Genomic DNA, 54682 nt, shown 5'->3' with positions numbered 1-54682 from the left:
AAGGGATCGGCCGACGGCCCCTTGTTCGGCCAGTTCAGGATGTCGAAGTGGTCGTAGCCTTTCCAGGTCCCCAGGTAGTTCCAGCTTCCCCGCGCCGAGCTGCCGTCGTAGTCGCGCGCCGGGTGGCCGTTCGGCGCGCGCATGCTGACCGTGTTGACCACGCCGTCGTTGGGAAACCAGTCGCTGTCGATGCGCTGCCTTCCCGGCCCGTCCTGGGTGTAGCCGCCCATCCCGCGCTGCAGCGGCGACGGCACGATCCACTCGCCCGCGAACAGCTTGAAGTAGGGGATCATGTCGGCGCGCGGATACTGGAAGGCGATGGTCTGGACCGGCGCGACGAAGCGGTCGGTGTCGTTGCAGCACCAGCTGCCGGCCTCGGTGGCCAGGGTGCCCACCGAGTAGTAATAGACGTGCGGCGAGGTGCGCGCCCAGTGGTTGAATTCGCGCGCACCGTCCGGCGCCAGTTCCCATTGCGCCGCCCGGTGCGCGAGCAGTTCGCGCAGCGGCGTGCGCAGGCTCGGCGCGATGTCGAACACGGCGTCGCTGAGCGTGGTGCCGTTGTGCGGCGCCGAGATGGTGGTCACGCTGCGGATCCAGCCGAGCTTGCCGCCCCGGTACAGCTCGCCGTCGCCTTCATCCTCGGGCGAGCCATGCTCCAGCAGTTCGACCAGCGCGCGGATGGTGGTGCCGCCCTGGCTGTGGCCGATCATGTGGATCGGGTGCCGGGCGTCCCAGGACGGATACAGCGCCAGCGGGTAGCCCTGCGGATTGTTGCCCGGATCGGCGGCCCAGCATTTGCCGGGCGGCTTCTGCACCTGGCCCGGCGTGCCGTATTTTTTCACGTGGCTGGCGCCATAGTCGACGCAGCCGCCCTTGATCTGCGCGTAGAGCTCGGCCGCGCGGTCCCAGTTGGAGCTGATCGGCCCGACCGCCGCCGCGAACACGTTGCGCGGGCCGCGGTAGACCTGCATGTGGCGCGCGATGTCGCCATAGCCGCCCCAGTAGTTGAAGCCGCTTTGCGGATAGTCGTCAGGGCCGAAGCCGAGCACGCCATGGACCAGGATCACGGGATCGTTGTTGGCGGCGCCAGCCGGCGCGCAGCAGGCGGCCAGGGCGGCCAGGAGCGCAGCCAGCAGCGAAGCGGGCCAGGCTTGTAAAAGGCGCAACATGTGCTTCTCCGATCAATGAGACGTCAGCCACATTGTCGGAGCAGGCGGGGCAGGGAGGTTTGCGCTATGTCGCCTGGGCGCGAGCTTGCGGCCCGGCACGCACGAAAACAGTGCGCGGCGGGCTTGACAGGCGGAAGCGTGCTGGTCAGCGCGTGGTGCTGCCGACCGAGGTGGTCGGCGCCGAGCCGGGGGCGGCCTGCTGCGGCGTGACCGAGGCGGTGGCGGCAGCCTTCTCGGCGGCGTCGATGCGTTCGCCGCTCCAGACCACATAGTCGTCGACCGAGTACAGGCGGCAGGGCTGGGTGCTCTTGGCGCTGCAGGTGGCCAGCGCACGGCCGTCCGGGTCTTCGCCTTCCTCGGCCCAGGTCCAGGCGCCGCTCGGCGACACGGCGAAGGCGCGCGGCGTCATCTTGGTCAGGTAGTCGCGGTAGGCGCGCTTGCCGTGCTCCGACAGGTAGGGCACGGCGTCGATGTCGTCGACGCGCGCGTAATCCGTCTTGGCCGGGCTCGGCGGCGGCGGCACCTCATGCACGACCGCGGTCGGCATGCCGACCTCCTCCAGGAATTTCTCGGTGTCGTCCAGCCACACCTTCTCGCCGTCGCGGCTGGCCAGCATGCCGTGCGCGTCGCGCTTGAAGGCGCCGAATTCGACCAGGCGGCCGCGCCCGCCCGCCTGCGCGAAGGCGGCGTGCATGCGCTGCGCCAGGTCGGGGCCGAACAGCGAGTCGTTCTTGCCGTACATCCACAGGGTCGGGACCGTGTTCTTGCTGCCGTATTCGGCGAAGGCCGACACCAGCTGCGAGCGCCAGGCGCAGCGGTCGCTGTCGTCGCGCAGTCCGCCGGCGAAGTTGATCAGGCCGCGCACGCCCGGCAGTTTCTGGGCGCCGAGGGCGATCGTGGCCAGGCCGCCGTACGATTGGCCGGCGACCACGATGTGGTCCTTGTCGACCCAGGGCTGCTGGCGCGCGAACTCGAGGGTGTCGCGGATGTCCGCGGCCTGGCTGTAGCCGTTCGCGGTCATGTCGCAGCCGTGCTCGGCGTAGCGGCCGGTCGAGTTGGCGAAGCCCTGGCGCATCGGGACGAGCACCGCGTAGCCGCGCTTCACGAAGGCGCTGGCCATGTGGTAGAAGCGGTCGCGCGGCTGCAGGCTGGGGCGGCCGGGATCCTTGCCGTGGTTGATGATGATGAGGGGGAAGGGACCGGGGCCGTTCGGCTGGAACACGGTGGTCTCGAGCATCGCCTGGTGCTGCGGACCGGCCGGCACCTTGATGATGTGTTCGTTCATCCGGTAGTCGAGCGGCATCTCCTGCGCGAAGGCGATGGCGGGCGCGATGGCCAGCGCGCTAACTAAGCCGGAAAACAAGCTACGGACAGACAGACGTGCTCTCAACATATGAACTCTATACAGCTGCCGATACGGAACAATTTCCGCATGGAATAAATTGATTCTAGGCAGGCTGGATAGGCAGAGCAATATCCGTTTCGGCAACTCTGGTGCTAAATTTTTGCGTGTGGCAAAAAGTGCTATTCCTTTCGCTTATCCCTTAGTGAATTAACAGCCGGGCGTCCGACGCGGTTTTTTCTGAGCGGTTATCATGCGCAAAGAATAAGAAACGCGCGAAGGATGAGAACGCATGAGCAAGTACGCGCCGCGTCAGTGGGCCCCCGACGAAAAGCCGATGCTGCCCGGCTCGCCGTCCACGCCGGCCCACCCGACGCCGTTGCGCTTCGCCTACCTCTTCGTCGGCATCCTCGTTACCATCACTGGCGGCCTCGGCAATGCTCTGGTGGTCGTCAACCTGGTCAACCTGCAAGGCGTGCTTGGCGCCTATTCGACCGAGACCAACTGGCTGCCGGTCGCCTACGTCATGACCAACGCCTCGATGAACCTGCTGCTGGTGAAATTCCGCCAGCAGTTCGGCCTGCGCCTGTTCACCGAATTCTTCCTGGTGCTGTATGCGCTGGTGACCTTCGCCCACTTGTTCGTCAACGACCTGAATTCCGCGATCGCGGTGCGCGCCGCCCACGGCATGCTGGGCGCCGCCGTGACGCCGCTCGGCCTCTACTACACGCTGCAGGCCTTCAAGAAGGAATGGCGCCTGAAGGGCGTGGCGCTGTCGCTCGGCGCGGCCCAGCTGGCGCTGCCGCTGGCGTACATCTTTTCCAACGACCTGCTGCAGATCGCCGAATGGCGCGGCCTCTACCTCTTCGAGCTGGGCCTGGCCGTGGTCTCGCTGGCCGCCGTGCTGCTGCTCAAGCTGCCGCCGGGCGACCGCATCAAGGCCTTCCGGCCGATGGACTTCGTCACCTTCGCCCTGTTCGCGCCCGGCGTGGCCCTGCTGTGCGTGGTGCTGACCTTCGGGCGCGTGCTGTGGTGGTTCGAGCAGCCCTGGCTCGGCGTCGCGCTGGCGGTCTCGCTGGTGCTGCTCGCCGCCGCCGTCTGCGTCGAGCACAACCGCGCCAATCCGCTGCTGAATATCCGCTGGCTCACCAACGCCAACATTGCGCGCCTGCTGCTGTCGCTGGTGCTGGTGCGCATCGTGCTGTCCGAGCAGAGCGTGGGCGCGGTCGGTTTCCTGCGCTCGGTGGGGATGGACAACGACCAGCTGCAGACCCTGTACGCCATCGTCCTGGGCGCCACCGTCGCCGGCATCGCGGTCTCGGCGCTGACGGTCAACGTCAAGCACCTGATGGCGCCGCAGGTGATCTCGCTGCTGTTCATGGCGGCGGGGGCCTGGCTCGACGCCCACGCCACCAGCCAGACGCGGCCCGAGCAGATGTACCTGAGCCAGAGCCTGCTCGCCTTCGGCAGCACCCTGTTCATCGGGCCCTCGGTGATTTCCCTGATCGGCACCGTGATCGGCAATCCGGCCAACCTGATCAGCTTCTCGGTGCTGTTCGGGTTGACGCAGAACCTGGGCGGCCTGCTAGGTTCTGCCATCGTCGGCACCTTCCAGGTGGTGCGCGAGAAATTCCATTCCTCGGTGATCGTCGAACAGCTGAGCTCGCTCGATCCGATGGTCGCCGCCCGCATCCAGCAGGGCGCCGCCGTGGCCGCGCGCAGCATCGCCGATCCGCAGGCGCGCACCCGCCAGGGCCTCGCCGCCTTGTCGGGCAGCGCCACGCGCGAAGCCAACATCCTTGCCTACAACGACGTCTTCCTCGTCCTTGCCATCCTGGCCACCGTGAGCGCCGCATGGATCTTCCTGCACGCCCTGTGGCTGCATTACTACCCGGCGCCCACGCCCGTCCCGGCGGCCCCGCCGCCCGGCGCCGCGCCGCCACCCGAACCCGTGACCGACTGATATGCCAGAACCTTCCACCACTCCCTCCACGGCGGCCCGGCCGCCGCGCAAGATCCTGCTCAGCGCGCTCATCTTCGGCGCCGTCGCGCTGGTCGGCGTCCTGCTGGTGCTCTATGCCTGGCGCCTGCCGCCTTTCCGCAGCGCCTTGCAGAGTACCGAGAACGCGCTCGTGCGGGGCCAGGTGACCATCATCAGTCCGCAGCTGTCCGGCTACGTGGTCGAGGTGCTGGTGCAGGACTTCCAGCAGGTGCGCCAGGGCGAACTCCTGATGCGCATCGACGACCGCATTCCGTCCCAGCGCCTGGCGCAGGCGCGCGCCGAGCTGGCCAACCGCCGCGCGGCGCTGGAAAACTATGCGCAGACGCGCGGCAGCGCCCAGGCCAGCATCGAACAGGGCAGGGCGGCCCTGGCGTCGAGCGAGGCCCAGGCGAAAAAGGCCCAGGCCGACCTGCGCCGGGTCGAGGAACTGGCGCAGGACGGCTCTCTGTCGGCGCGCGAGCGCGACCAGGCGCGCGCGGCCCAGGCGCAGGCGCTTGCCGCGCGCGACCAGGCCAGGGCGGCGCTGGAGATCGCGCGCCAGAACCAGCGCTCGGTCGACGTCAATCGCGGTTCGCTGGAGGCGGCGGTGGCGAGCGCCGAGGCGGCCGTCAAGCTGGCCGAGATCGACCTGGCCAACACCCGCATCCTTGCGCCGCGCGACGGCCAGCTGGGGCAGGTGGCGGTGCGCCAGGGCGCCTTCGTGAACGCCGGCGCCCAGCTCACCGCCCTGGTGCCGAAGCAGCTGTGGGTGATCGCCAACATGAAGGAAACGCAGATGGCCGACGTGCGCCTTGGGCAGCCGGTCAGCTTCACGGTCGACGCGCTCAACGATGCGCAGCTTCGCGGCCATGTGGAGCGCATCTCGCCGGCCACCGGCTCGGAATTCGCGGTGATCGCGCCCGACAACGCCACCGGCAACTTCGTCAAGATCGCCCAGCGCATCCCGGTGCGCATCAGCATCGACGCCAACCAGCCGCTCGCGCAGCGGCTGCGCCCCGGCATGTCGGTGGTGGCGACCATCGATACCGCTTCCGCGGCAAAGGAAGCGCGATGAAGCTGCGCTATTCCTGCCTGGCGCTGGCGCCGGTGCTGCTAGCGGCCTGCGCGATGGCGCCGCAGCCGGCGCCCGTATCGTCCCTGGACCTGCCGCAAGCCTGGCGCACGCAGGCGCCCGCCGCATCCGCCAGCGTGGAGCGTGACTGGTGGCGCGCCTTCGGCGACCCGGCCCTCGATGCGCTGGTGCGCCGCGCGCTCGACAGCAACGGCGACCTGAAGATCGCGCGCAGCCGCCTGCAGGAATACCAGGCGCGGGTGCGGGTGGCGGACAGCGCGCGCCTGCCGGCACTGAACCTGGCTTTCGCGCCGACGCGGGCGCGCGCCATCGGTCCCTTCGGCGAGCCGGTGGAATCGACGTCGCTGGTGGGCAGCGCGCAGGCCAGCTATGAACTCGACCTGTTCGGACGCCTCGCCTCTACCACCCAGGCGGCGCGTTTCGAGGCCCAGTCGCAGCAGGCCGCGCTGGACTCGGCGGCGCTGGCGGTGGCGGCCAGCACCGCGTCGGGCTACCTCAATCTGCTGGGCCTGGACGCCCAGCTGGCGCTGGCCCGCGCCACCCTGGCCTCACGCGAGCGTTCGTTCGCGCTGGCCCGGCACCAGTTCGACGTCGGCTACAGCTCGCGCCTGGAGATGTCGCAGGCCGAGGCCGAGCTGCACGCCACCGCCGGCGCCGTTCCCCAGCTGGAGCGCGCGATCGCCCAGCAGGAACAGGCCCTGAACCTGCTGCTGGGCGCGAGCCCGGGACTGGTGGCGCGCGGCGCGGGACTGGCGGCGCTGCGCATGCCTGTTCCTGGCCCCGGCCTGCCATCGGAACTGCTGCGGCGCCGTCCCGACATCGCCCAGGCCGAACAGCTGGTGGCCGCCGCCGACGCCGGCCTGGCCGCCGCGCGCGACCAGCTGCTGCCCGCGATCCGCCTGAATGCCTCGCTTGGCGTGGCAGGGCGCACCTTGCCGGGCCTGCTGCAATCGCCGGTGGACTTGTGGAGCATCGGCGGCAGCGTGCTGGCCCCGATCTTCGATGCGGGCCGCCTGCGCGCCCAGGCCGAGATCGCGGGTACCGCGCGCGACCGCGCTGTCTATGCCTACGAGAACGTGGTGCGCACCGCCTTCGCCGAAACCGAGAACGCGCTGGCCGGCATGCAGGGACTGCGGCGCCAGCTGGAGGAAGCGGAAAAGCGGCGCGTGGCCGCCAACGAGGTGCTGCGGGTCGCGCACAACCGCTACGCCAACGGCTACGCGTCTTACCTGGAAGAGCTGGACGCGCAGCGCAACGCCTTCAACGCCGACCTGAGCGTGCTGCAGCTGCGCGCCAGCTTGCTGGCGGCCCACGTCGATCTGTACCGGGCGCTGGGAGGCGGCTGGACGCCGGTGCCCTGAACACGTGTCTGCGCTACAATCGCGGCCTTATACCGCCGCCCCATGAACCAGCCTGCCGTCAAACGCCCGACCTGCGCCGCCTGCCTGCGCCCCGCCTCCGCCTGCATCTGCCGCTGGATCGCGCCGGTGCATACTCAGGCCGCTTTGCTGGTGCTGCAGCATCCGCTGGAAGTCCACAACGCCAAGAACAGCGCGCGCCTGCTGCACCTGAGCGTGGCCGGCAGCGCGCTGGCGGTCGGCGAGGCCTTCGATGCCGCGCAGCTCGACGCGCTGCTGCATGCGGATGCGCGCACGCCGGTGCTGCTGTATCCGGACACCGCCAATGACCCGCTGCTGCCGGCGCCGCCCGCCTGGCAAGCCTTGCCGGCCGCGCAAGTGCGCCTGGTGGTGCTGGATGCCACCTGGCGCAAGAGCCGCAAGATGCTCTACCTGAATCCCGTCTTGCAGCGCCTGCCGCGGCTGGCCCTGATGGACGTGGCGCCGTCGAATTACCGCATCCGCAAGGCGCATGCGCCGCACCAGCTGTCGAGCCTGGAGGCGGCAGCGCTGGCTCTTGGGCAACTGGAAGGCGATGCAGGGCGTTACCAGGCGCTGCTGGACGCATTCGGCGGCTTTGTGCAGCAACAGGCCGCCTACGACCCGCACTTGAGTCGAGCCTGAGAACGGCGTAACATACTGTATAAATATACAGTATGGAGCCAGCCGTGTCCGACCCCAAACCGCCGATCCGGAGAGAACCCGTGGACGAGCAGCCGATGCTCGGGCCGCTGCCGCCTGCTGCGCGCAAGGGACGCGGTGCGGTGTCCAACCTGCAGGGGCGCTACGAGGTCAATGGCCGTGAGCATTTCGACGACGGCTGGGACGAGGAAGACGGCGAGGCCTCGCCGGTGAAGACGGTCGTCACCGATGAATACGCAAAGAGCATCCTCACGCGCAACACCTCGCCGGACATTCCCTTCAATGTCTCGCTCAATCCCTATCGTGGCTGCGAGCACGGCTGCATTTATTGCTTCGCGCGGCCGACGCACAGCTACCTCGGCCTGTCGCCGGGGCTGGACTTCGAAAGCCGCCTGTTCGCCAAGGTCAATGCGCCCGACCTGCTGCGGCGCGAACTGGCCCGGCCGGGCTATGTGCCGGAGAACATCGCCCTCGGCGTCAACACGGACGCCTACCAGCCCTGCGAACGGGAGCTGAAGATCACGCGCCGCGTGCTGGAAGTGTTGTACGAGTGCCGCCACCCGGTGGGCCTGATCAGCAAATCCTCGCTGATGGAGCGCGACATCGATCTACTGGCGCCGATGGCCGAGCAGCGCCTGGCCTGCGCGGCGGTGACCCTCACCACGCTCGATCCGCGCATTGCCCGCACCCTTGAACCCCGCGCGGCTGCGCCGGAGCGGCGCCTGCGCACCATCCGGACCCTGAGCGAGGCAGGCATTCCGGTCAGCGTGAGCGTGGCGCCCATCATTCCTTTTGTGACCGAGCCGGAGATCGAACGCATTCTCGAAGCCGCGTTCAATGCGGGCGCGACCGGTGCGCATTACGTGGTGCTGCGCTTGCCGCACGAGGTCAATCCGCTGTTCCAGGAATGGCTGCAGGCGCATTTCTCCGACCGCGCCCAGCGTGTGATGAACCGCATCCGCGACATGCGGGGAGGGAAGGATTACGACAGCGATTTCTCCAAGCGCATGCAGGGGGAGGGCGTGTGGGCGGATCTGATACGCCAGCGTTTCTACAAGACCGTCGAACGGCTGGGCATGACCGAGTTGCGTGGACGCTTTGGCAGGCTCGACACCTCGCAGTTCCGGCGGCCGCTGATCGTGCCGCCGACGCCGGGCAAGCAGAACGGCAATGCGACGGGACAGCTCGACCTGTTCTGATGTGGTGGAATGTCTGTCCGGGTGTTGGCCAAACGGGATACGAGTACGTTGGTTATCGAGCGACCCGAACCAGACATTCTTTGGCATTCTTTTAACTGACTTTCGCCATGCTAGCGAAGCTTATTGGAGCGTCCTGCAACGAGACTGGGTAGCACCTTGATGTCGTACGCGGCAATATCAATCGGTTGTGCCAGATCGTGACGCGGCATCTGGGTCTCTGACTGGTTTCGGTAAATCAGCCAACGCCGTGATGAAATAATCGGGCCGTTGGGGCCATCCCATTTCTCTACAACGTAATTAGCACAAGTACTGTAAGTATTAAGGATCAGCTTGTCGCCTGGCTTCGCGCGCCCCTTAAATACGCGATCAATCCTGAAGGTTGACTTTTCGCCCACTAGCTCGATTTCCATATCAATCTTTTTTACCTGCTCAACATTGAGGAGAGTAGCGATCACTACCGAATCGACGCTATTGAATCGTTCGCGGACACGCTTTTCTGTCTTCGCATAGTCTTGTGGGGCCGCTGGTCCACACGCAAGCACTGGGACAGCGCTTGCTGCCATCATCAAAGCGATAACAATGCGACCAATTCGATTCAAAGGGGCGAAACGTTCAATGAAGGGGAGCGGCAACATCAGGTTGGGGAAATTTGCTTTCGGTAAAGGCCGCTTCTGGCCGATTACAGACTCTTGGCCGTTTCTGCTTTGGATCCGAAGCAGCCCCTAACTCTGTATCGGGCTACTTCTTGCGAATCTTGTTGTGCACGTCGTTCACCATCATCAGCGCTGCCGAACCGTACAGCTTGTGATACTCGGCCACCATCTCGCCATTGACGATCACCGGATCGGTCGCCACCATTTTTTTCGCTTCGTCGATATCCGGCGTGGCAAACACGAAAATGCCGCGGCGGCCGTCGACGCCGTCGAGCGGGCCGGCCAGGACCAGTTTCTTCTCCGCGGCCAGCCTTGCCATGTTAGCGAAGTGGCCCTGGAACATCTTGGTGCGTTCGGCGCCTTCCGGGACCTTGTTGGGCCCGGTTTTGAGGATCACGAACACGTAGGGACGCATACCCCGTTCGTCCGCGCCGAGCGAGCTGGCCAGCACGCTATCGTATTGGGGCATCGGCGCCCCGTCATGCTGGGCCGCAGCCTGGCCCAGCGAGCACAGCAGCAATGCGCCGAGCAGAGTTTGTTTCCACATCCTGGTCTCCTCGAGTGTCGTATCGGCCGCTCTTCGGGCGGCATCGGAAGGCAGCGTAGCACGTTAGTACTTGAGCAACAACTGCCTGCGCCCAGGAGTTGACCCGCTTCGGTGAACTTATCTGTTCAAGATGTGACGATCTGAGGATTTTTAGACATGAATTACTGTCAGAATACGCATCTCTTAACTGGCGAATAACGAAAACAAGATCGTCCAGGCGTGGTGTTTCGGTAGCAGGGGTGTGAATGCGGTGGATTGAAAGAATTGGCCTGTCGGCGGGGATCGCCGCCGTGGCGGTATGGTTTTTGGTGGTGAACGGCATTTTTGCCTGTGACGACATACCTGTCGTCTTCGGCATCATTGCTGGATTCATGATCCTGCTGCGCCCGGACCGGATTTTCCAGCGCAAACCGCAGCCCTGAGGCGCGGCCTCAAATCCACAGCCGATAGATCCAGAACGACTCGTCCTCGATAAATCGCTGTGCGAACTCGGTCGGCGCGAATCCCGTAATCTGCTTGGCGGCCCGGCTCATATGCGCCTGGTCGGCGAAGCCTTCGTCCTGCGCCAGCGTGGCCCAGTCGAAGCTGCGTCCCTGCTCGTAGCGCTCGCGCGCCGCGAAGAACAATCCCTCGGTGCGGGTGATCGCCTGCCACTGGCGCAGCGACCGGCCGCTGAAGGATTTAATGCGCCGCTCCACCTGGCGCGTGCCGGCCGTGCGTCGCCACTCGTGCGCTCGCCAGGCCAGCTGCTCCACCCAATGCCGTCCGAACTGGCGCAGCGAAGGCCGGGTCGACGCGCGTCCCTGGGCAATGCGCCAGCGCTCGCCCAGGAAAGCCGTCAGTACCGCCATGACCGCCGCGTCGTCGGCGGCGCCCAGCAGCGCGTCGAAGAATGGCGTCCATTCGGGATCCATCACCGCCTGCGCCGGTACGAAACGGTCCTGGATCGTGGCCGGATCCAGCCCGAACAACTGCTGCGCCACATCCGGCGCGAAACAGGCCATGTAGCCGCGGCCGGTGGTCGGCGCCCAGCTGACGGTTGGATGCGACTGGCTGCCCGAGACGACGACACGGGCGCCGAAAGCCTGCCAGCCGCGCGCGTCGACCAGGCCCATATCGACGCCGTGATACCACGACAAGGTCACCAGCGGCGAGGCCGGGAAGTGCGACAGCCGCTGCGCATCGTCGAGCACCAGGTGCGAGGTGTCGCGGCTGACCAGGGCCACCAGCGCCCCTTGCAGCGCGGGCGGGGCAAGGCTCAGCCGGTCGCGCGGACCGTCCGGCCCTGGCACGCGCGGCGCACGCGCGAGGCGGCTGGGGCAGGACGGGACGATGGACTGGCGATCGAGCTTCATGATGTCAAAGTATAAAAAGCTTCCTCACGTCTGTCGATGTCGTTTGGATTCAAGACGGCGCTTTCATGCAGCGTGAAAATCGCCCTCATGACAACGCCTACCTCTTCCCGCTGCCCTTTTCATGCGGACGGCATGCCGCCTGCTCCGGTCCTTCATCCGCCCGGCGTGTGGCCGCCCGGCCCGCGCGCCGGCCTCACCGGCTGGAGCTTGCTGGCGCGCATGGCGCGCGACATGCCCGGCGCCCTCGACGCGTGGCGCAAGGCCTACGGCGACGTGGTGCACCTGCGCATCTGGCCGGAGCACCAGGTCATCGTCAGCAATCCCCAGCTCGTGCGCGAACTGCTGGTGAACCAGCACGACGCCCACATACGCTGGGAGCGCGGCATCCGGATTTTCTCGCAGCTGCATGGACGCAGCGTGCTGGTCGAGGAGGGAGTGCGCTGGCACGCCAAGCGCCAGGCCCTGCAACCGGCGTTCGCGCCGAAAGTGGTCAAGGCTTTCGCGCCGGCGATCGCCGCGGCAACGGCGCAGGCGCTGGAGCGCTGGCCCGCCGGCGGCGCCGCGATGCCGGTCGAGAGCGCGCTGACGGCGCTGGCCATGGAGGTCATCATGCGCATGATGTTCTCGAGCGAGATCGGCGACGACGCAAGGCTGGCCGAGGGCGCCATCCACATGCTGAGCGTGAACGCCAACCAGGAGATGTTCTGGCCGGCCAGCTGGCCCGACTGGATGCCCTGGAAGCGCGAGAAGCGCCGCAACATCGCCGCGCTGAAGGCCTTGATCGACCGCCAGATCGACGCGCGCCTGGCCATGTCCATCGAGGCCTGGCCAGGCGATCTGTTGACCCGCCTGCTCCAACTGCACCGCGCGGACAGCGGCGCCTGGCCGCTCGATGCCGTGCGCGACGAATGCATGACGGCCTTCCTGGCCGGCCACGAGACCACCGCCGCTACCCTGAGCTGGTGGGCCTGGTGCATGGCCGCCAATCCTCAGGCCCAGGCCGAGGCGCGCCGCGAAGTGCAGATGGTCCTGGACGGCCGCGCGCCGACGCTCGAGGACTTGCCTGCACTGGATTACCTGGACCGCACGCTGCAGGAAACCCTGCGCCTGTACCCGGCCGCGCCGATCCTGATGAGCCGCCGCGCGATCAAGCCGGTGCGTCTCGGTGGCTGGACGCTGCCGGCGCGTACCATCCTGACCGTGCCGCTCGGCCTGATGCAGCGCGACCCGCGCTGGTTTCCTGAGCCGGACTGTTTCCGGCCGGAGCGCTTCATCGAGGAGGCGGCAAGCGCGCCGCGCGGGACCTTCATGCCTTTCGGGGCGGGGCCGCGCGTCTGCCTCGGCCAGCACCTGGCGCTGACGGAGATGACGGTGATCGCGGCTATGATCCTGCAGCGCTTCACCTTGTCCGTGCCGGAAGGAATGGCGCCGCCGCAGCCTGTCCTGAACGTCACCTTGCGTCCAGCTACATCGCTGCACCTGAAGCTGGAACGGATTGCGCCGTCCAGTTGAGCAAGCCGGCCGCATCGGCTAGGATGGCGGTCCACATGAGTCTCGGAATGGAAGCAGGCATGGAAGCGCAGCAAGGCAGCAGGATGGTGGCGTTCGTCGGCGCCGAGTCGACCGGCAAGTCGACCCTGGCGCTGCACCTGGCGCGGCAATGCGGCGCCGAATTCGTGCCCGAGGTCGGGCGCTTCATCTGGGAAGAAAAGCAGGGGCAGTTGGATGCGGCCGACTACGTCGAGATCGCCGAGCGCCATCGCGATGCCGAAGACGCGGCCGTCGCCCGCGCCCTGGGACCTTATGTGTTCGTCGACACCAACGCGCTGACGACTCTGCTGCTTGGTCTCTGCTTCGGCCAAGTCGCCGAGCCCGTGCCGCCCGCGCTGCTGCGCTATGCGGACGCGTGCCGCACGCGCTATCTGCACCATTTCGTGTGCGCCGACGATATCCCTTACGAGGAAGAGCCGGGCGTGCGCGAGAATGCGGCGTGGCGTACGCGCATCCAGCGGCTGGTGCTGGAGGACCTCGATGCGCGCGGCATCGCCTATACGGTCCTCACGGGGACGGTCGAGCAGCGCGCGGCGCGCGTGATGCAGGTCCTGGCAACGTTAAAGTGACCATGCGCCTGCGCGACATGAAGGGACTGGGGCCGCGTTCCGAGGAATGGCTGGCGCTGGTCGGCATCCGCCGAGATCCTGTTGCGTTTGGAGCAAATGGGATTGGCTCCGCGCTGAGTACGAATTCATCGTTAACCGTAAAACCGTCGCACCGGCGACGGCCGGTGCCCAAGTTCGTCGCGCAGTCGGTATGCATGCAAACTTGGGCCCCGGCCTACGCCGGGGCGACGGTTTCGAAGACAGCGGCGAGAAGTTAGCCAGCAACACTCGGGCCGCCAAGACGTACTCCGAATGCCGCCAGATGGTGTTCAATCTCGAACACATGCGCATCGACCTTGCCCATCTCGCGCAGCGCCTGCGCCAGGTGCAGCAGGTATTCACTGTTCGGTCCACTCGGTCCGCGCGCCAGCGCGATCTGGCGTGCGATGTCGCGTTCCGGCGCCGGCCCCAGGTAGGCCGCGTTCTCGTGCGTGGCGATATAGACGATCCCCTCGACGGTGGAACCGTCGTCGAAATGCATATCCGTCGCCAGGCGCAGGTAGCCGTTCTTTTCGCGGTAGTCGAGGTGGGCGAATTCCTCCGGCGTGACCAGGTAGGCCATGCCGTCGCAATGCGCTCCTGGTTCCGGCACCAGGGTCACCACGCGGCCAGGCGCGGTCTCGGTGCCGCGATGGTCGTGCGAACCCTGCCAGAAACGGCGCGACCAGCCGCGAATCGCGGCGGGACGGCGGTCGAGGAAAGGAAAGTCGGCCTTGAAGATCAGCGAACCGTAGCCGAACAGCCAGACGCTGTCGTGGCTGTCGAACTTGTCCATGCGCTGGTTGATCGCGATGGTGTTGTGGGACATCGTGGAGGAGGGCGAGTAGCGCTCAGTTTGCTAACAATAGTCATTCTAACGCGCCGGGCTCTGGCGCACAGACACCTCCGCAACCATATTCTCGACATGCTCGAACAGGAAGTCGATGAAGCTCTCCGCCGCCGGCGAGAGCGAGCGCCCGGGACGCGTGTAGACGAAGAAGCGCCGCGTCAGCTGCGGCGCTTCGAGCGGACGCATCACGAGGCCATAGAGCGTCGCGAGCGGCTCGGCGTAGGGCAGGCAGACCGTTACGCCCAGGCCCGCGCTCACCATCGCCAGCGCGGTGGTCATGAAGGTGACTTCGTGGGCCGGCTTGGCCGGCACTTCGCGCAGCGAGGCATGCATATCGTCCAGCAGGCGCTCGGTGAACTGGCCTTGCAGGGAAATGAAGGGGTAGCGCGACAAGTCGTGCCAGGTTACGCGCTCTTGCCGTTCCAGCTCGTGGCCCTTGGGGAACACGAGCGCGAACGGCATCTCGAACAGCTGGCGCGCGTGCAGGGTCGGCGCCGGATCGCGTTCCGGGCCGATGCCGAAATCCGCCTCCCCCGACAGCGTGCGCGCGATCACGCTTTCGACCGCCGTGTCGGCGAGGCGCACCTGGATGTCGGGATGCCGCGCGCGGTAGGCGGCGATCGCTTCCGGCAGCACCGTGCACGACATCAGCTGCGGCGCGGCGATGCGCACGATGCCTTTTTTGAGCCGCGTGTGATCCGCCACGTTAGCCAGCGCACCGTCCAAGTCATCAATCATCTGGCTAAATAGCGGGTACAACTCGCGGCCGATATCGGTGAGGGCAATCTTGCGGGTGCTGCGGTCGACCAAGCGTGTGCCAAGGGTCTGCTCCAGTTCCTTGATCAAACCGGACAAGGCTGATTGAGTAATGTGCAAGTACTCAGCAGCAAGCGTAAAGTGGCCTGTCTTGGCGACGGCGACGAAGGCGCGCATCTGGCGCAGGCTAGGATTCATAAGATATTCCGATAAATCGGGCGGAAAATACTGTTTGTATGATAGTACGTTTTGATTTGTAATGGCGAAGAACAAAGTTTTAGCGAAGGAAACACCATGAAACTCGCCACCCTCAAAACGGGCGGCCGCGACGGCACCCTGGTCGTCGTCAGCCGCGATCTCGTCACCTGCCAGGCCGTTCCGAAGATCGCCCGCACCCTGCAATGCGCGCTCGACGACTGGGACCGCATCGCGCCCGAGCTCCAGAAAGTCTACGACAAGCTCAATGCCGGCACCGCCGAGAAGGCCGAGTCCTTCCTGGAGGAAGAATGCCATTCGCCGCTGCCGCGCGCCTATCAATGGGCCGACGGTTCCGCCTACATCAACCACGTCGAGCTGGTGCGCAAGGCGCGCAACGCCGACGTTCCGGCGTCGTTCTATACCGACCCGCTGATGTACCAGGGCGGCTCGGATTCCTTCGTCGGTCCGAACGACCCGATCATGGTCCAGTCCGAGGACTGGGGCGTGGACCTGGAAGCCGAAGTAGCGGTGGTCACCGGCGACGTGCCGATGGGCGCCACGCCGGAGCAGGCGGCCGCCGCCATTCGCCTGGTGATGCTGGTCAACGACGTCTCGCTGCGCAACCTGATCCCGAACGAGCTGGCCAAGGGCTTCGGCTTCTTCCAGTCCAAGCCGGCCAGCGCCTTCTCGCCGGTGGCGGTCACGCCCGACGAGCTGGGCGACGCCTGGCGCGACAGCAAGCTGTGCCTGCCGCTGCTGGTGACGCTCAACGAAGCGCCGTTCGGCCGTCCGAACGCGGGCGAGGACATGACCTTCAGCTTCGCCCAGCTGGTGGCCCACGCGGCCAAGACCCGCGAGCTGGGCGCCGGCAGCATCATCGGCTCGGGCACCGTGTCGAACAAGCAGGGCAGCCTGCACGGTTCGAGCGTCGAGAACGGCGGTGTCGGCTACTGCTGCCTGGCCGAAGTACGCATGTATGAAACCATCGAGCAGGGCGCCCCGCAGACGCCGTTCCTGCGCTACGGCGACACCGTACGCATCGAAATGCTCGACGCCAGCGGCGCCAGCATTTTCGGCGCCATCGATCAAGAAGTTGCGCCTTACCACTGGAGGCATCGATGAAGCTCTATACCTACTTCCGCAGCTCGGCCGCGTACCGGGTCCGGATCGCGCTGAATCTGAAGGGCTTGTCCTACCAGGCGGTGCCTGTGCATCTGTTGAAGGGTGGTGGCGAGCAGCACCAGGAAGACTACCGCCGGATCAATCCGAGCGGCCTGTTGCCGGCCTTCCAGGACGACTGGATCACCTTGACCCAGTCGATGGCGATCATCGAGTACCTCGAGGAAGCGCATCCCACGGTGCCGCTGCTGCCGAAGGACGCGCCGGGCCGTGCACGCGTGCGCGAGCTGGCGCAGATCATCGGCTGCGACATCCACCCGATCAACAACCTGCGCGTGCTGAGCTACCTGGTGAAGCAGCTGGGCTTGTCGGAGCAGGCCAAGACCGAGTGGTACCGCCACTGGGTGATCGAAGGCTTCCAGTCGCTCGAGGCGCACCTGGCGCGCGACCCGGGCGCGGGCCCGTTCTGCCACGGCGACCGCCCGACCATCGCCGATTGCTACCTGGTGCCGCAGGTGTTCAATGCGCAGCGTTTCGATATCGATCTGAAGCCCTTCCCGAACATCGCGCGCATCAATGCGCTGTGTACCGACCTGCCGGCCTTCAAAGCGGCGCATCCATCGCGCCAGCCGGACGCGGAGTAAAGAAGCGGCACCGCACCTGCGGCAAGCAGGTGCGGTGTGGCGTGCCTAGTGGCGTGCCTAGTGGCGCGTCACCGAGCGGTCCGGCTCGGACGGCGTCGAGATTTCGTCCAGCGTGGCGTCGACCTTGGCCGAGTGCTTGGTTGCGATGTCGCCGAGCGAAACGATGCCGACCAGCTGGTGCGACTGCTCGTCGATGACCGGCACGCGGCGGATCTGCACGTCGCCCATCTGGCCGAGCACTTCGTCGACCTGCTGGTTGCTGAAGCAGGTGCGCACGTCGGTGCTCATCACGTCGGCCACGCAGGTCTGGTCCGGGGCCTGGCCGGCGGCGGTGGAGCGCACGGTGATGTCGCGGTCGGTGATCATGCCGACCAGGCGGTCGCCGTCGCATACGGGGATCGACCCCACGTTCAATTCATCCATCAGCTGCGCCGCCCGGCGCACGCTTTCCTGCGGCGAAATCGTCTGCACGTCTGGGGTCATGATGTCCTGGATTGTCTGCATGGTGTCCTCCTTCGTTGGTCGATGCCCCGGGTGGGGATGGAGGAAAATCATGCACCGAAACGAGAAAGGCGGACGCTAGATTGAATGGTGGAATGCTTGGGGTTTCTGGTGCAAGCGAGTAGTAGCGGTTTGCCAGCAGACCGCGCACCTCGCCTCAAGCACATACGCTACAATCCGCCCTCAAAAATCCGGACACACCACCATGACCATCCCCGCCCAGATCCTGCCCGCCCTCGACCTCGCCGCCCCCTCCTGGCGCCCGATCCTCGAGCAGGGCCTGGAAGCGATGGCCGCAGCCAACCCCGGCTACCTCCCGGCGCTCGCGGTCGACAATTATCTCCCCACCGAAAACCGCCTGTTCGCCGCCTTCGCCCAGCCCCTGGACAAGGTCCGCTACGTCCTGGTCGGCGAAGGCCCCTACCCACGCGCCGAAAGCGCGACAGGCGTCTGCTTCATGGACGGCGCCGTCGGCGAACTCTGGTGCGACACCGGCCTCTCGAAGCCCGTCAACCGCGCCACCTCGCTGCGCAACTTCATGAAGATGCTGCTGGTCGCATCAAGCCAGCTCCAGGCCCACGATACCGGCGGCGCGGCCATGGCCCCGATCGCCCGGGCCGCCCGCGGCGACGGCAGCATCCAGACCCTGGCCCAGCTGCAAGACAACCTGACCCGCCACGGCTTCCTGCTCCTGAACGCCTCGCTGGTGTTCCGCAGCCACGTCCCGCCCGCCGTCGACGCCCGCGCCTGGCTGCCTTTCCTGCAAACCGTGCTGGCTGCCCTGGCCGCGCGACAAAGCCCGCCGACCCTGGTCCTGTGGGGGAAAATCGCCGAGCAACTGAAAAAGCTGCCGGAAACCGCCGCGCTGCCGCAGATCGCCGCCGAGCATCCCTACAACCTGTCCTTTATCCAGCATCAGGGCATGCAAGAACTCTTCGGCCCGATGCAGCTGCTGCGGGCGCAATAAACAATTATTAAGAAAGCAGGAGGGGGGAGGCGGCTGCCATTTTTGGGGCTGCCAAGACAAGACGCTTGCGTTTTGCTATACTTGACTAAATCGTTCAACTAATCCGGTTTTTAGCAAGCTGCAATGAAGAGAGTTGTTGCAAGCGGATTATTTGGGCAAGAGGAATATTTTAACACTAACCGGGGTTGTGATGCGTCTGACCACCAAAGGCCGTTTTGCTGTTACCGCGATGATCGATCTTGCCATGCGTCAAGGCAATGGTCCGGTCACGCTGTCGGGCATCAGCCAGCGCCAGGCCATTTCGCTGTCGTACCTGGAGCAACTGTTCGGCAAGCTGCGCCGCCACGAGATCGTCGAATCGATCCGCGGCCCGGGCGGCGGCTACAGCCTGGCGCGTCCAGCGGAAAAGGTGACGGTGGCCGACATCATCATCGCCGTCGACGAGCCGCTCGATGCGACCCAGTGCGGCGGCAAGGAAAACTGCCACGGCGCCGACGCCGCCAGCGGCACCCGGTGCATGACCCACGAGCTGTGGACCACGCTGAACGAGAAGATGGTCGACTACCTCGATTCGGTCTCGCTGCAAGACCTGGTCGACCAGCAGAAGCAGAAGGAACAGAACGTCGTGGTGGTGCACCGCACCCACGCCGCCGTCGGACAAAATTGAAGCATATTGGAGTGAACTGATGAACGCGCCTTTGGACAAGAAAACCGAGCAGAGCTTCGCGACTGCGCCCCACTTCCCGATCTACATGGATTACTCGGCCACCACGCCGATCGATCCGCGCGTGGCGGACAAAATGATCCCCTTCCTGCGCGAGCAGTTCGGCAACCCGGCATCGCGCAGCCACATGTACGGCTGGACCGCGGAAGCTGCGGTCGAGGAAGCGCGCGGCCACGTGGCGGCCATCGTCGGCGCCGATCCGCGCGAGATCATCTGGACCTCGGGCGCGACCGAAAGCAACAACCTGGCGCTGAAGGGCGCTGCCCAGTTCTACAAGACCAAGGGCAAGCACATCATCACCGTCAAGACCGAGCACAAGGCCGTGCTGGACACCGTGCGCGAACTGGAACGCCAGGGCTTCGAGGCGACCTACCTCGAACCGCAGGAAAACGGCCTGATCACCCTCGAGCAGCTGGAAGCGGCGATCCGCCCGGACACCATCCTGGTCTCGGTCATGATGGTCAATAACGAGATCGGCGTGATCCAGCCGATCGCCGAGATCGGCGAACTGTGCCGCTCGAAAGGCATCATCTTCCACTGCGACGCCGCGCAAGCCGTCGGCAAGGTCGAGATCAACCTGGAAAAGCTGAAGGTCGACCTGATGACCTTCACCGCCCACAAGGTCTACGGCCCGAAGGGCATCGGCGCCCTGTACGTGCGCCGCAAGCCGCGCGTGCGCCTGGAAGCGCAGATGCACGGCGGCGGCCACGAGCGCGGCCTGCGATCGGGCACTCTGCCGACCCACCAGATCGTGGGCATGGGCGAAGCCTTCCGCATCGCCAAGGAAGAGATGGACAGCGAACTCGCGCGCATCAAGACCTTGCGCGACCGCCTGGCCAAGGGCCTGATGGAGATCGAAGAGGTCTACGTCAACGGCGACATGGAACACCGCGTCCCGCACAACCTGAACGTCTCGTTCAACTATGTCGAAGGCGAGTCGCTGATCATGGCGATCAAGGACATCGCCGTGTCGTCCGGCTCGGCCTGCACTTCGGCCTCGCTGGAACCGTCTTACGTCCTGCGCGCCCTGGGCCGCAGCGACGAACTGGCGCACAGCTCGATTCGCTTCACCATCGGCCGCTTCACGACCGAAGAAGAAGTCGACTTCGCCATCAACCTGCTGAAATCGAAGGTTGGCAAACTGCGCGAACTGTCGCCGCTGTGGGACATGTTCAAGGAAGGGATCGACCTCAACTCGATCCAATGGGCAGCCCACTAATTACCGTATTCAAGGAGTATCACCATGGCTTACTCGGACAAAGTTCTCGACCACTATGAAAACCCGCGCAACGTCGGCGCCTTCGACAAGGGCGACGACGCCGTCGGCACCGGCATGGTCGGCGCGCCGGCTTGCGGCGACGTGATGAAGCTGCAGATCAAGGTCAACGACCAGGGCCTGATCGAAGACGCGAAGTTCAAGACCTACGGCTGCGGCTCGGCGATCGCTTCGAGCTCGCTGGTGACCGAATGGGTCAAGGGCAAGTCGCTGGACGAAGCGCTGGCCATCAAGAACACCCAGATCGCCGAAGAACTGGCTCTGCCGCCGGTCAAGATCCACTGCTCGATCCTGGCCGAAGACGCGATCAAGGCCGCCGTCGCCGACTACAAAGCGAAGCACGCCGACAAGGCAGCGTAACAACCGTAGAACCTAGCTGGAGAACCACATGGCAATCACCCTGACCGAAAAAGCCGCCAAGCACGTCAACCGTTACCTCGAACGCCGGGGCAAGGGCATCGGCTTGCGCTTCGGTGTGCGCACCACGGGGTGCTCCGGCCTGGCCTACAAGCTCGAGTACGTCGACGAGATGTCGCCCGAGGACAACGTGTTCGAGTCCTTCGGCGTGAAGGTCTTCGTCGACCCCAAGAGCCTGCCCTACATCGACGGCACCGAGCTGGACTTCGCGCGCGAAGGCCTGAACGAGGGCTTCCGCTTCAACAACCCGAACGTCAAGGACAACTGCGGTTGCGGCGAGAGCTTCCGTATCTAACGCGCATGCAGAACCACTTCGACCTGTTCCACCTGCCGGCCCGTTTCGAGGTCGACATGGACGCGCTGGACGCGGCCTACCGCGAGGTGCAGGGCCAGGTGCACCCGGACCGCTTCGTCAACGCCTCGGACACCGAGAAGCGCGTGGCGATGCAATGGGCGACGCGCGCCAACGAGGCCTACCAGACCCTGCGCAATCCGCAGAAGCGCGCGCAGTACCTGTGCGAACTCAACGGCGTCGACCTGCAGACCGAGTCCAACACGGCCATGCCGATGGCCTTCCTGATGCAGCAGATGGAATGGCGCGAAGCGCTGGACGATGCGCGCGCCGGCAGGGACGTCGATGCATTGGACGGGCTGGACGCCCAGGTGAGGCGCGAGCGCAAGCAGATGCTGGAGCAGGTCGGCAAGCAACTCGACGCGGGCGACTACCAGGGCGCGGCGCAGGGCGTGCGCGCGCTGATGTTCCTCGATAAGTTCGGGGACGAAGTCCAGTACGCGTTCGAAGCCCTCGAGGCATAAGCGACGTCCCATACCGCAGGGTGGACGCCAGTCCGGCCCTGCGCCAGACAAGAATAATCAGGTATCACCACCATGGCACTCCTTCAAATCGCCGAACCCGGCATGTCCACCGCCCCGCACCAGCACCGCCTGGCCGTGGGCATCGACCTGGGCACCACCAATTCCCTCGTGGCCACCGTGCGCAGCGGCAGCCCCGAAGTGCTCAGCGACGAGGACGGCCGCCCGCTGCTGCCATCGGTCGTGCGCTACCTGCCCAACGGCCATGCCAACATCGGCTACAAGGCCCAGGCCCACCAGACCACCGACCCGAAGAACACCATCGTCTCGGTCAAGCGCTTCATGGGCCGCGGCCTGAAGGACATCGCCCACGCCGAGAACCTGCCTTACGACTTCGTGGATGCGCCCGGCATGGTGCAGATCAACACCGTGGCCGGCGTGAAAAGCCCGGTCGAGACCTCGGCCAATATCCTGGCCACCCTGCGCCAGCGCGCCGAGGATTCGCTCGGCGACGAACTGGTCGGCGCCGTGATCACCGTGCCGGCCTACTTCGACGACGCCCAGCGCCAGGCGACCAAGGACGCGGCCCAGCTGGCCGGCCTGAACGTGCTGCGCCTGCTGTCGGAACCGACCGCCGCCGCCATCGCCTATGGCCTGGACCACGGCAAGGAAGGCGTCTACGCGGTCTACGACCTGGGCGGCGGCACCTTCGACATCTCGATCCTCAAGCTCTCCAAGGGCGTGTTCGAAGTGCTGTCCACCGGCGGCGACTCGGCCCTGGGCGGCGACGACTTCGACCACCGCCTGTTCTGCTGGATCGTCGAGCAGGCCAAGCTGGCCCCGCTGTCCGAGCACGACACCGCGACCCTGATGGTCAAGGCGCGCCAGGCCAAGGAACTGCTGTCGACCAACGAAGAAACCACGATCGAGGCGATCCTGAAGTCGGGCGAGATCGTTCAGGTGACGATCGACGCGCACACCTTCGCCGAGATTACCAAGCACCTGGTCACGAAGACCATGAACGCCATCCGCAAGGCCATGCGCGACGCCAACGTCAGTGTCGAGGACGTGGACGGCGTGGTGATGGTGGGCGGCGCCACCCGCATGCCGCACGTGCGCCGCGCGGTGGGCGACTTCTTCCACACTATCCCGCACGCGAACATCGACCCGGACAAGGTGGTGGCGCTGGGCGCCGCCATCCAGGCGAACCTGTTGGCCGGTAACCGTGCCGAGGGCGACGACTGGCTGCTGCTGGACGTGACCCCGCTGTCGCTGGGCATCGAGACCATGGGCGGCCTGGTCGAGAAGATCATCCCGCGCAACTCGACGATTCCTTGCGCCCGCGCGCAGGAGTTCACGACCTTCAAGGACGGCCAGACCGCGCTGGCGGTGCACGTGGTGCAGGGCGAGCGCGAGCTGGTGTCGGACTGCCGCTCGCTGGCGCGCTTCGAGCTGCGCGGCATCCCGCCGATGGCGGCCGGCGCGGCGCGCATCCGCGTGACCTACCAGGTCGACGCGGACGGCCTGCTGTCGGTGTCGGCGCGCGAGATGCGTTCGGGCGTGGAAGCGTCGATCACCGTCAAGCCGTCCTACGGCCTGGGCGACGACGAGGTGGCGCGCATGCTGCAGGATTCGTACTCATCGGCGCAAGGCGACATGCAGGCGCGCGCACTGCGCGAAGAGCAGGTCGAGGCGGAGCGCATCCTGCTGGCGACGCAGTCGGCGCTGGACGCCGATGGCGAGCTGCTGAGCGATGAAGAGCGTGCCGAGATCGCCAGGCTGGAGCAGGGCGTGCGCGATGCGGTGGCCATGTCGCAGGATGCGGCGGTCGACTCCGGCGCGCGCCAGAACGCGCTGCACGATGCGGTGCAGGCGCTGGCCAAGGGCACCGAGGACTTCGCTGCGCGCCGCATGGACAAGAGCGTTCGCAAGGTCCTGGCTGGTAAGTCGCTGGACGAGGTCTGATTCGTCCCACTACCGCCTGAATCGTCGTCCCCGCGCAGGCGGGGACCCAAGTTCGTCGCGCTGCCACTGAAAGCAAACGCAGCCGATTTGCGACTAAACTTGGGTTCCCGCCTCCGCGGGAACGACGGGTTAGAGCAGACACATAAAACAATTCACGAGGTAACCCAAGTGCCACAAATCGTCATCCTCCCCCATCCGGTGTTCTGCCCCGAAGGCGCCGTCCTCGAAGCCCCGCAGGGCAAGTCCATCTGCGACGTCCTGCTCGAGAACGACATCGAGATCGAACACGCCTGCGACCGCGTCTGCGCCTGCACCACCTGCCACGTGATCGTGCGCGAAGGCTTCGATTCGCTGAACGAGCAGGAAGAAAAGGAAGAGGACATGCTCGACAAGGCCTGGGGCCTGGAGCCGAACTCGCGCCTGTCCTGCCAGGCCATCGTCGCCGAGGAAGACCTGGTCGTCGAGATCCCGAAGTACACCATCAACCACGCAGCAGAAAAAAGCCACTGAACGCCACTGACCACCATGAAATGGACTGACGTGCAGGCCATCGCCGAGGCCCTCTACGAAAAATATCCGGACGTCGACCCGACCGCGATCCGCTTCACCGACCTGCACAACTGGGTCGTGGGCCTCGAGGAGTTCGACGACGACCGCACCCGCGGCGGCGAACGCGTATTGGAAGCCATCCAGGCGGCATGGATCGATGAAGCACGCTAACCAAGCCAAGAAAGCACCGGCCGCAGCCCCAGAGCTCCCGCCGGAAGTCCGCCCGGGCCAGTCGATCGAGCTGCTCAAGGAGCTGCACATCCTGACCCGCGACGGCAAGCTGAACCAGGACAGCCGCCGCAAGCTGAAGCAGGTCTACCACCTGTACAACTTCATCGAGCCGCTGCTCAAGGACGTGCGCGAACAGAAGCAGGGCGTGTCCCTGGTCGACCACGGCGCCGGCAAGTCCTACCTCGGCTTCATCCTGTACGACCTGTTCTTCAAGGGCCTGGACGACGGCTCCCACATCTACGGCATCGAGACCCGCGAAGAGCTGGTCCAGAAGTCGACCGAGCTGGCGGCGCGCCTGGGCTTCAGCGGCATGTCCTTCCTGCCGCTGTCGGTGGCCGAATCGACCACATCGAGCAAGCTGCCCGAGACCATCGACATCGTCACCGCGCTGCATGCCTGTAACACGGCCACCGACGACGCCATCGACTTCGCGCTCAAGAAGAAGGCCAAGCACATGGTGCTGGTGCCGTGCTGCCAGGCCGAAGTGGCCACGGTGCTGCGCAAGAACAAGGGCAAGGACCTGGGCCGCAGCGCACTCACCGAGATCTGGCGCCACCCGATCCACACCCGCGAGTTCGGCAGCCAGCTGACCAACGTGCTGCGCTGCCTGCAGCTCGAAGCCCATGGCTACCAGGTCACGGTGACTGAACTGGTCGGCTGGGAGCATTCGATGAAGAACGAGCTGATCGTCGCGACCTACAAGAACCTGCCGCGCCGCCGTCCGGCCGAACGCCTCGGCGAAGTCCTGTCCGAGCTCGGCCTGCAGGAAATGAAAGAACGCTTCTACACTGCCAACCAGGAATAAGACGATGAGCAAGATGGACAAGTGGATCGACCTGCGCAGCGACACCGTCACCCAGCCTTCCGACGCCATGCGCGCGGTGATGGCCGCCGCCGAAGTGGGCGACGACGTCTACGCGGACGACCCCTCGGTCAACCGCCTGCAGGAGTACGCGGCCGAGCTGTTCGGCTTTGAAGCCGGCCTGTTCGCGCCCAGCGGCACCCAGACCAACCTGATCGCGCTGATGACCCACTGCGGCCGTGGCGACGAATACCTGGTCGGCCAGGAAGCGCACACCTACAAGTACGAAGGCGGCGGCGCCGCGGTGCTGGGCAGCATCCAGCCGCAGCCGATCGCCAACCAGCCGGACGGCTCGATCGCCTTGGGCGACATCGAAGCCTATATCAAGCCGGACGACATGCACTTCGCGCGCACCCGCCTGCTGGCGCTGGAAAACACCATCGGCGGCCGCGTGCTGGGCCAGGACTATGTGGCCGCCGCCACGGCGCTGGCGCACGGCAAGGGCCTGGCCACCCACCTGGACGGCGCGCGCATCTGCAACGCCGCCGTGAAGCAGGGCATCAGCCTGCGCGCGGCGGTGGCCGGTTTCGACACCGTGTCGGTCTGCCTGTCGAAAGGCCTGGGCGCCCCGGTCGGCTCCGTGCTGCTGGGACCGAAGGCCTTCATCGAGCAGGGCAAGCGCTGGCGCAAGATGCTCGGCGGCGGCATGCGCCAGGCCGGCATCATCGCCGCGGCGGGCCAGTACGCGCTGGAGAACAATGTGCAGCGCCTGGCGGACGACCACGACAACGCGGCCGAGCTGGCGCGCGGCCTGTCCCGGATCGAGCAGCTGAAGGTCGGCACGCCGCAGACCAACATCTTCTGGATGGACATCCCGGTCGCCGCCTGCGAGCCGCTGCGCCAGGCCCTGGCGCGCGAACGCATCCGCGCTTCCATCGGTCCGAAGACGCGCCTGGTGACTCACCTGGACGTGAGCGCCGCCGACGTGGCGCGCACGGTCGAGGTGTTCACGGCCTTCTTCGCCGGCTGGCGCGCATGATGAGCGACGAAGGGATCCGCCTGGCCAAGCGCGTGGCCGAACTGAAGGGCTGCTCGCGCGCCGAGGCCGAACGCTATATCGCCGGCGGCTGGGTGACGGTCGACGCCAATGTGGCCGAAGATCCGGCCACCCGGGTCACGCCGGAACAGGCCGTCGCATTGCTGCCCGGCGCCACCGCCATCGAACCGCTGCCGGTGACCATCCTGCTGCACAAGCCGGCCGGCGTCGATGCCGGCGAGGGCGCGCTGGCGCTGATCAATGCGGACACCCTGGTCCAGCAGGGCCGGGGCGGCCAGCGCTTCCTGCGCCGCCACCTGAACAAGCTGACGCTCGCCACGCCGCTCGAACGCGAGGCCAGCGGCCTGGTGGTCTACAGCCAGGACTGGCGCGTGCTGCGCAAGCTGGTCGAGGACGCGTCGCGCATCGAGCACGAATACCTGGTCGAGGTGGACGGCCAGATGGCGGGCGAGGGCCTGGCGGGACTCAACCGCGACTTCAAGGCCAGCTGGCAGAACGAGACGCGGCTGCGCATCGCCGGCAAGAACATCCGGCCAGGGCAGATCGAGAGGGCCTGCGCCGCCGTCGACCTGAAGCTGCGCTCCATCCGCCGCCTGCGCGTCGGCCGCATTCCCCTGGCCAGCCTGCCCGAGGGCCGCTGGCGCTTCCTCCCCGAGACCGAACGCTTCTAGGCGCGCGCCTTCTTGTTCTCGCCGGCGAACAGCTCGATCTTCTTGGTGGGTCCCGAGACGATCAGGAGGTCGCCCGGCAGGATGCGGGTGTCGCCCAGGGCGTGCTCGAAGTCCTGGTTCATCCGCTTGACGCCGACGACGGTCACGCCGAAGCGGGAGCGCACATGCGCTTCCGCCAGCGTCTTGTGATGGGTGAGGTCTGGCGCATGGATCTTTGCGATCGCGAAGCCGTCCTCGAATTCGATGAAGTCCATCAGGCGCCCCGTGATCTGGTGCGCCACGCGCGCGCCCATGTCCGCTTCCGGGAAGATCACGTGATGCGCGCCGATGCGCTGGGCGATCTGCCCGTGCTCGGGCGACATGGCCTTGACCCAGATGTCCTTGATGCCCAGTTCGGTCAGCACCATGATGGTCATCAGGCTCCCCGCCAGGTCGGAGCCGATGCCGACGATGGCATGCGAAAAATCGGCCACGCCCAGCTGCAGCATGGTGTTCTCGTTGGTGGCGTCGGCCTGCACCGCGTGCGTCAGGCGGTCGGCCCAGATCTGCACCAGGTCTTCCCTGTGGTCGATGCCCATGACGTCGTGCCCCAGGCGCATGAGCGACTGGGCGACGGCGCCGCCGAAGCGGCCCAGGCCGATGACAACCACGCTGTCGCTCGCGGAAAACGCGAACTGCTCCGTAAAAATCCTACCCAACAATTGGGTTCTCCTCAGGATAGCGATATGGCATGCGCCTTTCCCCCAGGATGAGGGAGGTCGCGATGGTGATGGTGCCCACCCTGCCTACGAACATTAACACCGTCAGCAGCAACTGGCCGGACACGGGGAGTTGCGCCGTGATCCCGGTCGACAGTCCTGCCGAGCCGAATGCTGCGATGACTTCGAAGATGACCTGGGCAGGGGGCAAATCGGTGAGGCGCAGCATGACCAGGGTGCCGAGCGCCACCGCGAGGCTTCCCAGTACCAGTACGGTGATCGCCTGGCGCTGGGCGGACGCGCCCACGCGGCGCCCGAAGGCCTCGGTGTCCCGGTGCCCCTTGACCTCCGCGATGACCAGCAGGGCCAGGACCACGATGGTGCCGACCTTGACGCCGCCCGCGGTGCCCGCGCTCCCGCCGCCGACGAACATCAGGAAGTAGTGCAGTGCGAGGGACTCGTGGCTCAGCGCCGCGATGTCGATCGCATTGAAGCCGGCGGTGCGCGCCGATACCGACATGAAGGCGCTCGACAGCAGCTTGTCCGTGAAGCCCATGGCGCCGAGCGTGCGCGCGTTGTTCCATTCGAACAGCAGGACGCCGAGTGTGCCGAGCACCAGCAGCGCCAGGGTCCCCGCGAGCGTCAGCTTGGTATGCAGGGACCAGTGGCGCGGGTCGCGCCACCTGAGGCGCAGGTCGTTCAGGACGGGAAAGCCGATGCCGCCGATGACGATGGCAAGCATCATGGGCAGCAGGATCAGCGCGTCGGCGGCGTAGCGCACCAGGCTGTCGGGATGGATCGAGAAGCCGGCATTGTTGAAGGCGGAAACCGCATGGAACAAGCCGCTCCAGGCGGCTTCGCCCCAGGCCTGGCCGTAGGCGTAGCGCAGCCGCAGCGCCAGCATGGCGGCCAGCACGAGCTGCGACACGGCCGTAATGCCGAGCACCAGCCGCGCCACGCTGGCGATGTCGGTCATGCCCAGCGAGCGCGATTCGGTCTGGGTCACCAGGCGGGTACGCAGGCGGGGCGAGCGGTTGACCAGCAGCCCGAGCAGGGTGGCGGCCGTCATCATGCCGAAACCGCCCAGCTGGAACAGGACCATGATCACCGCCTGCCCGAAGATCGACCAATAGGTGCCGGTGTCGACCACCGCCAGGCCGGTCACGCACACTGCCGAGACGGCGGTGAAGAAGGCCGCGATGAAGGAGGCCGCGCCATCGCCGGACCGGGCGGCCGGCAGCATCAGCAGCGCCGTGCCGGCGAGGATGGCGAGCAGGAAGGCCAGCGCAACCGCGCGCGCGGGATGGAGGACAGCGTTCATGCGGCGTGCACGCTCACCGCGTATGCTCGACGTGGAAGTCCATGGTCTCGGTGTCGGCGTCCGTCGGCAGCGGCCGGCCGAACAGTTTCAGCCAGAAGAAACCCAGGATGCCGGCCATCAGCGAGGCCAGCAGGATCGCCATCTTCGAACTGTCGATCAATGCCGCGTTGCCGGGGAAGGCCAGGTTGGTGATAAAGATCGACATCGTGAAACCGATGCCGCCCAGCAGGCCGGCGCCCAGGATATGGCGCCAGGACAGGTCGGCCGGGAGGCGGCACAGGCCGAGCGCCGCCGCGCCCAGGGCGAAGGCGGTGATGCCCACGGGCTTGCCGAGCGCCAGGCCGGCCATGATGCCCAGGCTGTTCGAGTTGGCGAGCGCCGCCGCGGCGCCCGCGCCGATGACGATGCCGGTATTGGCCAGCGCGAAGATCGGCAGGATCAGGAAGGACACCGGCACGTGCAGGATATTCTCCAGGCGGTGCGAGGGCGACTCGGCATCGTCCTGGCGCGCCGAGTAGGGAATGGTAAAGGCCAGCAGCACGCCGGCGATGGTGGCGTGGACCCCGGACTTGAGCATCAGGAACCACATCAGCGCGCCTCCCGCCAGGTAAGGCAGCAGGCTCATGATCTTCAGGACGCGGTTCATGCACAGCAGGAGGCCGAAGACGGCGAGGGCGCCGGCCAGGTAGGCGAAGGCCAGGTCGCTGGTGTAGAACACGGCGATCACGACGATCGCGGCCAGGTCGTCCATCACCGCCAGCGCCGTCAGGAAGATCTTGAGCGAGGCCGGCACCGCACTGCGTCCCAGCAGCGCCAGCACGCCCAGGGCGAAGGCGATGTCGGTCGCCATCGGAATGCCGATCCCCGCCTGCGTCGGCGTGCCGCCGTTGAGCAGGAAGTGGATCAGGGCGGGGACGCCGACCCCGCCCAGGGCCGCGATCAGGGGCAGCATGGCATTGCGGATGTCCGACAGCTCGCCGTTATAGAGCTCGCGCTCCAGTTCCAGCCCGATGAGCAGGAAGAAGATTGCCATCAGGCCGTCGTTGACCCAGTGCTCGACGCTCAGGCCGGCGAGCTTGGCATGCCAGAAGCCGAGATAAGCGTCGCTGTAGGCGGAATTCGCCACGATCAGCGAGGCGACCGTGCACAGGATCAGGACGATGCCGCCCGCTTTCTTGGAATGAAAGAAGCGCTGGAAGGTGAGGGAAAGGGCTTGTTGGACAGTAGGCATGAGATCCTTGGATGGTCGCAAATAGGCCGCGTGGCGGCCCGACCATCGCGCATCCTGTCATACCTGGCGGTACGATCACCCTTGCCTGGAGTATAACGCAATCCCCGTCAGGGAAGGCCGCCAGCCGGATCGCGCCGTGGGCTCAGCAACTCCACGAAACGCGTTGCCGCCACGCCCAGCGGCCGCTCATTGGTCCAGATCACGTCCACGAAAAAGCGCAGCACGTTGGTGAAGTTCGCCGAGGGAATCTCGACCAGCTCGCCCAGTTCCAGCGGATCGCGCACGAAGCCCGACGGCAGCCAGGCCCAGCCCAGTCCTGCCTTCACCAGGGACAGGGCCGCGACGGGGTTATCGGTGCGCCACTGCAGGCGCGAGACGGCGATGCGTTTGTCCACCTGGAGGGCGTCGCGCCCGGCCACGACGATCTGGCGCTCCGCCAGCAGGTCGGCGTCGCGGATCGCCTCCACGCCTGCGCGACCGAGCATGGGATGGGTGGGGGCGAGCACGGCCACCAGGCGTTCCTCGGCCACTTCCTGGAACACTTCGCGCGCATCCATGCCGTAGCGCTCGAACACCAGCGCGAGCTGGGCCCGGCCGCTCTGCACCATTGCGAGCGCATCGGCCTGGGGCGCGCTCAGGACTTCGATTTCCAGCAGCGGGAATTCAGCGCCCAGGGTGGCCAGCGCTTCGCTCCAGGCTGCGGACGCCAGGAGCTCCGGCAGGATGGCGATGCTCAAGGAAGCTTCCAGCCCGCGCGTCAGCGACAGCGCGTGGTTGTTCAGGCGCTGCAGCTGCTCGACCAGCACTCGCGCCTGGGGCAGCAGGGCCTGGGCGTGCGCGGTGGGCCTGGGCTCGCGGCCGCTGCGGTCGAACAGCTCCAGGCCCAGTTCCGCTTCCAGGTTGCCGATGGCCATGCTGACCGCCGAGGGCACGCGCTGCAGCACGCGGGCGGCGGCGGAAAAGGAGCCATGGTCGATGGCGGCCAGGAAGACGCGCAGGTTGTCGAGATCGAATGCCATCTATCAATTCTACTGATATTTCCCGACTTTTTCTTTCAGGCGGACTTGGGTAGGATCGCGTCAGGCATTCGAGCCTGGAACGCATTGAAAGGAAAGAAGATGGTGTGGTTATCGCTGTTCGCAGCAGGACTGTTCGAGATCGTCTGGGCCATCGGCCTCAAGTACACGGACGGATTTACGCGGCTCTGGCCGACCGTCGGCACCCTGGCCGCGATGGCGCTGAGCATCGCCTTGCTGGGCTATGCGCTGAAAACGCTGCCGGTGGGGACGGCTTACGCGATCTGGACCGGCATCGGGGCCGTGGGAACGGCCATCGCGGGCATGGTGTTCCTGGGCGAATCCGCGTCGCTGGCGCGGATCGCCTGCATTGCCCTGATCGGTGCGGGCATCGTGGGGCTCAAGCTCGTCACCCCGGCTTGACCGGGGCCTAGGCGCGTGCGCGCTTGGGCAGGGCGATGAGGCGGGTGCCGGCCAGCTTGTCGTGCAGGAACTGGCGGTCCTTGTCGAGGAAGGCGGTGAGCGCCCAGGCGACCACGCCGATGGCGAGGGCGATGGCGATCTGGCCCTTGCCGTGCAGCCCGAAGGCGCCGCATACCAGCAGGGCCGGGACAAACCAGCCCCAGGCCAGCAGGAAGCGGATCACCGCCGTACGCCAGGGCAGGCGCGCATGGCCCAGCTGGACCACCTTGATGCGCCAGGTCTTCATCGCCAGGGTGTGGCCGCTGTCGACCCAGCACCAGATGAAATACGCCGCCGTCACCAGGAACAGGAAGGCCTTCAGGCCGTGCTGGTAGACGGCTTCCTGGCGGTTGCCGGTCAGGAGCAGGTAGAGCAGCACCGCCAGCATCTCGACCGCCAGCAGCAGGAAGCCTTCGTAGACCATCGCCAGGACGCGGCGTTTGATAGGGGGCGTACTGACAGGGACGGTCTCAGTTGCTTGCATTCGAAGAAGACGGAACAGGTGGCGGGCTGGCCGGCGTCGCCGCCGGGGTCGATGGGGTGGCGCTTGGGCCCGGCGCGGAGACAGCCGGTGCCGGCGCGGCCGGCGCGCCTGCCGCCGGTGCGGCCGGCGCCGGGGCAGGCGTGGATGCCGTCGCGCTTGGGGCCGGGGCGTTCGCGCCCGGGGGCGTGATGCACTCGGCGCCGCGGCGCGTGGTGTTCGGAGGACACGGGGTCGGGATGACCAGGGTCGGCGATTCCGGCAGGGCCACCGGGGCCGGCTTGCGGGTGGCCGACTTGGCCAGCTTGCGCTTCTGTTCCGGAGGAAGTTGCTTGTAGCTTTCCCAGGTGGCGATTTTCTCGCCCGGCGCCAGCTTGCGGGTCTTGTTGAAGTTCTCGCGCGCCAGGTTGCGCTGCTGCGGGGTGAGCTTCATCCACTGGCGCATGCGCTCGTGCACGCGCTGCTGCTCGAGCGGGCTCATGGAGCTGAAGCGCTCGGACAGTTCCAGCCAGCGGCGCTTGCGCATGCCTTCCAGCTGGTCCCATTCGGCCTGCAGCGGGGCGAGCGCGGTGCGCTGGGCCGGCGTCAGGTCGCGCCACAGCGGCTTGTCGAGGGATTTGGGCGCCGGCTTGCCGCCCGGGGCGCCCAGCGCTGCCGAAGCCGGCGGTGTCGGCGTGGAGCCGACCCGGTCCACGATGACCCAGGCGACGGCGCCGGCCACCAGGACCGCCGCCGCCGTTCCCAACAGGGCAACGCGAGGCTTCGAAGCGTTTTTCGTCATTGCTGGCGCTGCTGCGACTCCAGGTAGGCGGGGAACCCGGTGTCGAGATACGCGGTCAGCGGCAGTTCGTCGGCCAGCACGGCCGCGTCGATGTCGGCCAGTTCGGCCAGTCGCTCCTGCTGTTCATGCTGATAGATGCCGCCCATGCCGATGACCAGCCCCAGCAGCGGCACGGCCACGGCCACGCGCGACAGCGCCTGGCCGCTCAGCAGGTAAGAAAAACCGGACCAGCCGTGGCGTACGGCTGGCTGGGGCGCATCGGCCTTCTTGCGCGCCATGGCGCGCGCGCGGGCCTGCGCCAGCCGGTCGGTCGTCGAGGCCGGCAATGCGTCGAGCTGTTCGTTCAGCGCGTGGCGTATCTTGTACGCCAGGTTGATGTCGTCGGTGTTCATAATTTGATTCCCTTGGCCTTGAGCGCTTCGGCGAGGGCGTGGGTAGCGCGGGAACAATGTGTTTTTACGCTGCCTTCCGAGCAACCCATCGCTACGGCCGTTTCGGCCACGTCCATATCCTGCCAGTAACGCATGAGGAAGGCTTCCCGTTGACGTCCCGGGAGTTTTTGTACTTCTTCTTCGATCAGGCGCAAGGTTTGGGCGCGCTCAAGCTGGTCCGCGCTCGACTCTGCGGCGGCCGATCCTTCCTCGGCTTCATACGAAGCAAGTATATCAAATTCGTCATCGTCCCCATCCTTGCCGGAGAAGCCGGAGAAGAGGCTGATCCAGGTATTGCGCACCTTTTCGCGGCGGAAGTAATCGAGGATCGTGGTCTGCAGGATGCGCTGGAACAGCATCGGCAGTTCGTTGACCGGCTTGTCGCCGTATTTTTCGGCCAGCTTGATCATGGCGTCCTGGACGATATCCAGCGCCGATTCGTCCTTGCGCACCGCATACACCGCCTGCTTGAACGCGCGCCGTTCGACATTCTCGAGGAAGTCGTTAAGTTCTTTGTCTGTGGCCATGCGGGTTCAGGGGAGTGCTTTCTTGCTCTGCCTTAAGGAAAACTGACGAATCCTAGCAAAAAACCACCAGGTATGCACCGGAATTGCACAGCCGCGTCCCTGTAATGCCTCGGGACGGCGGTCGCGAGCTGCAAAAAATGCATGTTCATACATGAAATGATTCGTTGTCCGGCCAAATGTGCGTGGCTATTCTCGAAACACCACTCATCAACGGACACGCTCATGCCGCTCGATTCCACCCGCCAGGATTTCGCCATCCACCCCTTCATCGGCAGCCCGCTCGGGGCCGAAGTGCTGGGACTGGACCTGTCGCGCCCGCTCAGCGATACGGACTTCCGCCGCCTGCATCGCGCCCACCTCGACCATCATGTGCTGGTGTTCCGCGACCAGCAGGTCACGCCGGGCGAGCAGGTGGCCTTCAGCCGCCGCTTCGGCGAGCTGCAGATCCACGTGCTGCGCCAGTTCCAGCTGGCCGGCCATCCGGAAGTGCTGGTGATCTCGAATATCGTCGAGCACGGCCAGCCGATCGGCCTGGGCGACGCCGGCCACTTCTGGCATTCCGACCTGTCGTACAAGGAAACGCCCAGCCTGGGATCCATGCTGCATGCCCAGGAATTGCCGGAAGAGGGCGGCGACACCTTGTTCGCCAACCAGCACCTGGCCTGGGACACCCTGCCGGCCTGGCTCAAGCGCGAAGTCGAGGGACTGCAGGCCGAGCACTGGTACCTGGCGCGCTACGAAGAGTTGCAGCAGCGCAACCCCTGGCGTCCCAAGCTGACCCAGGCCCAGATCGACGAGGTGAAGCCGGTGCGCCACCCGGTGGTGCGCACTCATCCCGAAACCGGCCGCCGCGCGCTGTTCGTCAGCGAGCATTTCACCACCCGCATCCTGGGCGTGTCCGAGGAGCACAGCCGCGAGCTGCTGGATGCCCTGTTCGCCCACAGCACGGGCGCCGAATTCATTTACCGCCACCAATGGCGGCCGCAGGACATGGTGTTCTGGGACAACCGCTCCCTGATGCACCTGGCCACCGGCTGCCCCGACCACCTGCCCCGCAAGCTCTACCGCACGACGATCGCCGGCGACGTCCCATTCTGAACAAGGAAACGCAATGACACTGAAGAACATCGCCGCGGCTGCGGCGCTGGCCCTGGCCTTGCCTTCGCTGGCCCAGGCCGAAGGCAAGATCCGCATCGCCGAGCAGTTCGGCGTGGTCTATCTGCTGCTGAACGTGGCCCAGGACCAGAAGCTGATCGAGAAGCACGGCAAGAAGCATGGCGTCGATATCGACGTCGACTGGGTCAAGCTCTCGGGCGGGGCGGCCACCAACGAGGCCTTGCTGTCCGGATCGGTCGACGTGGTCGGCGCCGGCCTCGGCCCGCTGTTCACGATCTGGGACCGCACCAGCGGACGGCAGAACGTGCGCGCCGTCGCCTCGCTCGGCAATTTCCCATATTACCTCGTGAGCACCAACCCGGCGGTCAAGAGTATTGCCGACTTCACGGACAAGGACCGCATCGCGCTGCCGGCCGTGACGGTGTCGGTGCAGGCCCGCATCCTGCAGCTGGCCGCCAGCAAGCAGTGGGGCGCCGCCCAATACAAGAAGCTCGATCCGATCACCCAGACCGTGCCGCACCCGGACGCGGCGGCCGCCATCATCGCCGGCAAGACCGAGCTGAACGCCCACTTCGGCAACCCGCCTTTCCAGGACCAGGAACTGGCCGCCAATCCCAAGGCCCGCGTGGTGCTCGATTCCTACCAGGTGCTGGGCGGACCAAGCTCGGCCACGGTGCTCTACGCGACCGAGAACTACGTCAGGGAAAACCCGAAGACCTACCGCGCCTTCATCGACGCCCTGGTCGAGGCGGCCCAGCTGGCCACGAACAATCCGGAGGCGGCGGCCGACGCCTACCTGCGCGTCAACAAGGGCAATATCGACCGCGCGCTGCTGGTAAAGGTGATCAAGGATCCGAAAGTGCAGTTCAAGGTGGCGCCGCAGAACACCCTGGGACTGGCCCAGTTCCTGCACCAGGTCGGCGCGATCAAGAACAAGCCGGCCAGCTGGCGCGATTATTTCTTCGCCCATCCGGCACTCGAAACGGGGAGCTGAGTCATGACGCCCTTGAACCTGGTGCCGTCCGAGCCGCTGCTGCGTGCCGACCATGTCACCCTGGAATACCAGGGCGAGCATGGTACGGTGCGCGCCACCGAAGACGTGAGTTTCGAGGTCTGGCGCGGCGACCGCTTCGTGCTGCTGGGGCCTTCGGGCTGCGGCAAGTCGACCCTGCTCAAGGCTGCCGGCGGCTTCATCCGGCCGCAAGCGGGCAGCCTGAGCCTGGCCGGCCAGCCGGTCACCGGGCCGGGGCCGGACCGCATCGTCGTGTTCCAGGAGTTCGACCAGCTGCCGCCTTGGAAGACCGTGCGCGACAACGTGATGTTTCCGATGCTGGCTGGCGGCGTCAGGCGCAGCGAGGCCGACCAGCGCGCCGGTCACTGGCTGGGCAAGGTGGGGCTGGCGCGCTTCGCCGACGCCTATCCGCATACCTTGTCGGGCGGGATGAAGGCGAGGGTGGCGATCGCCCGCGCGCTGGCGATGCAGCCGGCCGTGCTGCTGATGGACGAGCCTTTCGCCGCGCTCGATGCGCTGACCCGCCGCACCATGCAGGAAGAACTGCAGGCGCTGTGGGAAGAGATCGGCTTCACGATGCTGTTCGTCACGCACTCGATCGAGGAAGCGCTGGTGGTGGGCAACCGCATCCTGCTGCTCTCGCCCCATCCGGGGCGCGTGCGCGCCGAGCTCAATAGCCACCAGTTCAGCCTGTCGAGCGCCGGCAGCCAGGAATTCCAGGCGGCGGCCCAACGCATCCATGGCTTGCTGTTCGGCCAGGCCGCGGAACCGATTTCTCACCCCTCTACCGCAGTGCAATGATGAGCAGTTTCCGTGAGCCTCCGGTGCGTCCGGAATATATCCTCGAACCCCTTGGGGTGTCTCCTGGTTTGGCCGCCCCGGGTCCCGTGGCCCGGGCGGCCTCTTTTGCGCTGCCCGACCTGGGCTGGCTGCGCAAGCTGGGCATCCTGCTGGCGCTGGCCCTGCTGTGGGAAGGGCTGGCGCGCTGGTTCGGCAACGACCTGCTGCTGCCGGGCGCCCTGCAGACGGGCAGGGCCTTCCTCGAGGGCCTGATGTCGGGCGAGCTGTTCGGCTACGTGAAGGTGTCGCTGGCGGTGCTGCTCCAGGGCTTCCTGCTGGGCGTGCTCGGCTCTTTCCTGCTGACCTGGCTGGCGGTCTCCTACCGCTGGGGCCGCGAACTGATCGATACCCTGACCTCGATGTTCAACCCGCTGCCGGCCATCGCGCTGCTGCCGCTGGCCCTGCTGTGGTTTGGACTGGGCAAGGGCAGTCTGCTGATGGTGCTGGTGCACTCGGTGCTGTGGCCGTTGACCCTGAATGCGAGCGCGGGCTTCCGCTCGGTGCCGGAGACCTTGCGCATGGCTGGGCGTAACTATGGTCTGGGTGGGCTGCGCATGGTGCTGCAGATCCTGATCCCCGCGGCGCTGCCGTCCATTTTGTCGGGCTTGAAGATCGGCTGGGCCTTCGCGTGGCGCACCCTGATTGCTGCCGAGTTGGTTTTTGGCAGCACCTCGGGGCAGGGCGGGCTGGGCTGGTATATCTTCCAGAGCCGCAACGAACTGTTTACAGACAAGGTCTTCGCCGGGCTGGCTGCCGTCATCCTCATTGGCCTCGCAGTCGAGGCCGCCATCTTCCAGACGCTCGAGCGTCTGACCATCCGCCGCTGGGGCATGCAGCGCTAGCTCCTGCACGTCGTTCCGCCTAAGTTTGTTGAGCTATCGTGACGCTGAACTTGGGCCCCGGCCTTCGCCGGGGCGACGGCTCATCGGCTAACTTATAGGTCGTAGTGGTTTGGCAGAGCAGATTTTCAAATTATCTCCTTGACCAAAATGGTGCAGCGCGGTAATGTGCTTAATACGCTTTGCACCCCCGAAGCATCAAGTCAACCGGAATCGGCACAAAAGGCCTTGTCCGGATCATTGACGCGCTTTCATTTGTAGGCAGTTTGCTCCAACCCGCGCCACAAGCGCGAGAGATGCGATCGACCGCTACAGACACTCAAGCTGAACGAGTTGCGCCCAGCGCCGGTGCGTAAGGACCCTACGGTGGCCTGAAACATCGACGTGCACGCAGAAAGAAGGGAAGCATGAGCACTGTCGCGCGAGACGCGTTTCGTTAGGAACGGGCATCCGATCAATCTCCCTCTGGGTCTTGAAAGGAATGAACATGAGTAACGATTCAGCCGTCCCCATCACGGGCGCTGAGATAGTGGTGCGTTGTCTCGCGGAAGAGGGCGTCAAGCACGTCTTCGGTTATCCCGGCGGGGCAGTCCTCTACATCTACGACGCCATCTTCAAGCAGGACAAATTCCAGCACGTACTGGTTCGCCACGAACAGGCCGCGGTCCATGCCGCTGACGCCTATTCGCGCAGCTCGAACACCGTGGGCGTCGCCCTCGTGACCTCGGGTCCTGGTGTCACCAATGCCGTCACCGGCCTGTCCACCGCTTACATGGATTCGATCCCGATGGTCGTGATCTCCGGCCAGGTGCCGAGCCACGCGATCGGCCAGGACGCCTTCCAGGAATGCGACACCGTCGGCATCACCCGCCCGGTGGTCAAGCACAACTTCCTGGTCAAGGATGTGCGCGAGCTGGCCTCGACCATCAAGAAAGCCTTCTACATCGCCCGCACCGGCCGCCCCGGCCCCGTGCTGGTCGACATCCCGAAGGACATCAGCATGCACAAGTGCGTGTACGAGTATCCTCGCGAGATCGAGATGCGTTCGTACCGCCCGGTCGACAAGGGCCACGCGGGCCAGATCCGCAAGGCCGTGCAATTGCTGCAGGGCGCAGAGCGCCCGATGATCTACGCCGGCGGCGGCGTGATCCTGGCGAACGCGTCGAACGAACTGAACCGCCTGGTCGACAAGCTCGGCTTCCCGGTCACCAACACGCTGATGGGCCTGGGCGCCTCGCGCTCCACCAGCCCGCACTTCGTCGGCATGCCCGGCATGCACGGCACCTACGAAGCGAACATGGCGATGCAGAACTGCGACGTCCTGATCGCCATCGGTGCCCGCTTCGACGACCGCGTGATCGGCAATCCCAAGCACTTCGCGACCAACCCGCGCAAGATCATCCACATCGACATCGACCCTTCGTCGATCTCGAAGCGCGTCAAGGTCGACATCCCCATCGTCGGCAACGTCAAGGACGTGCTGGTCGAACTGCTCTCGCAGCTCGACGCCAGCACGACGTCCACCAACACCATCCCGTTGCAGGCATGGTGGAAGCAGATCGCTGAATGGCGCGGCCGCGACTGCCTGGGCTATGCCAAGTCGGATGAGCTGATCAAGCCGCAGTCCGTCATCGAGCAGCTGTACAAGGTGACCGACGGCGACGCCTTCATCACCTCGGACGTGGGCCAGCACCAGATGTGGGCCGCGCAGTACTACGGCTTCGACAAGCCGCGCCGCTGGATCAACTCGGGCGGCCTGGGCACCATGGGCGTGGGCCTGCCGTACGCCATGGGCGTGCAGATGGCCAACCCGGGCGCCACCGTCGCTTGCGTGACGGGCGAGGGCTCGATCCAGATGTGCATCCAGGAGCTGGCGACCTGCAAGCAGTACCACCTGACGCCGAAGATCATCCTCCTGAACAACCGCTTCCTGGGCATGGTGCGCCAGTGGCAGCAGATCGACTACGGCTCGCGCTATTCCGAGTCCTACATGGATTCGCTGCCGGACTTCGAGAAGCTGGCCGAGGCCTATGGCCACGTCGGCATGCGCATCGAGAAGCCGGGCGACGTCGAGGGCTCGCTGCGCGAAGCCTTCGCCATGAAGGACCGCCTGGTGTTCATGAACTTCATCACCGACCAGAGCGAGAACGTCTGGCCGATGGTCAAGGCGGGCAAAGGCCTGAATGAAATGCTGCTCGGCTCGGAGGACCTGTAATGCGACACATCATTTCCGTCCTCCTCGAGAACGAAGCCGGCGCCCTGTCGCGCGTGGTCGGGCTGTTTTCCGCACGCGGCTACAACATCGAAACCCTGACCGTGGCGCCGACCGAAGATGCGACCCTGTCCCGCATGACGATCGTCACCTCGGGCTCGGACGACATCATCGAGCAGATCACCAAGCACCTGAACCGCCTGATCGAGGTGGTGAAGGTGGTCGACCTGACCGAAGGCCAGCACATCGAGCGCGAGCTCATGCTGATCAAGGTGCGCGCCGTCGGCAAGGAACGTGAAGAGATGAAGCGCACGGCGGACATCTTCCGCGGCCGCATCATCGACGTCACCGAAAAGACGTACACGATCGAACTGACCGGCGCCAAGAGCAAGCTCGACGCCTTCATCGACGCCATCGACCGCGCATCCATCCTCGAGACCGTCCGTACCGGCGGCTCCGGCATCGGCCGCGGCGAGCGCATCCTCAAAGTATAAACAGCCCCACTTAAAAATTAGGAACGAACATGAAAGTTTTCTACGACAAAGACTGCGACCTCTCCCTCATCAAAGGCAAGAATGTCGCCATCATCGGCTACGGCTCGCAAGGTCATGCGCACGCACAGAACCTGAGCGAATCGGGCGTCAATGTCACCGTGGGGCTGCGCCGCGGCGGCGCTTCCTGGAACAAGGTCGAGCAGGCCGGCCTGAAGGTCGCCGAGGTTGATGAAGCGGTCAAGAGCGCCGACGTCATCATGGTCCTGCTGCCGGACGAGAACATCGCTCAGGTCTACAAGGAAAACATCGAGCCGAACGCCAAGCAGGGCGCCGTGCTGGCCTTCGCCCACGGCTTCAACGTGCATTATGGACAGGTGGTGCCGCGCGCCGACCTCGACGTGATCATGGTTGCGCCGAAGGCCCCGGGCCACACCGTTCGCGGCACCTACCGCCAGGGTGGCGGCGTGCCGCACCTGGTCGCCGTCTACCAGGACAAGTCGGGTTCGGCCCGCGACATCGCGCTGTCCTACGCCATGGCCAACGGCGGCGGCCGCGCCGGCATCATCGAGACCAACTTCCGCGAAGAGACCGAGACCGACCTGTTCGGCGAGCAGGCCGTGCTGTGCGGCGGCACCGTGGAACTGATCAAGGCCGGCTTCGAGACCCTGGTGGAAGCGGGCTACGCGCCGGAGATGGCCTACTTCGAGTGCCTGCACGAGCTGAAGCTGATCGTCGACCTGATCTACGAAGGCGGCATCGCCAACATGAACTACTCGATCTCGAACAACGCGGAATACGGCGAGTACGTCACCGGCCCGCGCGTCGTGACCGCGCAGACCAAGGAAGCGATGAAGCAGTGCCTGAAGGACATCCAGACCGGCGAATACGCGAAGAGCTTCATCCTCGAGAACAAGGCCGGCGCCCCGACCCTGATCTCGCGCCGCCGCCTGACCTCGGAGCACCAGATCGAGGAGGTCGGCGCCAAGCTGCGCGCGATGATGCCTTGGATCGCCAAGAACAAGCTCGTGGACCAGTCGAAGAACTAAGCGTCGCGTTCTCACGCTGAATGGGCGGCAACCGGTCTGGTTGCCGCCCATTTTCTTTGCGCGTGGGGCCATGCGTTCTGGGTAGCTGTGACAATTGAAGAGAATGGCGGGCCGAGGCGCTCCCTATACTGGTGGGCTTTGGACTTCCCGACGCCCACGATGCCCCGCCTCCTGCTCGCCGCCATCTTCTTCGTCGCCACGGCCGCCCATGGCGCCGGCCACTTCAGCTTTTCCAATCCGCCCGGCCCGCATGCGGTCGGCGTGAAATTCGTCCAGCAATACGACCGGACGCGGCTCTTCAAGCGGCGCATCGATGCGATCACCGGCGAACCGGCCCGCGGCGAGCGCGCGCGGCCGGTGCAGACCATCGTCTGGTATCCGGCGGCGCGGGGCGGCAAGCCGCTCGCCTACCGCGATTATCTCGAGACGATGGCGACCGAGGACGAGTTCGCGCGCGGCGCCGAGCAGGTCAGGCGCCTGACCGACGAGCGCATCGAGGGCAATGCGGGTTCGCGCCGCGAGGCCTTGCTGCGCGAGGTGGCGGCGCCGATGCGGGCCGTGCGCGATGCGCGCGCGCAGGACGGCAAGTATCCCGTCGTGATCTATGCGCCGAGCTTTTCCGCGTCCGCCATCGAGAACGTGGACTTGTGCGAATACCTGGCGAGCCAGGGCTATATCGTCCTGTCCAGCGCCTCGCTCGGCGCCTATTCGCGCCCGATGACGCTCGACCTGGAAGGCCTGGAGACGCAGGCTGCCGACATCTCCTTCCTCATCGGCTACGCGGCCACGCTGCCCCAGGCCGACACGGGCAGGGTGGCCGTGGCCGGCTTCAGCTGGGGCGGCCTGGCCAACGTGCTCGCGGCGGCGAAGGACGAGCGCATCAAGGCCCTGGTCAGCCTGGACGGCTCGCTGCGCGGCTATCCGCAGTTCGTCGACGGCGGCAAGGATGCGGCCAAGTATGTGACGCCGGAGCGCATCACCGTCCCGCTGCTCTACCTGGGAGCGCGTCCCCGGACGCTCGAGGACTTGAGCAGCAGAAAATTCGACCTCCGCTATTCGTTCATGAACCAGATGAAGTACGCGGACGTGTACATCGTGTCGCTGCTGCCGATGACGCACGGGGACTTCTCGTCCTACGGCGTGCGGATGTCCCAGGATGACGGATTCGGTGACTACACGCGCGAGGAGGTGGAACTGGCGCACAGCTGGGCGGGACGCTACGTCCGTCACTTCCTCGACGCCTACCTGAAGGGGAATGCCGAAGGCCTCGCCTTCGTCAACAACAAACCGGCGGCGAACAAGGCCCCGCGGCACATGATCTCCGCCGACATCCGCCGCAAGAAGGAATCCGCGCCGCCGACCCTAGAGCATTTCGCCGAGCGCCTCGCCGCCGAAGGCTTCGACAAGGCCGTCTCCATCCACGAGGAATTCACGCGGCGCGGCGCCACCTTCAAGCTGGGTCCCAACGAGATCTACGGATGGGGAGCCCAGCTGGCGCGCATCGACCGCCCGGAGCAGGCGCGGGAAGTCTTCCGGCTCGGGACCCATCTGCATCCGGAGATGGGCTTCATCCATGACGGCCTGGCGGAGATGCAGGCCAAGACCGGGCAGGTCCAGGAGGCGGTGAAGACCTATCGCCGCGTGCTGGAGCTCGATCCGGCGAACGCCGACGCGATGCGCTACCTGAAGACGCACGGGGCGGCGGCAGGCGCCTCCGCCCCGTGAGCACACCGGGCCGGTCCCGGCGCCCGGTCTATGGCGCTGTCCCTGCCTTGCGCAGGGCGCGCTTCACCGCGCGGTTCCGGCGCAGCAGATAGACCACCCTGTACAGCATGAAGCAGAGGGCGGCCACGGCGACCGCCAGAGCAGCTGTCGTCCCGGCGACCTGCAAGGCCAGGACGATCAGGATCGGGGCCACGTAGAAGATGTTGACCAGGCTGGACAAGATCGCCCACCAGCCCGGCAGCTTCAGGCCGACCGCCGGGGAGGCCAGGTCGCGCCAGCCGAGCACGGTGGACCAGTCGCCTCGCCGGCCGAAGGCGATGGCGTAAGTCGCGCCCTGGCGCGGGACCACGTGGTTGTGGAGGTTGACGCCAAACTGCGCGCGGCCCTGGCTGCGGAAACTGAAATCGCCCCGCTGGGCCGCGACGTCGAACACCTCGTCGAAGTGAATACATTCAACCTGCATATGTCTCCTTGTCGATCGATCCGGCAGCGGTGTAGAGCAGGCCAGGCTGCTCATGTTGCCATGTTTTCGAAGGCTTGCTGCGCACAGCCGGAAGGCTTGTTGTCGAACGGCGGATAGTCGACGTAGCCGCGCGCATCGCCTCCAAAGTAGCAGGCCGGGTCGCCCGGCAGCAGCGGCGCGCCGGAGCGCAAGCGCTGCGGCAGGTCGGGATTGGCGATGAAGGGCCGGCCAAAGCCGACCAGGTCGGCCCAGCCTCGCGCAATCGCTTCCCCGGCCCGCTCGAGGTCGTAGTGCCCGGAATAGATCATCGTGCCTCCATACACCAGGCGCAGGGCTTCCTTGAATGCGGCCGGCATCACGGGAGCATCGTCCCAGTCGGCTTCCGCGATATGGAGGTAGGCCAGGCCTATCCTGTCCATCAGCCTCGCGGCCGCCAGGTAAGTTGCTTGAGGCGTAACGTCGACCGTCCCCTGGGCGCTGGTCAGGGGCGAAAAGCGCACGCCGACGCGCTCCGGCCCGGCCACGGCGGCGACCGCCTGCGCCACCTCGCACAGGAAGCGCAAGCGGTTGGAGAGCGAGCCGCCATAACGGTCGCACCGGTGGTTGGCGCCGGAGTCGATGAACTGGTTGATCAGGTAGCCATTCGCGGCATGCAGTTCGACGCCGTCGAAGCCCGCCGACAGCGCGTTCTTCGCCGCCTGCGCGAACTGGCTCACGATATCGGCTACCTCCTGCGTTTCCAGCGCGCGCGGCATCGAGTGCTGTACTTTCCGGCCTTGCGCCGCGGCCGCTCCCAACCCGTCGGGATCGATGAAGACGTGTACGCCGTCGGCCACCAGTGCCGAAGGCGCGACTGGGGACGCGCCGTCCGGCTGCAGCGAGGCATGCGACAAGCGGCCCACATGCCACAACTGCGCGAAGATGCGGCCGCCCGCCTCGTGCACGGCTGCCGTCACCTCCCGCCAGCCGCGCACCTGCTCGGGCGTGTGGATGCCCGGCGTCCAGGCGTAACCTTGTCCCTGCGGGCTGATTTGCGTGCCTTCGGTGATGATCAGGCCCGCCGAAGCGCGCTGGCGGTAATACTCGGCCATGAGCGGCGTCGGCACGCCGCCGTGCGCCGCCCGTGCGCGCGTCATGGGCGGCATGACGATCCGGTTCGGCAGCGTCATCGCGCCGAGGCTGAAGGTATCGAATAGAGTCGTGTTCATCGTGCCGCCTCCTTCAGGATGGGGGCGAGGTCGATGGCTTGCGCCATGGCGCGGTAGCCGGCGTCGCCCGGATGCAGGTGGTCGCCCGAATCGAATTCCGCCCGCATGCGCTGCGGCCTCCGCGGATCGCGCAAGACCGCGTCGAAGTCGATGACCATGTCGAACGCGCCGGCCGTGCGTATCCAGTAGTTCAACTGCTGGCGCATCTCTTCCTTCTGCGCGCTGTAGTGTCCCGCGAAGGGCGTGCCCTCGAGCGCGCCTTCGAAAGGGGGCAGGGTGCCGGCCGCGATGCGCACTCCCCGGGCGTGGGCCGCCGCGACCAGCTGGCGGAAGCCGGCGGTGAGCTGGTCCAGGGTGACCGGGCCTTCCTTCGGCGCGAACGGACTGCCCGGCCAGCCGATGTCGTTAATCCCGAGCAGGACGATGACATCCGAGACGCCGGGCTGGCTCAGGACGTCCTGTTCGAAGCGCGCCAGCGCGCTTTGTCCCATGCCGTCCTTCAGCAGGCGCCCGCCCGAGATGCCGGCGTTGGCGACCGCGATGCCGTGCGGCGCCAGGCGCTGCGCCAGGAAGTCGGGCCAGCGGCGATCCATGTCCGGGGTCGATCCGTTCCCGTCCGTGATCGAATCCCCGAGCGCGACGACCGTGCGGCCGCCCGGCGCCGCCTCGACCAGCACGGCGCTCAGGAACAACCTGCCGCCGGCGCGGATGCCCGCCGAACCCGCCGTCCCGGGCGCGAGCTCGAAGGTCTGCTGGCCGCCCCAATGAAAACCCGTGACGCGGGTGGGCGAGGGCAGATGGCTCGTCACCGCCAGGCGCTCCAGGGGAAGGACCTTGAGCGCGACCGGGTCGCTGGTCAGCGCGGCGCCCGCAGGGATCATGGCCTCGCTCTTGCCGGAGAAGGTGAGCGCGTGTGCCCGGCCCGCGTCGCCTTCGGGCGCTACCCGGACGCTGCCGAGCCGCAAAGCCTCGTGCCCGTAGCGGTTGGAAAAGACCAGCCTGATCCGGTTGCCGCCGGCGCTGATGCGAACGGTTTCGCGCACCGTCTGTTGCTCGAGCTGCGCGGGCACGTTCATGGGCAGCACGAAACTGCTGTCCCAGGCTGGCTGAGGGGCCGCATACCATGAGCTGAGCCAGGGACGGCTGTCCGCCGCCAGCGCATTGCCGCCAAGGCTTAACGCCAGGCCCAGGGCCGCGATCGATCCAGGATGTGCTGCCATCGTGTTCTCCTCTGAATGAAGTGATTCCACGATAGTTCATTCGAATCCTTCAATGAAGGCGGTAGAATTGAAGAGTACTTATTCCAAATTAGAATGAGGTAGCGATGGACACACTTCGGGCGATGCGGACTTTCGTGCGGACCGTCGAGCTGGGCAGCCTGTCGGCGGCGGCGCGCGAGTTCGGCACGACCCAGCCCACCGTCAGCAAACAGCTGGCGCAACTGGAGCAGCAACTGGCCGTGCGCCTGTTCGAACGCAGCACGCGCGGCCTGGCGCCGACCGAGCAGGGCCAGCGCTTCTACCGCGACGCCAAGTTGCTGGTCGAGCAGTTCGATGCGGCGGTGGGCGAGGTCCAGGGAATGGGCGGGCAGGCGTCCGGGCTATTGCGCATCAATGCCCCCGTGGGGCTCGGCCAGTACCGGATCAATGCGATGGTCCAGCAGTTCCTGGCGGCGCATCCGCGCATCGACATCGAACTGATCCTGAACGACCGCTTCGCCGACCTGGTGGAAGAGGGCGTCGACATCGCCTTCCGGCTCGGCGGCACGCTGCCGCCTGACGCCATCGGCCGCCACCTCGCCAGCACGCCGCGCATGCTGGTGGCTTCTCCTGCCTATCTGGCGCGGCGTGGCGCGCCGGCGGTGCCCGGCGACCTGGAAGAGCATGACTTCGTGCGCTTCGCCTGGACACCGGGTGCGGCGCTCGACCTGCTCCGCGACGGGGAGGAGGCGCGCGTGCCGACCTCCAGCCGCTACCGGGTGAACAATGCACTGGCCATCCGCGAAGCTCTGGTGCTCGGGAGCGGCATTGGCCTGTGCCCGGAGTGGCTGGTGCGCGACCTGCTGGATAGCGGCGAACTGGTGCGCGTGTTGGCGGAGTGGTCGGCCCGGCCCCAGGAACTGCACCTGCTGTATCCCTCGCGCCAGTACCAGCCCTTGCGGGCCAGGCTGTTCATCGAGTTTGCGGTCGACTATTTCCGGTCCTTGCCGGGTTTTGCACAACCAAGCGCAGGCAGGCGGTGAACTCCTTCGTTCAGGGCTGGGGCGCCTGGATCGCGCGCGACATCACGTACGCATCCACATAGCCGAGCCGGCTGTGCAGGAAGGCTTCCGGCAAGGTGCCCACGATGCGGAAGCCGTGCTTTTCATAGAGCGCAACGGCGGGACGGTTGGTCGACACCACGAAATTGAACTGCATGGAACGGAAACCCGCGGCGCTCGCACGGGCCAGCGAATCGCGCAGCATAGCGTTGCCGATGCCTTGTCCCTGCATATCGGCGCGCACCAGGTAGGTGGCGCTGCCGACATGCGAGGCACGCCCGGATAGATTCGGGTTCAGCTTGTACATGCCGACCAGCTCGCCGTCGCGCAGCGCAAGCAGGGTCTGCACGCCCGGCGACAGCCACATGGCGTCGAACACCGCGTCCGGTGTGTCTTCGGTGAAGGGCAGGGTATCGCCGGCACGGCACACCTCGCGGAACAGGGCGGCCATCGCATCGCGGTACTCAGGCGTGGCGTCGATGAAGCTTACGGTCACAGTCATGTCGAATTCGTCGGCAGTGCGGGAAGTCCAGCTTACCTGAATCGTCACCATATGCAATTAATTGCAACTTTCCATTACAGAAACTATGTACGCCTGCGAAAAGCGGTATCGTGGCGGCGATGACAGCACGTTGCTGTCCCAGTTTCAGGAGAAAAAGCCATGTCCCTCGCCAAACCAACCCTGTTGATCGCCTTGCTGTTCGCCACCCAGGCCTATGCCCAGGCCCCGGCGCCATCGGCCGCCGCGGTGTCGACGGCCGGCGCCATGGTGATCGTGCCCGCCTTCGGCGAAGTCAGGCATGCCAACGACCAGGCCATCGTTACCTTCAGCGTCGAGGAGCACGACAAGGACAAGGCCAAGGCCGCCGAGCGCGTGAACCGCAAGATGAAGGAGGGCACCGAGATCCTGCGCAAGGCCGATCCGCGCGCTGAGTTCAAGACCATGGGCTACTTCACCTACCCGATCTATCCGGAAAACGTGCAGCCGCCGCGCCCGGTCGATGCCGCCGCCAAGCCGCCGGTCCCGGTCGCCTGGCGCGTGGGCCAGTACCTGGAAATGAAGACGACCAGCCTGGAGAGCCTACCCAGGACTGCCGCCAGCGCGCAAAAAGTGCTGGCCATCAACGGCGTCCAGTTCGGCCTGGCGCCGGCCACCGAGAAGCGCCTGGACGACCAGCGTATCGCCGCCACCTATAAAAACCTGAACGAGCGCATCGTGTCGATCGCCAACGCCATGGGCCGCAAGCCCGCCGACGCCGTGCTGGAAACCGTCGACTTCGAAGGCTCGGGCAACTACGCCGGCGGGCAGGGCGACATGGCGGCTGCGCCGATGATGGCGCGCATGAGCGCCAAGCGCGAGATGGCCGATGCGATGCCGGAACCGAGCTTCGAGCCGGGCGAAACCACCCTGCAGATGCGCCTGGTAGGCAAGGTAAAGTTCAAGTAACGCTTTTGCCAAGCGTAACGGTTCGCTAAGTATGGTTCTCCGCCTCTATAATGCGGAGAACTGCCGTTTGGCGAACCACTTGAACAAAAATTCCTTATGCCAACCTTTCCAAGAAGAAGAACACCAGGAGCCGTGCCGAAAGCACCGCGTTTTTCCCGCCTGAAGCGTTTCGGCCGCCGCGCCGAAGACCGCCAGCCCGGCGAGCGGGGCCGCGGCATCTACCTGCTGCCCAATGCCTTCACCACCGGCGCGCTGTTCTGCGGTTTCTACGCCATCGTCATGGCCATGAACCAGCGCTTCGAGCACGCCTGCTGGGCGGTGTTCATCGCCATGATCCTGGATGCGCTGGACGGCCGCATCGCGCGCCTGACCAATACCCAGTCCGAGTTCGGCGCCCAGTACGATTCGCTGTCCGACATGGTGTCCTTCGGCGCCGCGCCCGCGCTCGTGATTTACGAATGGTCGCTGCGCGGCCTGGGCAAGCTGGGCTGGATCGCCGCCTTCATCTACTGCGCCGGCGCCGCGCTGCGCCTGGCGCGCTTCAACACCAACATCCAGGTGGTCGACAAGCGCTTCTTCCAGGGCTTGCCCAGCCCGGCCGCCGCGGCGCTGGTGGTCGGCTTCATCATGATGATGACCGACCCCGACATCAACGTCAGCTCGCGCCAGGTGGACTGGGTGAGCTGGGCCATCGCCGTGTTCGCGGGCCTGACCATGGTGTCGAACGTGCCGTTCTACAGCTTCAAGGATGTGAACTTCCGCAAGTCGGTGCCTTTCATCGTGGTCTTCCTGATCGCGCTGGCGCTGGCGCTGCTGGCCATCGATCCGCCCAAGGTGCTGTGGCCGATCTTCGTGATTTACGGCCTGTCCGGCTACGTCGTGTTCGTCATGCGCCGCGCCAAGGGCAAGCCGGTCAGCATCATCCCGACCGACGACGACGAGCACGACGAGGAAGTACGGCGCTGAGGACAGCCGGGGCGCCGCGACATTCACCCACGTTGACTGGAGCCCCACCATGCCTGATCCGAATCGCCTGATCATATTCGACACCACCCTGCGCGACGGCGAGCAGTCGCCGGGGGCTTCGATGACGAAGGACGAGAAGGTGCGCATCGCGCGCCAGCTCGAACGGCTGCGGGTCGACGTCATCGAGGCCGGCTTCGCGGCCGCCTCGCCCGGCGACTTCGAGGCCATCCGGGCCATCTCCGCCGCGGTGCGCGAATCGACCATCTGCTCGCTCTCGCGCGCCAACGACCGCGACATCGCCCGCGCCGCCGAGGCGCTCGAACCCGCCGCGCGCAAGCGCATCCACACCTTCATCGCCACCTCGCCCCTGCACATGCAGATGAAGCTGCGCATGGAGCCCGAGCAGGTGCTGGAGCAGGCCAGGCTGGCCATCCGCTTCGCCCGCAAGCACACCGACGACATCGAATTCTCGCCCGAGGACGGCAGCCGTTCGGAAGAGGACTTCCTGTGCCGCGTGCTGGAAGCCGTGATCGCCGAGGGCGCCACCACCATCAACTTCCCCGACACGGTCGGCTACGCCGTGCCCGAGCAGTTCGGCGAGCGTATCCGCCGCCTGCGCGAGCGCGTGCCGAACTCAAGCAAGGCGGTATGGTCGGTCCACTGCCACAACGACCTCGGGCTGGCGGTGGCCAACTCGCTGGCGGGCGTAGTGATCGGTGGCGCGCGCCAGATCGAATGCACGATCAACGGGCTGGGCGAGCGGGCAGGGAACACCTCGCTCGAGGAAGTGGTGATGGCGCTGCGCACGCGGCACGACTACTACCACCTGGCGGTCGGCGTGGACACGACCCAGATCGTGCCGGCCTCGAAGATGGTGTCGCAGATCACCGGCTTCGCGGTCCAGCCGAACAAGGCGGTGGTGGGCGCGAACGCCTTTGCGCATGCCTCGGGCATCCACCAGGACGGGATTTTGAAAGCGCGCGAGACCTACGAGATCATGCGCGCCGAAGACGTGGGCTGGACGGCCAACAAGATCGTGCTGGGCAAGCTGTCGGGCCGCAACGCCTTCAAGGCGCGGCTGCAGGAGCTGGGGATCGCGCTGGACTCCGAGGCCGAGGTCAACGCGGCCTTCGCGCGCTTCAAGGAGCTGGCGGACCGTAAGGCCGACATCTTCGACGAGGACATCATGGCGCTGGTGTCGGACGAGGACCGGGCGCAGGGCGGGGAGCTCTATCGTTTCGTGTCGCTGTCGCAGCGCTCCGAGACGGGCGAGCTGCCGCATGCGCGGATCGTGTTCTCGATGGACGGCAAAGAAGTGGCGGCCGAGGGCTCGGGCGACGGGCCGGTGGATGCGACCATCAAGGCCATCGAGAGCGTGGTGGGGAGCGGGGCGGAGCAGGTGCTGTTTTCGATCAATGCGATCAGCAATGGGCCGGCTTCCCAAGGGGAAGTCACCATCCGGCTGGCGCACTCGGGGCGCATCGTGAATGGGGTGGGCGCGGATCCGGACATCATCGTGGCGTCGGCCAAGGCGTATCTCTCGGGGCTGAACAAGCTGCATTCGAAGATCGAGAGGGTGAATCCGCAGGGGGTTTAAGTTCCCTCTGCGCTGCGTAAACTTGGGTCCCCGCCTGCGCGGGGAGTCATTGCCGCCAATGGCGGGAATGACGGTTTCAACGGCGGTGATTGAAATCGCGCCGACGCTTTTCACACACCTAAACCAACGTCATCCCCGCGCAGGCGGGGACCCAAGTTCGCACCGCAGCCTCCAACCCCATCACAACCCAAACTTCCCATCCCTCTCAAACCTCGGATCCGGCCCATTCATCATCTGCCTGACCACCCCCTGCTCGTCGAAGTGCACATGCATGAGCGAATCCCACACCCCCGCCTCCTTGTACCGGTACGACCACACTTCGTAATTGCGCAGCGCCACCCGCGACACCTCCGCCGGCCGGCCCAGCGTGCGCAGCACGTCCTCCTTGGTCGCGCGATCGATCTTGATGGTCGCGAACTTCTCCCCGGTCAGCACCTGCTCCCAGCTCACCAACCGTCCATCCTGCCCGATGCGCGCCATGTAGGTGTATTGCCCGAAGGGCCCGGTTGCATACTCCAGCATCTGCCCGTCCGGCATGGGATACACCGCCGTCGGCGCCCCCAGCTTGGCTCGCACGGCCTCGAGCGGCTCGCCGGGCAGGGGCGCCTGGGGCAGCGTGCACCCCGCAAGCGCCAGTGCGGCAGCGGAAATTGCAATTTTGACTATGTTTGTCATATTTTCACCCGCAAAACGCCTCGAAAACTCCATCATGCCCGATCCGGAGGATGCAAACACTGGCTCCGTGAAGCGTTTTCACCTATACTGGCGGGTCTGTCCGCTTTGGGCAGGTTTTTTGATAATCACGGTGCGCTGGGTTCCGACTCTTGCACCGCATGTGAAAGGTAACATCATGACCGTAGAAAACATCAACAAAGCCGCGATCATCGCGGACAACGCACGTGGCCAGAACGACACCGGTTCGCCGGAAGTCCAGGTCGCACTGCTGACCGCACGTATCAACGAGCTGAACGGCCACTTCAAGGCACACCAGAAGGATCACCACTCCCGCCGTGGCCTGATCATGATGGTTAACCGTCGTAAGAGCCTGCTGGCTTATCTGAAGCGTAAGGACGCTAACCGTTACCGCGATCTGATCGCCAAGCTCGGCCTGCGTAAGTAATCGTTGCGCCAGACGGTTTAGTCACGAAATGCCTGCGCCAGTAACACTGTCGCGGGCATTTTTTGTTTTTACCGTCTTCTTGTTGAAGTTGTTGTAAAGGCCGCTGAGGCGGCCCGTGGTGAGGTGAACGACAGCCCCTGAAAATCTGTCGGCAAATAGAAAGGGATTACCCATGTTTAATAAAGTTACGAAAACCTTCCAGTACGGTCAACACACGGTCACCATGGAGACGGGTGAGATCGCGCGCCAGGCATCCGGCGCCGTCGTCGTGTCGGTCGAAGATACCGTCGTGCTGGCAACCGTAGTCGCCAAGAAAGACGCCAAGCCGGGCCAGGACTTCTTCCCGCTGACCGTCGACTACATGGAAAAAACGTACGCAGCCGGTAAGATCCCGGGCGGCTTCTTCAAGCGCGAAGGCCGTCCTTCCGAAAAAGAGACCCTGACCTCGCGCCTGATCGACCGTCCGATCCGCCCGCTGTTCCCGGAAGGCTACCTGAACGAAGTCCAGGTCATCATCCACGTCCTGTCGGTCAATCCCGAGATCGACCCGGACATCCCGTCGATGATCGGCGCTTCGGCCGCCCTGTGCATCGCCGGCATCCCGTTCAACGGCCCGATCGGCGCGGCGCGCGTCGGCTACGCGAACGGCCAGTACATCCTGAACCCGACCACCACCCAGCTCAAGACCTCGCAGATGGACCTGGTCGTGGCCGGTACCGAAACCGCCGTCCTGATGGTGGAATCGGAAGCCCAGCAGCTGTCGGAAGAAATCATGCTCGGCGCGGTCGTCTTCGGCCACGACCAGATGAAGGCCGTGATCGATGCGATCCACGACCTGGTCGCCGATGGCGGCAAGCCGGAAGTCGAATGGGCGCCGGCGCCGAAGAACGAAGCACTGATCGCCCGCGTGGGCGAGCTGGCCGGCGCGAAAGTGCGCGACGCATACCAGACCCGCGAAAAATCGGCGCGCCAGCAGAAGCTGAAGTCGCTGTCCGCCGAAGTGATGGCCGAACTGGCCGCGCAGGGCGTGGAAGCCGATGCGGCCGAAGTCGGCAACATCCTGTTCGACATGGAAGCCAAGGTCGTGCGTTCGCAGATCCTGGAAGGCGAACCGCGTATCGACGGCCGCGACACCCGCACCGTGCGTCCGATCGCGATCCGCACCAGCGTCCTGCCGCGTACCCACGGTTCGGCCCTGTTTACCCGCGGTGAAACCCAGGCGCTGGTCGTCGCCACCCTCGGCACCGCGCGCGACAGCCAGAAGATCGACGCGCTGATGGGCGAGTACACCGACGACTTCATGCTGCACTACAACATGCCTCCGTTCGCCACCGGCGAAACCGGCCGCGTGGGTACCCCGAAGCGCCGCGAAGTCGGCCACGGCCGCCTGGCCAAGCGCGCGCTGGTCGCCGCGCTGCCGTCGGCTGACGAGTTCAGCTACTCGGTGCGCCTGGTCTCGGAAATCACCGAGTCGAACGGCTCCTCGTCGATGGCGTCGGTGTGCGGCGGCTGCCTGGCGCTGATGGACGCCGGCGTGCCGATGAAGGCGCACGTCGCCGGCATCGCCATGGGCCTGATCAAGGAAGGCGGCAAGTTCGCCGTCCTGACCGACATCCTGGGTGACGAAGACCACCTGGGCGACATGGACTTCAAGGTCGCAGGTACCCCGGCAGGCATCACCGCGCTGCAGATGGACATCAAGATCCAGGGCATCACCAAGGAAATCATGCAGGTGGCGCTGGCCCAGGCCAAGGAAGCCCGCCAGCACATCCTGGCCGAGATGCAGAAGGCCATGCCGACCGTGAAGACCGAGCTGTCGGACTTCGCACCGCGCCTGATCACCATCCGCATCAACCCGGAAAAGATCCGTGACGTGATCGGCAAGGGCGGCGCCGTCATCCGCGCGCTGACCGAAGAAACCGGCACCCAGATCGACATCACCGACGAAGGCATCGTGACCATCGCGTCGGTCGACGCCGCCGCCGGCCAGGAAGCCAAGCGCCGCATCGAAGAGCTGACCGCATCGGTCGAAGTGGGCAAGACCTACGACGGCACCGTGCTCAAGCTGCTCGACTTCGGCGCGATCGTTCAGGTCATGCCGGGCAAGGACGGCCTGCTGCACATCTCGCAGATCGCCAACGAGCGCGTCAACGCCGTGGCCGACTACCTGAAGGAAGGCCAGCAAGTGCGCGTGAAGGTCCTCGAGACCGACGAGCGCGGCCGCCTGAAGCTGTCGATGAAGGCAGCCGATCCGGTGGAAGGCGCGGCGCAGTAAGCGATCGCGGCTTCAAGCCAGCAAAAACCGCCAGTGCGTGAGCCTGGCGGTTTTTTTA

58 protein-coding genes (1 of these 58 cut by a window edge) are annotated in these 54682 nt (G+C 65.8%); 37 read left to right on the top strand and 21 right to left on the bottom strand.

The features are described from left to right. On the bottom strand, positions 1-1169 hold the 5' portion of the coding sequence (locus KBW95_RS13745) for a triacylglycerol lipase (RefSeq protein ID WP_211528520.1). It extends 37 nt beyond the left edge of the window; only the first 1169 of its 1206 coding nucleotides appear in the window; its start codon is at positions 1167-1169; its stop codon lies beyond the left edge, outside the window. A gap of 145 nt (positions 1170-1314) precedes the next feature. Continuing rightward, positions 1315-2562, bottom strand: coding sequence for a dienelactone hydrolase family protein (locus KBW95_RS13740; RefSeq protein WP_229429743.1), 1248 nt, complete (start codon positions 2560-2562; stop codon positions 1315-1317). A 241-nt stretch (positions 2563-2803) separates the two neighbouring features. Here KBW95_RS13740 and KBW95_RS13735 point away from each other — a divergent pair, with 241 nt between their 5' ends. The 5 genes from KBW95_RS13735 (at position 2804) to KBW95_RS13715 (ending at position 8823) form a co-directional block, all read left to right on the top strand. Then, complete coding sequence (locus KBW95_RS13735; protein ID WP_211528519.1) at positions 2804-4474, top strand: MFS transporter; 1671 nt, start codon at positions 2804-2806, stop codon at positions 4472-4474. A gap of 1 nt (position 4475) precedes the next feature. Continuing rightward, complete coding sequence (locus tag KBW95_RS13730) at positions 4476-5567, top strand: HlyD family secretion protein (RefSeq protein WP_211528518.1); 1092 nt, start codon at positions 4476-4478, stop codon at positions 5565-5567. Next, complete coding sequence (locus tag KBW95_RS13725) at positions 5564-6946, top strand: efflux transporter outer membrane subunit (RefSeq protein ID WP_211525628.1); 1383 nt, start codon at positions 5564-5566, stop codon at positions 6944-6946. Before KBW95_RS13730 ends, KBW95_RS13725 begins: the two co-directional genes overlap by 4 nt. Positions 6947-6988: 42 nt before the next feature. Further along, complete coding sequence (locus KBW95_RS13720) at positions 6989-7606, top strand: tRNA-uridine aminocarboxypropyltransferase (protein ID WP_211525627.1); 618 nt, start codon at positions 6989-6991, stop codon at positions 7604-7606. A 95-nt stretch (positions 7607-7701) separates the two neighbouring features. Further along, positions 7702-8823, top strand: coding sequence for a PA0069 family radical SAM protein (locus KBW95_RS13715; protein WP_211525667.1), 1122 nt, complete (start codon positions 7702-7704; stop codon positions 8821-8823). A 110-nt stretch (positions 8824-8933) separates the two neighbouring features. On the opposite strand, the gene KBW95_RS13710 is transcribed toward KBW95_RS13715, so the two are convergent. Then, a complete protein-coding gene (locus KBW95_RS13710; RefSeq protein ID WP_211528517.1) occupies positions 8934-9458 on the bottom strand; it encodes a hypothetical protein in 525 nt (174 codons plus the stop codon). 103 nt (positions 9459-9561) lie between these two features. After that, on the bottom strand, positions 9562-10023 hold the full coding sequence (locus tag KBW95_RS13705; RefSeq protein ID WP_211525626.1) for a YciI family protein: 462 nt from the start codon (positions 10021-10023) through the stop codon (positions 9562-9564). Positions 10024-10268: 245 nt separating this feature from the next. Here KBW95_RS13705 and KBW95_RS13700 point away from each other — a divergent pair, with 245 nt between their 5' ends. After that, a complete protein-coding gene (locus KBW95_RS13700) occupies positions 10269-10445 on the top strand; it encodes a hypothetical protein (RefSeq protein WP_211525625.1) in 177 nt (58 codons plus the stop codon). A 9-nt stretch (positions 10446-10454) separates the two neighbouring features. On the opposite strand, the gene KBW95_RS13695 is transcribed toward KBW95_RS13700, so the two are convergent. Beyond that, on the bottom strand, positions 10455-11315 hold the full coding sequence (locus KBW95_RS13695) for an AraC family transcriptional regulator (protein WP_373888800.1): 861 nt from the start codon (positions 11313-11315) through the stop codon (positions 10455-10457). A 150-nt stretch (positions 11316-11465) separates the two neighbouring features. Here KBW95_RS13695 and KBW95_RS13690 point away from each other — a divergent pair, with 150 nt between their 5' ends. Together KBW95_RS13690 and KBW95_RS13685 are read left to right on the top strand one after the other, a co-directional pair. Next, a complete protein-coding gene (locus tag KBW95_RS13690) occupies positions 11466-12890 on the top strand; it encodes a cytochrome P450 (protein WP_211528516.1) in 1425 nt (474 codons plus the stop codon). Positions 12891-12925: 35 nt separating this feature from the next. Continuing rightward, positions 12926-13498, top strand: a complete 573-nt coding sequence (locus KBW95_RS13685; RefSeq protein WP_229429742.1) for an AAA family ATPase — start codon at positions 12926-12928, stop codon at positions 13496-13498. A gap of 253 nt (positions 13499-13751) precedes the next feature. Here KBW95_RS13685 and KBW95_RS13680 read toward each other — a convergent pair whose 3' ends face one another. Together KBW95_RS13680 and KBW95_RS13675 are read right to left on the bottom strand one after the other, a co-directional pair. Then, positions 13752-14345: a gamma-glutamylcyclotransferase gene (locus KBW95_RS13680; protein WP_211528515.1), complete on the bottom strand. Its 594-nt coding sequence runs from the start codon at positions 14343-14345 to the stop codon at positions 13752-13754. A 45-nt stretch (positions 14346-14390) separates the two neighbouring features. Next, entirely contained in the window at positions 14391-15320 is a 930-nt protein-coding gene (locus tag KBW95_RS13675; protein WP_211528514.1) for a LysR family transcriptional regulator, read from the bottom strand. A 96-nt stretch (positions 15321-15416) separates the two neighbouring features. Here KBW95_RS13675 and KBW95_RS13670 point away from each other — a divergent pair, with 96 nt between their 5' ends. Together KBW95_RS13670 and maiA are read left to right on the top strand one after the other, a co-directional pair. Further along, entirely contained in the window at positions 15417-16442 is a 1026-nt protein-coding gene (locus tag KBW95_RS13670; RefSeq protein WP_211528513.1) for a fumarylacetoacetate hydrolase family protein, read from the top strand. After that, the gene (gene maiA, locus KBW95_RS13665; protein ID WP_211525618.1) at positions 16439-17083 is read left to right on the top strand and encodes a maleylacetoacetate isomerase; all 645 of its coding nucleotides are present in this window, start codon (positions 16439-16441) and stop codon (positions 17081-17083) included. Before KBW95_RS13670 ends, maiA begins: the two co-directional genes overlap by 4 nt. A gap of 57 nt (positions 17084-17140) precedes the next feature. Here maiA and KBW95_RS13660 read toward each other — a convergent pair whose 3' ends face one another. Then, on the bottom strand, positions 17141-17587 hold the full coding sequence (locus KBW95_RS13660) for a CBS domain-containing protein (protein ID WP_211525617.1): 447 nt from the start codon (positions 17585-17587) through the stop codon (positions 17141-17143). A 202-nt stretch (positions 17588-17789) separates the two neighbouring features. On the opposite strand from KBW95_RS13660, the gene KBW95_RS13655 reads away from it, so the two are divergent. The 12 genes from KBW95_RS13655 (at position 17790) to KBW95_RS13600 (ending at position 27056) form a co-directional block, all read left to right on the top strand. Beyond that, a complete protein-coding gene (locus tag KBW95_RS13655; protein ID WP_211528512.1) occupies positions 17790-18551 on the top strand; it encodes a uracil-DNA glycosylase in 762 nt (253 codons plus the stop codon). A gap of 190 nt (positions 18552-18741) precedes the next feature. Further along, the gene (gene iscR / locus KBW95_RS13650) at positions 18742-19218 is read left to right on the top strand and encodes a Fe-S cluster assembly transcriptional regulator IscR (RefSeq protein ID WP_211525615.1); all 477 of its coding nucleotides are present in this window, start codon (positions 18742-18744) and stop codon (positions 19216-19218) included. A gap of 19 nt (positions 19219-19237) precedes the next feature. After that, positions 19238-20494, top strand: a complete 1257-nt coding sequence (locus KBW95_RS13645) for an IscS subfamily cysteine desulfurase (RefSeq protein ID WP_211525614.1) — start codon at positions 19238-19240, stop codon at positions 20492-20494. 24 nt (positions 20495-20518) lie between these two features. Next, entirely contained in the window at positions 20519-20911 is a 393-nt protein-coding gene (gene iscU, locus KBW95_RS13640; protein ID WP_211528511.1) for a Fe-S cluster assembly scaffold IscU, read from the top strand. A gap of 28 nt (positions 20912-20939) precedes the next feature. Further along, the gene (gene iscA / locus KBW95_RS13635) at positions 20940-21263 is read left to right on the top strand and encodes an iron-sulfur cluster assembly protein IscA (RefSeq protein ID WP_211525612.1); all 324 of its coding nucleotides are present in this window, start codon (positions 20940-20942) and stop codon (positions 21261-21263) included. Positions 21264-21268: 5 nt separating this feature from the next. Then, positions 21269-21784 (top strand): Fe-S protein assembly co-chaperone HscB, encoded by a 516-nt coding sequence (gene hscB / locus KBW95_RS13630; RefSeq protein ID WP_211525611.1) that lies wholly within the window; start codon positions 21269-21271, stop codon positions 21782-21784. Positions 21785-21856: 72 nt separating this feature from the next. After that, positions 21857-23746, top strand: coding sequence for a Fe-S protein assembly chaperone HscA (hscA, locus tag KBW95_RS13625; protein ID WP_211525610.1), 1890 nt, complete (start codon positions 21857-21859; stop codon positions 23744-23746). A gap of 168 nt (positions 23747-23914) precedes the next feature. Beyond that, the gene (gene fdx / locus KBW95_RS13620) at positions 23915-24256 is read left to right on the top strand and encodes an ISC system 2Fe-2S type ferredoxin (protein WP_211525609.1); all 342 of its coding nucleotides are present in this window, start codon (positions 23915-23917) and stop codon (positions 24254-24256) included. A gap of 15 nt (positions 24257-24271) precedes the next feature. Then, entirely contained in the window at positions 24272-24466 is a 195-nt protein-coding gene (gene iscX / locus KBW95_RS13615; protein ID WP_211525608.1) for a Fe-S cluster assembly protein IscX, read from the top strand. After that, positions 24453-25331 carry an SAM-dependent methyltransferase gene (locus KBW95_RS13610; protein ID WP_211528510.1) on the top strand — a complete coding sequence of 293 codons (879 nt, stop codon included), beginning with the start codon at positions 24453-24455 and terminating at the stop codon, positions 25329-25331. The genes iscX and KBW95_RS13610 overlap by 14 nt, the downstream gene beginning before the upstream one ends. Positions 25332-25335: 4 nt before the next feature. Next, positions 25336-26367, top strand: coding sequence for a low-specificity L-threonine aldolase (gene ltaE, locus KBW95_RS13605; protein WP_211528509.1), 1032 nt, complete (start codon positions 25336-25338; stop codon positions 26365-26367). Further along, positions 26367-27056, top strand: a complete 690-nt coding sequence (locus tag KBW95_RS13600) for an RNA pseudouridine synthase (protein ID WP_211528508.1) — start codon at positions 26367-26369, stop codon at positions 27054-27056. Before ltaE ends, KBW95_RS13600 begins: the two co-directional genes overlap by 1 nt. Here KBW95_RS13600 and KBW95_RS13595 read toward each other — a convergent pair. The 4 genes from KBW95_RS13595 to KBW95_RS13580 form a co-directional block, all read right to left on the bottom strand. Continuing rightward, on the bottom strand, positions 27053-27757 hold the full coding sequence (locus KBW95_RS13595; protein ID WP_229429741.1) for a TrkA family potassium uptake protein: 705 nt from the start codon (positions 27755-27757) through the stop codon (positions 27053-27055). The two genes, KBW95_RS13600 and KBW95_RS13595, sit on opposite strands and share 4 nt — an antisense overlap. Continuing rightward, positions 27747-29075: a TrkH family potassium uptake protein gene (locus tag KBW95_RS13590; RefSeq protein ID WP_211528507.1), complete on the bottom strand. Its 1329-nt coding sequence runs from the start codon at positions 29073-29075 to the stop codon at positions 27747-27749. Before KBW95_RS13590 ends, KBW95_RS13595 begins: the two co-directional genes overlap by 11 nt. Positions 29076-29088: 13 nt before the next feature. Then, positions 29089-30306, bottom strand: a complete 1218-nt coding sequence (nhaA, locus tag KBW95_RS13585) for a Na+/H+ antiporter NhaA (RefSeq protein WP_211528506.1) — start codon at positions 30304-30306, stop codon at positions 29089-29091. Between the two features lie 107 nt (positions 30307-30413). Beyond that, on the bottom strand, positions 30414-31325 hold the full coding sequence (locus tag KBW95_RS13580; RefSeq protein ID WP_211528505.1) for a LysR family transcriptional regulator: 912 nt from the start codon (positions 31323-31325) through the stop codon (positions 30414-30416). 99 nt (positions 31326-31424) lie between these two features. Here KBW95_RS13580 and sugE point away from each other — a divergent pair, with 99 nt between their 5' ends. Continuing rightward, positions 31425-31745 carry a quaternary ammonium compound efflux SMR transporter SugE gene (gene sugE, locus KBW95_RS13575; RefSeq protein ID WP_211528504.1) on the top strand — a complete coding sequence of 107 codons (321 nt, stop codon included), beginning with the start codon at positions 31425-31427 and terminating at the stop codon, positions 31743-31745. Positions 31746-31752: 7 nt separating this feature from the next. Here the strand turns inward: sugE and KBW95_RS13570 are convergent, their stop codons facing one another. Genes KBW95_RS13570 through KBW95_RS13555 form a run of 4 tightly spaced genes read right to left on the bottom strand, consistent with a single transcriptional unit; the run spans position 31753 to position 34004 of the window. Continuing rightward, the gene (locus tag KBW95_RS13570; protein WP_211528503.1) at positions 31753-32268 is read right to left on the bottom strand and encodes an RDD family protein; all 516 of its coding nucleotides are present in this window, start codon (positions 32266-32268) and stop codon (positions 31753-31755) included. After that, a complete protein-coding gene (locus KBW95_RS13565) occupies positions 32255-33046 on the bottom strand; it encodes a DUF3106 domain-containing protein (protein WP_211528502.1) in 792 nt (263 codons plus the stop codon). Before KBW95_RS13565 ends, KBW95_RS13570 begins: the two co-directional genes overlap by 14 nt. After that, positions 33043-33438, bottom strand: coding sequence for a DUF3619 family protein (locus tag KBW95_RS13560; protein WP_211528501.1), 396 nt, complete (start codon positions 33436-33438; stop codon positions 33043-33045). The genes KBW95_RS13565 and KBW95_RS13560 overlap by 4 nt, the downstream gene beginning before the upstream one ends. Next, positions 33435-34004, bottom strand: coding sequence for an RNA polymerase sigma factor (locus tag KBW95_RS13555; protein ID WP_211528500.1), 570 nt, complete (start codon positions 34002-34004; stop codon positions 33435-33437). Before KBW95_RS13555 ends, KBW95_RS13560 begins: the two co-directional genes overlap by 4 nt. A gap of 222 nt (positions 34005-34226) precedes the next feature. On the opposite strand from KBW95_RS13555, the gene KBW95_RS13550 reads away from it, so the two are divergent. The 8 genes from KBW95_RS13550 to KBW95_RS13515 all read left to right on the top strand — a co-directional run bounded on the left by KBW95_RS13550 (position 34227) and on the right by KBW95_RS13515 (position 43288). Beyond that, entirely contained in the window at positions 34227-35102 is an 876-nt protein-coding gene (locus tag KBW95_RS13550) for a TauD/TfdA family dioxygenase (protein ID WP_211528499.1), read from the top strand. A 13-nt stretch (positions 35103-35115) separates the two neighbouring features. Further along, positions 35116-36114, top strand: a complete 999-nt coding sequence (locus tag KBW95_RS13545; RefSeq protein ID WP_211528498.1) for an ABC transporter substrate-binding protein — start codon at positions 35116-35118, stop codon at positions 36112-36114. A 3-nt stretch (positions 36115-36117) separates the two neighbouring features. After that, the gene (locus KBW95_RS13540; RefSeq protein ID WP_211528497.1) at positions 36118-36933 is read left to right on the top strand and encodes an ABC transporter ATP-binding protein; all 816 of its coding nucleotides are present in this window, start codon (positions 36118-36120) and stop codon (positions 36931-36933) included. Next, the gene (locus KBW95_RS13535) at positions 36933-37814 is read left to right on the top strand and encodes an ABC transporter permease (RefSeq protein WP_211528496.1); all 882 of its coding nucleotides are present in this window, start codon (positions 36933-36935) and stop codon (positions 37812-37814) included. The genes KBW95_RS13540 and KBW95_RS13535 overlap by 1 nt, the downstream gene beginning before the upstream one ends. Before the next feature lie 484 nt (positions 37815-38298). Continuing rightward, a complete protein-coding gene (locus KBW95_RS13530; RefSeq protein WP_211526897.1) occupies positions 38299-40026 on the top strand; it encodes an acetolactate synthase 3 catalytic subunit in 1728 nt (575 codons plus the stop codon). Then, a complete protein-coding gene (gene ilvN / locus KBW95_RS13525; protein ID WP_027867685.1) occupies positions 40026-40517 on the top strand; it encodes an acetolactate synthase small subunit in 492 nt (163 codons plus the stop codon). Before KBW95_RS13530 ends, ilvN begins: the two co-directional genes overlap by 1 nt. A gap of 29 nt (positions 40518-40546) precedes the next feature. Then, complete coding sequence (ilvC, locus tag KBW95_RS13520) at positions 40547-41563, top strand: ketol-acid reductoisomerase (protein ID WP_211526896.1); 1017 nt, start codon at positions 40547-40549, stop codon at positions 41561-41563. Between the two features lie 159 nt (positions 41564-41722). After that, positions 41723-43288 carry a CocE/NonD family hydrolase gene (locus KBW95_RS13515; protein WP_211526895.1) on the top strand — a complete coding sequence of 522 codons (1566 nt, stop codon included), beginning with the start codon at positions 41723-41725 and terminating at the stop codon, positions 43286-43288. Positions 43289-43316: 28 nt separating this feature from the next. On the opposite strand, the gene KBW95_RS13510 is transcribed toward KBW95_RS13515, so the two are convergent. The 3 genes from KBW95_RS13510 to KBW95_RS13500 are packed head-to-tail and all read right to left on the bottom strand — an operon-like array spanning position 43317 to position 46179. Continuing rightward, positions 43317-43751, bottom strand: coding sequence for a hypothetical protein (locus tag KBW95_RS13510; RefSeq protein ID WP_211526894.1), 435 nt, complete (start codon positions 43749-43751; stop codon positions 43317-43319). 50 nt (positions 43752-43801) lie between these two features. Next, positions 43802-44959: an alkene reductase gene (locus tag KBW95_RS13505; protein ID WP_211528495.1), complete on the bottom strand. Its 1158-nt coding sequence runs from the start codon at positions 44957-44959 to the stop codon at positions 43802-43804. Next, complete coding sequence (locus KBW95_RS13500) at positions 44956-46179, bottom strand: SGNH/GDSL hydrolase family protein (protein ID WP_211528494.1); 1224 nt, start codon at positions 46177-46179, stop codon at positions 44956-44958. The genes KBW95_RS13505 and KBW95_RS13500 overlap by 4 nt, the downstream gene beginning before the upstream one ends. A 104-nt stretch (positions 46180-46283) precedes the next feature. Between KBW95_RS13500 and KBW95_RS13495 the strand changes: the two genes are divergently transcribed. Beyond that, positions 46284-47201: a LysR family transcriptional regulator gene (locus KBW95_RS13495; protein WP_211526891.1), complete on the top strand. Its 918-nt coding sequence runs from the start codon at positions 46284-46286 to the stop codon at positions 47199-47201. A gap of 10 nt (positions 47202-47211) precedes the next feature. Here KBW95_RS13495 and KBW95_RS13490 read toward each other — a convergent pair whose 3' ends face one another. Next, on the bottom strand, positions 47212-47721 hold the full coding sequence (locus tag KBW95_RS13490) for a GNAT family N-acetyltransferase (protein ID WP_211526890.1): 510 nt from the start codon (positions 47719-47721) through the stop codon (positions 47212-47214). A 159-nt stretch (positions 47722-47880) separates the two neighbouring features. On the opposite strand from KBW95_RS13490, the gene KBW95_RS13485 reads away from it, so the two are divergent. The 3 genes from KBW95_RS13485 to KBW95_RS13475 all read left to right on the top strand — a co-directional run bounded on the left by KBW95_RS13485 (position 47881) and on the right by KBW95_RS13475 (position 51229). Beyond that, on the top strand, positions 47881-48666 hold the full coding sequence (locus tag KBW95_RS13485) for an SIMPL domain-containing protein (protein WP_211526889.1): 786 nt from the start codon (positions 47881-47883) through the stop codon (positions 48664-48666). A 96-nt stretch (positions 48667-48762) separates the two neighbouring features. Continuing rightward, positions 48763-49632, top strand: a complete 870-nt coding sequence (gene pssA / locus KBW95_RS13480) for a CDP-diacylglycerol--serine O-phosphatidyltransferase (RefSeq protein WP_211526888.1) — start codon at positions 48763-48765, stop codon at positions 49630-49632. Between the two features lie 49 nt (positions 49633-49681). After that, positions 49682-51229, top strand: a complete 1548-nt coding sequence (locus KBW95_RS13475; protein WP_211526887.1) for a 2-isopropylmalate synthase — start codon at positions 49682-49684, stop codon at positions 51227-51229. Between the two features lie 180 nt (positions 51230-51409). Here the strand turns inward: KBW95_RS13475 and KBW95_RS13470 are convergent, their stop codons facing one another. Continuing rightward, complete coding sequence (locus KBW95_RS13470) at positions 51410-51940, bottom strand: outer membrane protein assembly factor BamE (RefSeq protein WP_229429739.1); 531 nt, start codon at positions 51938-51940, stop codon at positions 51410-51412. 139 nt (positions 51941-52079) lie between these two features. Between KBW95_RS13470 and rpsO the strand changes: the two genes are divergently transcribed. Beyond that, entirely contained in the window at positions 52080-52349 is a 270-nt protein-coding gene (rpsO, locus tag KBW95_RS13465) for a 30S ribosomal protein S15 (RefSeq protein WP_027867691.1), read from the top strand. Between the two features lie 172 nt (positions 52350-52521). Further along, entirely contained in the window at positions 52522-54624 is a 2103-nt protein-coding gene (gene pnp / locus KBW95_RS13460; RefSeq protein ID WP_211527178.1) for a polyribonucleotide nucleotidyltransferase, read from the top strand. Positions 54625-54682: the final 58 nt, after the last annotated feature.

This window comes from Massilia sp. ZL223 (assembly GCF_018119395.1).
GTDB lineage: Bacteria > Pseudomonadota > Gammaproteobacteria > Burkholderiales > Burkholderiaceae_D > Telluria.
This window is presented reverse-complemented; position numbering and strand designations above follow the sequence as displayed.

Excerpts from the sequence above, each read along its gene's own strand:
- KBW95_RS13600 (WP_211528508.1), top strand. The coding sequence starts at position 26,367 with ATGAGCGACGAAGGGATCCGCCTGGCCAAGCGCGTGGCCGAACTGAAG.
- KBW95_RS13535 (WP_211528496.1), top strand. The coding sequence starts at position 36,933 with ATGAGCAGTTTCCGTGAGCCTCCGGTGCGTCCGGAATATATCCTCGAA.
- KBW95_RS13730 (WP_211528518.1), top strand. The coding sequence starts at position 4,476 with ATGCCAGAACCTTCCACCACTCCCTCCACGGCGGCCCGGCCGCCGCGC.
- KBW95_RS13495 (WP_211526891.1), top strand. The coding sequence starts at position 46,284 with ATGGACACACTTCGGGCGATGCGGACTTTCGTGCGGACCGTCGAGCTG.
- rpsO (WP_027867691.1), top strand. The coding sequence starts at position 52,080 with ATGACCGTAGAAAACATCAACAAAGCCGCGATCATCGCGGACAACGCA.
- KBW95_RS13725 (WP_211525628.1), top strand. The coding sequence starts at position 5,564 with ATGAAGCTGCGCTATTCCTGCCTGGCGCTGGCGCCGGTGCTGCTAGCG.
- KBW95_RS13555 (WP_211528500.1), bottom strand. The coding sequence starts at position 34,004 with ATGGCCACAGACAAAGAACTTAACGACTTCCTCGAGAATGTCGAACGG.
- KBW95_RS13510 (WP_211526894.1), bottom strand. The coding sequence starts at position 43,751 with ATGCAGGTTGAATGTATTCACTTCGACGAGGTGTTCGACGTCGCGGCC.
- KBW95_RS13680 (WP_211528515.1), bottom strand. The coding sequence starts at position 14,345 with ATGTCCCACAACACCATCGCGATCAACCAGCGCATGGACAAGTTCGAC.
- iscU (WP_211528511.1), top strand. The coding sequence starts at position 20,519 with ATGGCTTACTCGGACAAAGTTCTCGACCACTATGAAAACCCGCGCAAC.
- sugE (WP_211528504.1), top strand. The coding sequence starts at position 31,425 with ATGGTGTGGTTATCGCTGTTCGCAGCAGGACTGTTCGAGATCGTCTGG.
- maiA (WP_211525618.1), top strand. The coding sequence starts at position 16,439 with ATGAAGCTCTATACCTACTTCCGCAGCTCGGCCGCGTACCGGGTCCGG.
- KBW95_RS13560 (WP_211528501.1), bottom strand. The coding sequence starts at position 33,438 with ATGAACACCGACGACATCAACCTGGCGTACAAGATACGCCACGCGCTG.
- KBW95_RS13485 (WP_211526889.1), top strand. The coding sequence starts at position 47,881 with ATGTCCCTCGCCAAACCAACCCTGTTGATCGCCTTGCTGTTCGCCACC.
- hscB (WP_211525611.1), top strand. The coding sequence starts at position 21,269 with ATGCAGAACCACTTCGACCTGTTCCACCTGCCGGCCCGTTTCGAGGTC.
- KBW95_RS13530 (WP_211526897.1), top strand. The coding sequence starts at position 38,299 with ATGAGTAACGATTCAGCCGTCCCCATCACGGGCGCTGAGATAGTGGTG.
- KBW95_RS13570 (WP_211528503.1), bottom strand. The coding sequence starts at position 32,268 with ATGCAAGCAACTGAGACCGTCCCTGTCAGTACGCCCCCTATCAAACGC.
- KBW95_RS13685 (WP_229429742.1), top strand. The coding sequence starts at position 12,926 with ATGAGTCTCGGAATGGAAGCAGGCATGGAAGCGCAGCAAGGCAGCAGG.
- ilvC (WP_211526896.1), top strand. The coding sequence starts at position 40,547 with ATGAAAGTTTTCTACGACAAAGACTGCGACCTCTCCCTCATCAAAGGC.
- KBW95_RS13505 (WP_211528495.1), bottom strand. The coding sequence starts at position 44,959 with ATGAACACGACTCTATTCGATACCTTCAGCCTCGGCGCGATGACGCTG.
- KBW95_RS13610 (WP_211528510.1), top strand. The coding sequence starts at position 24,453 with ATGAAGCACGCTAACCAAGCCAAGAAAGCACCGGCCGCAGCCCCAGAG.
- nhaA (WP_211528506.1), bottom strand. The coding sequence starts at position 30,306 with ATGCCTACTGTCCAACAAGCCCTTTCCCTCACCTTCCAGCGCTTCTTT.
- KBW95_RS13470 (WP_229429739.1), bottom strand. The coding sequence starts at position 51,940 with ATGATGGAGTTTTCGAGGCGTTTTGCGGGTGAAAATATGACAAACATA.
- KBW95_RS13690 (WP_211528516.1), top strand. The coding sequence starts at position 11,466 with ATGACAACGCCTACCTCTTCCCGCTGCCCTTTTCATGCGGACGGCATG.
- KBW95_RS13490 (WP_211526890.1), bottom strand. The coding sequence starts at position 47,721 with ATGACTGTGACCGTAAGCTTCATCGACGCCACGCCTGAGTACCGCGAT.
- pnp (WP_211527178.1), top strand. The coding sequence starts at position 52,522 with ATGTTTAATAAAGTTACGAAAACCTTCCAGTACGGTCAACACACGGTC.
- ilvN (WP_027867685.1), top strand. The coding sequence starts at position 40,026 with ATGCGACACATCATTTCCGTCCTCCTCGAGAACGAAGCCGGCGCCCTG.
- KBW95_RS13500 (WP_211528494.1), bottom strand. The coding sequence starts at position 46,179 with ATGGCAGCACATCCTGGATCGATCGCGGCCCTGGGCCTGGCGTTAAGC.
- KBW95_RS13645 (WP_211525614.1), top strand. The coding sequence starts at position 19,238 with ATGAACGCGCCTTTGGACAAGAAAACCGAGCAGAGCTTCGCGACTGCG.
- KBW95_RS13550 (WP_211528499.1), top strand. The coding sequence starts at position 34,227 with ATGCCGCTCGATTCCACCCGCCAGGATTTCGCCATCCACCCCTTCATC.
- iscA (WP_211525612.1), top strand. The coding sequence starts at position 20,940 with ATGGCAATCACCCTGACCGAAAAAGCCGCCAAGCACGTCAACCGTTAC.
- KBW95_RS13590 (WP_211528507.1), bottom strand. The coding sequence starts at position 29,075 with ATGAACGCTGTCCTCCATCCCGCGCGCGCGGTTGCGCTGGCCTTCCTG.
- KBW95_RS13675 (WP_211528514.1), bottom strand. The coding sequence starts at position 15,320 with ATGAATCCTAGCCTGCGCCAGATGCGCGCCTTCGTCGCCGTCGCCAAG.
- KBW95_RS13565 (WP_211528502.1), bottom strand. The coding sequence starts at position 33,046 with ATGACGAAAAACGCTTCGAAGCCTCGCGTTGCCCTGTTGGGAACGGCG.
- KBW95_RS13740 (WP_229429743.1), bottom strand. The coding sequence starts at position 2,562 with ATGTTGAGAGCACGTCTGTCTGTCCGTAGCTTGTTTTCCGGCTTAGTT.
- KBW95_RS13735 (WP_211528519.1), top strand. The coding sequence starts at position 2,804 with ATGAGCAAGTACGCGCCGCGTCAGTGGGCCCCCGACGAAAAGCCGATG.
- KBW95_RS13660 (WP_211525617.1), bottom strand. The coding sequence starts at position 17,587 with ATGCAGACAATCCAGGACATCATGACCCCAGACGTGCAGACGATTTCG.
- iscR (WP_211525615.1), top strand. The coding sequence starts at position 18,742 with ATGCGTCTGACCACCAAAGGCCGTTTTGCTGTTACCGCGATGATCGAT.
- KBW95_RS13705 (WP_211525626.1), bottom strand. The coding sequence starts at position 10,023 with ATGTGGAAACAAACTCTGCTCGGCGCATTGCTGCTGTGCTCGCTGGGC.
- iscX (WP_211525608.1), top strand. The coding sequence starts at position 24,272 with ATGAAATGGACTGACGTGCAGGCCATCGCCGAGGCCCTCTACGAAAAA.
- KBW95_RS13720 (WP_211525627.1), top strand. The coding sequence starts at position 6,989 with ATGAACCAGCCTGCCGTCAAACGCCCGACCTGCGCCGCCTGCCTGCGC.
- KBW95_RS13655 (WP_211528512.1), top strand. The coding sequence starts at position 17,790 with ATGACCATCCCCGCCCAGATCCTGCCCGCCCTCGACCTCGCCGCCCCC.
- KBW95_RS13715 (WP_211525667.1), top strand. The coding sequence starts at position 7,702 with ATGCTCGGGCCGCTGCCGCCTGCTGCGCGCAAGGGACGCGGTGCGGTG.
- KBW95_RS13580 (WP_211528505.1), bottom strand. The coding sequence starts at position 31,325 with ATGGCATTCGATCTCGACAACCTGCGCGTCTTCCTGGCCGCCATCGAC.
- KBW95_RS13545 (WP_211528498.1), top strand. The coding sequence starts at position 35,116 with ATGACACTGAAGAACATCGCCGCGGCTGCGGCGCTGGCCCTGGCCTTG.
- KBW95_RS13670 (WP_211528513.1), top strand. The coding sequence starts at position 15,417 with ATGAAACTCGCCACCCTCAAAACGGGCGGCCGCGACGGCACCCTGGTC.
- KBW95_RS13710 (WP_211528517.1), bottom strand. The coding sequence starts at position 9,458 with ATGTTGCCGCTCCCCTTCATTGAACGTTTCGCCCCTTTGAATCGAATT.
- KBW95_RS13515 (WP_211526895.1), top strand. The coding sequence starts at position 41,723 with ATGCCCCGCCTCCTGCTCGCCGCCATCTTCTTCGTCGCCACGGCCGCC.
- pssA (WP_211526888.1), top strand. The coding sequence starts at position 48,763 with ATGCCAACCTTTCCAAGAAGAAGAACACCAGGAGCCGTGCCGAAAGCA.
- KBW95_RS13540 (WP_211528497.1), top strand. The coding sequence starts at position 36,118 with ATGACGCCCTTGAACCTGGTGCCGTCCGAGCCGCTGCTGCGTGCCGAC.
- ltaE (WP_211528509.1), top strand. The coding sequence starts at position 25,336 with ATGAGCAAGATGGACAAGTGGATCGACCTGCGCAGCGACACCGTCACC.
- hscA (WP_211525610.1), top strand. The coding sequence starts at position 21,857 with ATGGCACTCCTTCAAATCGCCGAACCCGGCATGTCCACCGCCCCGCAC.
- KBW95_RS13700 (WP_211525625.1), top strand. The coding sequence starts at position 10,269 with ATGCGGTGGATTGAAAGAATTGGCCTGTCGGCGGGGATCGCCGCCGTG.
- KBW95_RS13475 (WP_211526887.1), top strand. The coding sequence starts at position 49,682 with ATGCCTGATCCGAATCGCCTGATCATATTCGACACCACCCTGCGCGAC.